Origin of the sequence: Palleronia marisminoris, assembly GCF_900172315.1 — a bacterium.
GTDB classification, from domain to species: Bacteria; Pseudomonadota; Alphaproteobacteria; order Rhodobacterales; family Rhodobacteraceae; genus Palleronia; species Palleronia marisminoris.
In genome coordinates this window covers 110,360-164,819 of record NZ_FWFV01000009.1, presented here as the reverse complement: position 1 = coordinate 164,819, position 54,460 = coordinate 110,360, and the positions used below count along the sequence as shown (strand labels likewise).

Genomic DNA, 54,460 nt, shown 5'->3' with positions numbered 1-54,460 from the left:
CCTCTCCCTGGAATTCGGACACGTTCTTGGCCCGCAGGACCGAGATGTCGTGATCCTTCTGATCGAGAACGTCGAGCGCGAAGGGGTTCAGCTCGGACCGGGGTTTCGTGCCGGCGGAGTAGGCCTCGAAGCGGTCGCCGGCCTCCTCGCGGAGGATGGACTCGGCAAAGATCGAGCGGGCGGAATTGCCGGTGCAGATGAAGAGCACCTTGTATCTCCTGTCGGACATTGGCGGTGTTCCTGTGATCTGTGGCAGCGACACGGGCGAACAGAACTCCGGCCGACCGCGGCAGCAGTCGAGGAGCAGGTAATCGAAGGTGCGTCGCACCTCGGTCATCGCGATGGAGTAGCGAAGCCACGTGCCCTCGCGCTCCTGGTCGATCAGACCGGCCTGCATAAGGCCTGAGAGGTAGGAGGAGAGGGTCGAGGCCTTGAGATCGAGGGCCTGCGCGATCTCGCCCGCCGACACGCGATCGGGATAGCGCCGCATGAGCAGGCGGAAGATGGCGAGCCGCTGCGGGTGGCCGAGGGCAGCGAGGCGGGAGATAACAGGTGATTCCATATTTTTAGAATAAACGAAATACAGCGTAAGGCAAGCCAATTTCCCAGCGAGTAGGCGCATATGCTGCACCCGCGATCGGCTCGTTCTGCGTTGCGGTTGAAATGAGCTCGAAGCGGCCGCCCGCCGCGCGGTGCACGAGCGGCCGGACCGCGGGACCTTCCTGCCGTTCGCTGCGGTGGCGCAGTCTTGGCTTGCGACTTCTCTGCATCACGCGCTTCCTCTTCGCCGCATCGCAGGGCGGCAGAGCGACAATGCTCCAATCAATCGAGCCTTCTGCCTTCTGCCTTCTGCCTTCTGCGCGCGTAAGGACGACGGCGAGCCGGAACAATGGCGGCCAAAGCCTCGGGTTCTCCATACCGGCCGCGCCCGTCGGCCGTTCAGACCCGGTGCCAGGCGAGCGAATGCCGAACGGCCTCCAAGCGGCGGCTGTGACCGGAGATGCTTGCTTGACAGGATTGCTCCGTCGGCCGAAACTCGGATCATGGGGCCGGCGACCGCCCCACGAGGCGTCAGCCGAAGATCGCGTTCCACAACACCCGCCAGACGGAGGAACGCACATGCCTGCGCCCAATGCCATTTCATCCGACAAGCTCATCCGTATCATCGGAACCCCCCGCGCACCGCTCCTGCTCGACGTGCGATCAGAGGAAGATTTCGCCGATGATCCACGGTTGCTCCCTGGCGCCAACCGGATCGACGACCGCGCGCTCGGCTCCCTCGCGCCACAACTCACCGGCCAGCTGTCGATCGCCATCTGTCAGGCCGGCCACCGGCGCAGTCAGGGCACGGCCGCCTGGCTGCGTGCAGAAGGTTGCCCGTCGGAGTATCTCGAGGGCGGGTTCGAAACCTGGCGCTCTGCCGGGCTGCCGCTGATTGATCCGGCGAAGCTTCCAGCGCGCGATGCGCAGGGTCGCACGGTTTGGGTGACGCGTTCCCGCCCAAAGATCGACCGCATCGCGTGCCCTTGGTTGATCCGGCGTTTCCTCGATCCTCGTGCGATCGTCTTGTTCGTGGCACCAGCCGAGGTGACGGGGGTAGCCGAGCGCTACGACGCTGCTCCCTTCGACATCGAGAATGCCTTCTGGAGCCACCGGGGCGAGCGCTGCACCTTCGACGTCATGCTTGAGGAACTTGGATTGAGTCTACCAGCCCTCGAACGGCTCGCCATCATCGTGCGTGGCGCCGACACCGCGCGCCTTGATCTCGCCCCGGAGGCCGCGGGATTGCTTGCGGCGTCGCTCGGCCTGTCGCGGATGTATTCCGACGATCTTGAGCAGCTCGAAGCCGGTATGTTGCTCTACGACGCCTTCTATCGCTGGGCGCGCGACGCGACTGACGAGACCCATAACTGGCCCATGAACAAGCCTACGGCAGACTGATGCAGGATCGCCATTATCCCACCTTGGCCGAGGCCGCGCGCATCTGGGCACAAATCGGCCTGTTGAGCTTCGGCGGACCCGCCGGGCAGATCGCGCTCATGCACCGCATTCTGGTCGAGGAACAGCGCTGGCTGGGCGAGAAGCGGTTCCTGCACGCGCTGAACTACTGCATGCTCCTGCCCGGACCCGAAGCGATGCAACTCGCGGTCTATATCGGCTGGTTGATGCACCGCACCCTGGGCGGGATCATCGCCGGAGTGCTGTTCGTTCTACCGGGCGTCATGGCGATCATGGCGCTCAGCTGGATTTATGCGCTCTATGGTAATGTCGGATCGGTCGAGGCGCTGTTCTTCGGCCTCAAGGCGGCGGTGCTGGCGATCGTGGTGCAAGCCGTCATCCGCATCGGCTCGCGCGCCCTTAGAAACAGCGCGATGCTCACCATCGCCGCGGCGTCCTTCGTTGCGATCTTCGGTTTCGCTGTGCCGTTTCCGCTGATCATCCTCGTCGCCGGGCTGATCGGCTTCTTCGGCGCCCGCGCCGGCCTGCCCGCCTTTCGAGGCGGCGGCGGACACGGCAAGGTGGGCAAGGTGCAGGTCGCGGATGCGGAGACGCTACTCGGTGAAGAATCGCCCGAGCATACGCGCGTCAACAGGGCCTGGGCGTTCCGCATCTCCGCGGTGTTCCTCGTGCTCTGGCTGGCTCCGGTGGCGCTTCTGTTTGTGGTCTTGGGCCCGGCTAACGTCTTCGCGCAGATCGCTGGCTTTTTCAGCGTCATGGCGGTCGTGACCTTCGGCGGTGCCTATGCGGTGCTGGCCTATGTCGCGCAGGAAGCGGTGCAGAATTTCGGCTGGCTCGCACCCGGCGAGATGCTCGACGGGTTGGGCATGGCCGAAACGACACCTGGCCCGCTGATCATGGTTACGCAATTTGTCGGCTACATGGGCGCTTTCCGCGATGCGGGCAGTCTCTCGCCGCTTCTGGCCGGAACTCTGGGCGGTCTGCTGACCACATGGGTCACTTTCACGCCGTGCTTTCTGTGGATCTTCCTCGGCGCGCCGTTCATCGAGCGCCTTCGCGACAACAAGATGCTGACGGCCGCGCTAACCGCCATCACCGCCGCGGTGGTGGGCGTGATCCTGAACCTGGCTGTCTGGTTCGGGATGCATGTGATCTTCGACGAAGTCAGAAACGTTGTCACCAAGGGCCTCCATATCGATGTGCCTGTGCTGGCGTCGATGGAACTAGCGGCACTGGTTCTGGTGCTGGCGGCGGTGGTCGCGGTGTTCCGCTTCGGGTTCGGACCGATAACCGTTCTAGTGGGATGCGCCGCCGCGGGGTTCCTATTGAAGTTCGCGGGTGTCGCATAGCCGCTTCTGTCCTTGATGAATCGGAGCTGGCAGCCCAAGGCATCGGCGACGCGTCGCTTTGTTTCGCGGATGCGAGTTAAGCCTGCATCGAAGCTGCCGATTTGGGCTCGAAGCGGACCTCGGCACGGCTGGCACGTCTCGCCTACGGGTTGATGCACATCAACGACGGCGTGCCGAAAACGGCCGTATTTAACCGAGAGGTTAGGACGGGGGATCTCGTGCTGTCCGTGGGCTCCAGGGCTCTTTCGCCCTGCACCTGATGCACGCCTACGGTTCTGCCAACTTTCGGTTCAGGATCGATCCGGGCCTTGAGCCACGCCCTCTAAATCTGCAGGATCCGGGTCGCGATCAAAGGAGGAGCATGGTCAGGTCAGCTTCGGCACATGGCCCAGTTCGCGATAGCTCTCATCCTGTTCCTCGCTCCGTTCGCCTACTCGCCCGGGGAACCTGTTCTTCGCCGCCAATGCTGCACGCTTCAGGTTTAGGGCAACCGTCCCGGCGAATCTCGGCTACCACACGGCTGTTCCAATTATTCAACCGCTATGCGGGCGCAGCCTATGTCGTGAATCTCGCTTTGGAACTCGCGCGGGCAGGCGTTCTGGTCGATGATGCAGCAGCGAAGCCCGCCAACATCAAGGATGGCGTAATCCTGCTTTCGCTGATCCCGAAGGCCTATCTCATCGTTTCCCTGATGTTCACGGAGTTCACGGGCGCAAGGGATCTCGACCGGAGCGCTTTTGTCCTGCGGTTCGCGTTGGTCTTCACCATCAACAACGCGGTGGCCTTCTCGCTCTACGCAGCGCTGAGCAGCAGAGCGCCCAGGGTTCCTGCCGGAATCGCCTTCAGCGCAGCACTACGCATTCCCGCGGGAAGGCTGGCGAGGACAAGAAGGACGAGGCCGATCATGACGGGGGCGGCGCCAGTTCTCGCCCCGAAGCCATGATGCGCGACCAGGCCCCCGCTCCGTGGCACATCGGCAAGGGCCCGAACGGCGTGCGTAGCAGGTTCGCTGTGCTGGCGCCGCCGTCCGTTCTGTCGGGGCTGCAACTTGCACTGGGGCGGCTCGCCGCTGGGGCGCAGCGCCTCCGGGGTGTTCTCGAACCGTTCGACGATCAGGATGTAGGGGCCGGTCTGCTCCTTCTCACGGACGGCGAGGTTGACGTAGGTGTCGCTGACCGAGCCGAGATCGATGATGAGATCCTGCATATCCAGGAGACGATCCAGGTTCGCCTCGCCCCCGCGCCCGGTCAGGCGTCCTGTCTCGGGGAGGTCGCGGTATGGCTCGGCGATCTAGTTACGTTCCTCGGGGCGCAGCGCGTGCGGCCAGACGCTCGGCGTCTCGGGGCTTCATAACGTAGACGAGGACCGAGGCGGGTGCGGCGAAGACGGTGCTCACCTCGTCGGGATCTTCACGACTTATTCGGGACGGCAATGGCGTCGAAGCCGCATTCTGCCATGACGGACTGACCTGCGGACGAGAGGATGTGCAGCGCAAGCTTCCAGGCCTCGGACGGAGCCCCCGAGGGGCCGAAGCTTGTCGCGACGGGCGCGCGGCCTTCAGGCTGCCCGCGGCGAATAGAGAGTTGTCTTCGGCAATGGCCGGTTTCATGGCGTCTCAGAAGATGGCTGCAAGCAGGATGTGTTGAGGCATCGTCTGCCTCGCATTGTTCAGCCGCCCCATCGGTCGCCCGGCTTCGGAGGCGCTTTCGGGCTGAAGGCGCAGCGGTCGGGCTTGATGTCGAAAAGCGGCGTTCCATCGAGGCAGTCGAGCCCCCGCACGAAGAGCGTGCCCTCTTCTATCCGAAGCAGGTGGACGAGCGGGCGTGCCGATCGGTTCGGTCGGACGGACGAGCACAAGGCGAAGGCGCCCACCGTGCCTCGTCGCTGCGAAGGCTCAGGCGGGTCAGGTCCCGGCGGCTGCGGTCGAGCCAGTAGAGCACCTCGACGGACTCATAATCCTCCAGCCCCGTCAGCGCCCGATGCCAAATCGGGTCGAGGATGATCCGACATTCCGGCCCATCATGCCGTCCCTGTCGCGGGCACGCCTCGCGATCCCTCCACGTGCGGATCGAACCTCATCACCGCGTCGGATGGAGGAACGCGTGCAACAGCCGCCGCGTTCATGCGCGTGCCTGCGCTGTTCATCCCGTGCCCTGTAAATTTCGCAGCCACTCTTTCCTCAAGTGACCGGCATATCGATCATGCCTCTCGGATCCTGACCCAACTCCACCCACTTGGCCAGCCTTGATCTCCGGCTCACGAGTGTCCTACAGTCGTAGTGTAGCAAAATTTACGAAGTTGCCGGAGACTTTGCAAACCATGGGCGACGCGTTCGGCCTCGCATTCCAGCTCGTGCTCTCCGGGGACGCCGATCTGCTGGAGATCGTGCTCTTGTCGCTCCGTGTCAGCCTGACGGCGACAGGGCTGGCGTGCCTGATCGGCCTGCCCATCGGCGCGCTCGTTGCCACGGGACATTTCCGGGGGCGCAATGCGGTGCTGATCGTGATGAACTCGCTCATGGGGCTGCCGCCCGTGGTCGTAGGGCTGCTGGTCTACCTGCACCTGTCACGCTCGGGTCCCCTGGGCTTTCTTGGCCTGCTTTACACGCCGACCGCGATGATCCTTGCGCAGACCATTCTGATCGCACCCATCGTCGCGGCGCTGTCGCGGCAAGTGCTCGAGGACCTGCACGCCGAATATGCCGAACAGTTCCGCTCGCTCTGCCTGACGAAGCTGCAAACCGTGCAGGCGCTGCTCTGGGATGCGCGCTATTCGCTGCTGACCGTTGGCCTTGCGGGCTTCGGCCGTGCAGTGGCGGAGGTCGGGGCGGTCATCATCGTGGGCGGCAATATCGATCATCTGACGCGGGTGATGACCACGGCCATCGCGCTCGAGACCTCGAAAGGAGACCTCGCGCTCGCGCTCGCGCTCGGAATCATTCTTCTGGTCATTGCGCTGGGCGTGAACGCAGCCGTCCAGTCGGTGCGCATGACGGCTGCGAAGCAAGCGTATGTCTGATGTTCCCGCCACCCTGTATCAGGCCGTGGCGCTGCGAGCGCAGGTTGCCCCCATCCTGCCGCTTGCGGTGCGCGATCTTGTGCTGCGCTTCGGCGAGGAAGTTGTTCTGGACGGGGTGAGCTTCGACCTCGGCGCGACCGGCTGCACCATGATCATGGGGCCGAACGGGTCGGGGAAGAGCCTGCTGCTGAAACTGTTGCACGGCCTGATGCAGCCGAGCGCAGGTCGGGTCGACTGGGGCGGCCATGCCGCGAATACGGTGACGGACCGGCAGGCGCTCGTGTTCCAGAAGCCGGTGCTGCTGCGTCGCTCGGTGGCGGCCAACATCGACTTCGTCCTGAAGGCTCGTCGCAAGGACGCGGGCCGCCGCGATGCGCTGCTCGACCACGTGGGGCTGAGCCACAAGGCGTCCCAGCCCGCGCGCCTCCTTTCGGGGGGCGAGGCTCAGCGGCTGGCGCTGGCGCGGGCGTTGGCAACCGATCCGGAGGTGCTGTTTCTGGATGAGCCCACGGCCAGCCTCGACCCTGCGTCGGTGCTGGCCATCGAAGCCATCGTCGGCGACGCACGCAACCGCGGCGTGCGCATCGTCTTCGTGACCCATGACACGGGACAGGCGCGGCGCCTGGCGGATGACGTCCTGTTCCTTCAACGCGGCAGCATCGCCGAACACACGCGTGCCGCCGACTTCTTCCCCGAGCCGCAGAGCCAGGCCGCCCGGGACTACCTGAACGGCAGAATTGTCGTCTGACGGACCAACCAAGGGAGAAGCCACATGCAGATGAAGACACTTGGCGCAGCCACGGCCGCGACGTTCCTGGCCGGAGCCGCCTTGGCGCAGGACCAGTCCATCATCGTTCAGTCCACGACATCGACGGCGAACTCCGGCCTCTATGACTACCTTTTGCCGATGTTCGAGGAAGAGACGGGCATCCAGGTCAACGTCGTGGCGGTCGGCACCGGTCAGGCGATCCAGAACGCCGAGAACTGTGACGGCGACGTTCTGCTGGTCCATGCCAAGCCCGCCGAAGAGGCCTTCGTCGAGGCTGGCTACGGCACGAGCCGCACCGATTTGATGTACAACGACTTCGTCATCGTCGGACCCGAGGCCGACCCGGCCGGTGTCGGCGGCACGCAGGACGTGCAGGCTGCGCTGTCGAAGATCGCGGAGGAAACCGCGCTCTTCGCCTCGCGCGGCGACGATTCCGGCACGCACAAGAAAGAGATGGCGCTCTGGTCCGACGCAGGCGTCCAACCCACCGAGGCCTCCGGCGAGTGGTACCGGGAAACCGGATCGGGCATGGGCGCGACACTCAACGCAGGCATCGGCATGGGCGCCTATGTCATGACGGATCGCGCAACGTGGATCAGCTTCGACAACAAGCAGGACTACGAGATCCAGGTGCAGGGCGACGAGGACATGTTCAATCAGTATGGCGTAATCCCGGTCAGCCCCGAGCACTGCCCCAGCGTGAACGCCGAGGCGGCCCAGACCTTCGCGGACTGGCTGATCTCGGACGAGGGCCAGGCGGCCATCGCCTCCTACACGGTCGCGGAACAGCAGCTTTTCTTCCCCAACGCCCCTTCGAACTGAGAAAGATCGGGGCGGCCGAGCATGGCCGTCCCACATCACTTGAGGCCATCCCATGACCGACACCGCCTTCCCGGACCACGAGTTCCTGACCGTCAAGGAACTGGCTGAGCTGCTGCGCGTGAAAGAGCGCAAGGTCTATGATCTGGCCGCTTCGGGCGCAGTGCCTTGCTCGCGTGCGACAGGCAAACTTCTTTTTCCTTCGGACGACATTCGCGCCTGGATAGAACGCGCCAAATCGGGCGGCCCCGGCACAGCGGCCGAGCACACGGAGCGCCCGCCCATCATGCTCGGCAGCCACGACCCGCTGCTCGACTGGGCGATCAGGCGCTCGCGCTGCGGGCTGGCGACGTTCCACGACGGCTCGATGGACGGTCTGGAGCGGTTCGGGCAAGGCGAGGGCGTCGCGGCTGGTCTGCATATCCACGATGAGCTGACGGACAGCTGGAATGCGCCCGCAGTTTCCAGTGCGGCCGCGGGACAGAACGCGGTGCTCGTGAACTTCGCCATCAGACGGAGGGGGCTTGTCGTTCGCTCCGACGTACCCGCGCCATCGGGCCTGTGCGATCTTGCGGGCCGCCGCATCGTGCCCCGGCAGCCGGGCTCGGGGACCGACACGCTCTTCCGGAATCTGGCTGCTCGCGAGGGGCTCGACCGGTCCAGCCTCGATGTGGCTGAAGTGGCCCGAACCGAGGATGAAGCCGTCGAGACGGTGCGCCGCGGCGAGGCCGACGCGGCCTTCGGGCTCGAGGCAGTGGCGAAGAGTTACGGACTTGACTTCGTGCCGATCGTGGAAGAGGAATTTGCGCTTATCGTGGACCGGAAAGCGTGGTTCGAGCCTCCGATGCAAACGCTGATGACGTTCTTTGCGTCGGACGCGTTCAGGGCGCGCGCCGAAGCCTATGGCGGCTACGACATCACCGGGTTGGGCGCCGTCGTCTGGAACGCTTAGCGCGAAGGCGGAGCGTCGCGGCCATCCCTCCGTCATTGCGCGATGCGGAAAGCTACTTCATGCTTCAGATGGTGGCGATTCGTGGGAGGGGCGCCATAGCTTGTCCGGAGGGACCCGGACCGAACGGCGATGAATTCATATGGCCCTTATCGACATCGGGCTGGAGCAAACCTCCAGCGCAACACTGCAGGATTTCCTGGTCAAGCTGTGCGAGCGGCTCGGACTCGAGCATGCCGCATATGCGGGAATGGACCAATCGCAGGGAGATATCCGGGGCTTCGTCACCTATCCCGAGGAATGGGTGCGCCACTACCGGGAAAACAACCTGGCCAAGGGGGATGCGACTCTCCACCTGGCCAGCCGGAGCATCGCGCCAGTCGATTGGAGCCGCATCCCTCGGTCCGAGGAATATGATCGGTTCCTCGACCGGGCGATGGATTTCGGCATCCCCCGGAACGGCGTTACCGTTCCCGTCAGGGGACCGTTCGGCGATATCGGGATGCTCAGCGTTTCGATGTCCGGATCCGCGGATGCGTGGGCGCGGACATATGCGCGGGTCGTCCCCGAACTGCAGGTCGCGGCGGTCCATGTCCATGACAACGTCGTTCGGGCGTTTGCGTCCCCTCACCCCGGCATCAGGCCGACCTTGTCCGCTCGTGAGGTGGAAATCCTGCAATGGATCGCGGTGGGCAAGACGCAGCGTGACATCGGTTCGATCCTCGCGATTTCGGACCGGACCGTCGAGGTGCATCTGCGATCCGCCCGCACGAAACTTGCCGCGCTGACGACGGCGCAGGCGGTCGCAAGGGGCATCAAGGCCAGGCTGATCGACCCTGAGTGACGGCGCGACGCGCCTCGCTCGCGTTCTACGGGATTCCCCCAATTGCTGATGCCCTGGTAATTGGCGATCAATCTCTCAGAAAATCTGGGAGAACTCGCTATGATCATCATCGTCGATGCGCTCAACCGACATGAGTATTCCGGCCTGCTCGATCGCATGTTCCAATTGCGGGCACAGGTGTTTGGAGGACGCCTCGGGTGGGACGTCCATGTGGAGAATGGTCGTGAGGTCGATCAATTCGACGCCCTCGACCCCGGTTACGTCATCGGCGTGAACGAGGATGGCGAGGTCGTCTCTTGCGTCAGGGCGCTGCAGACCACCGGTCCGCACATGCTGGCCGACGTCTTCAGCGCCATCCTTGGCGGAGAGGCCCCGCTGAGAAGCCCCACTGTGTGGGAATCGACGCGCTTCTGCGTCGACACGAAACGCCTGGGCCTCGGCCGTGGCCCGGGAACGATCTCGGGCGCGACGAGCGAGCTGATGATCGGGTCGCTGGAATGGGCGATGACCTCGGGGATCAGCGACATCGTCACCGTGATCGACCCGATCATGAACAAGGTGCTGAAGCGCTCGAACAACGCGCCATACGACTACCTGGGCGAGACCACGCAGATGGGCAAGGTCCCGGCAATGGCGGCCCTGCTGGACTGCACGCCCGAGCGGATCGCGCGTGTCCGCGAGTTCTCGGGCATCGACCACGACGTCTTCGCCAACGAGAGCCAGGCCCGCCGCTTCTCGGACGCGGCGCCGGTCGCGAAGGCCGAGAAGGCGACCGACGCGCAGATGCAGAGCTATCTGGAAGAGCAACTCGCCGAGGCCGACACTGCGCGAGACCGCGCTGCGGCACTGCGGACATGGAACGAGCTTTACGCCCGCGGCCTCGTTGCCAGCCGGCCGCCGATCCCTGCCCTCTCGAGCGTTTCCTGACCGTGATCGCGGCGCGCAGATCGCAGGATTTGCGCGCCGCCGATTCGAGAGGCGGGAGTAAGTGTTCGGTTTTTCGTGTTGCGGATGTGTTGGTGCCGCCCCTATCGTTCGGGTAGCCTACCCTTGTGATGTTGAACACGGACTGCCGGCCACAGACATGAACCGCGAAATTGCACCGGATGCAGGGCTGGATCGAAGCGTCCGAAGCCTTCAGAAGATCGGCCCGGCGGGATACGCGGTCATGCTGCACCTGCGCGGTCTGTCATGCCGCCTGATCGAGCGTACGTACCCGCAGAGATGGATCGAGCACTACAACGCCAACGGCTACGCCCTGCGGGATCCCATCATCGGGTGGTGTATCGAGCATGTCGGAACGATCCGCTGGTCGAACCCCGATCTTCCCGACCCCTATGGCATCATGGAACGCGCAGCAGGCTTCGGGCTGCCGTTCGGCGCGTCGATATCCCTTGGACCGAAGGATTGTCGCAGCATCGTCAGCGTCGCCCGGGCTGATCGCGAGCTTGAAGCCGACGAGCTGGAGACGCTCGACAACCTGGGCCGGCACATCCACCAGCTTCTCCCTTGCGAGCTGGAACTGACGGTCAAGCAGCGCGAGGCGATCGAATGCGTCGCGGCGGGGATGCGGATGAAGCAGGCCGCAGCTTTCATCGGAATATCGGATTCGGCCCTGAAGATCCGCTTCCGTTCGATCCGTGAAAAGTTGAGCGCCCGCACCAACGCAGAGGCCATCCAGCGGGCGAAAGACTACAACCTCATCTGACGACCGGCGGCGACGTCCCGGTTAGGCGTCTGCCAGAGGTGAAACAGGCTTGCGATGTGAGGCTGAACCGATGGTGCTGCCGGAGAGATTCGAACTCTCGACCTCTCCCTTACCAAGGGAGTGCTCTACCCCTGAGCTACGGCAGCATTCTCGGTGGCGGGTCACTAGACGGAACCGGACGGGCATGCAAGTAGTCGGGCGCAGATTTTTGCGCCACCCGACCGGGCCGCGGCAACTGGACCCGCAGGGGTGCGTGCTCTATGTCGGGCGCATGTCCGCGAAGAAGCCGTCAGAGACCGAGAAATCCGCGCGCGAGACGCGGGAGGATCGGCTGAAGGCCGCGCTCAAGGCCAACATCCAGCGTCGCAAGGCGCAAGCGAAGGCGCGCGCGTCAGAGGCAGCGGACGAGGAACAGAGCTAGGGGAACAGGCATGGATTCGATCGTCGTGACCGGCGGCAACGAGCTGAACGGGCAGATCCCCATCGCCGGGGCCAAGAACGCCTGTCTCACGCTGATGCCCGCCACGCTGCTCAGCGAGGCGCCACTGACGCTGACAAACGCGCCGCGGCTGTCGGACATCATCACGATGACGGCGCTTCTGCGGTCCCTGGGCGTCGAGGTCGATGTGCAGGAGGACGGTCGCGTCCTGGCGCTGTCCTCGCATGACCTGACCAGCCACCGCGCAGACTACGAGATCGTGCGCAAGATGCGGGCCTCGATCCTGGTGCTGGGCCCCCTTCTCGCCCGTGGCGGCGTGGCCGAGGTTTCGCTGCCGGGCGGCTGTGCCATCGGCGCGCGTCCCGTGGACCTGCACCTGCGCGCGCTCGAGGCCCTGGGAGCCGAGATCGACCTCAGCGAGGGGTACGTCCATGCCAAGGCGCCCGGCGGCCTCAAGGGCGGAAAGGTCGAGTTTCCGCTCGTCTCGGTCGGCGCGACCGAGAACGTCCTGATGGCAGCGACGCTGGCCAAGGGAACCACCACCATCGAGAACGCCGCCCGCGAGCCCGAGATCGTGGACCTTGCCGACTGCCTGCGCCGCATGGGTGCGCGGATCGAGGGCGACGGCACCTCGACCATCACCGTCGAGGGCGTGGACAGCCTGAACGGCGCGACCCACCCCGTCGTGACCGACCGGATCGAGCTTGGCACCTATATGCTGGCCCCCGCCATCGCGGGCGGCGAGGTCGAGTGCCTCGGCGGCCGGATCGACCTGCTCGGGGCGTTCTGCGAGCGGCTGGATGCCGCCGGCATCCTTGTCGAAGAGACCGGGAACGGCATCAGGGTCGCGCGCCGAAACGGGCTGCTGAAGGCCGTGGATGTCAGCACGGCGCCCTACCCCGGCTTTCCCACCGACTTGCAGGCGCAGATGATGGCAGCGCTATGCACGGCCGAGGGCACCTCGACCCTGCACGAGACGATCTTCGAGAACCGCTTCATGCACGCGCCCGAGCTGTCTCGCATGGGGGCCCGGATCGAGGTCCATGGCGGCACCGCCCGTGTCACCGGGGTCGATCGGCTGAAGGGCGCGCAGGTGATGGCGACGGATCTGCGTGCCAGCGTGTCGCTGATCCTTGCCGGCCTGGCGGCCAAGGGCACGACTCAGGTCAACCGGGTCTATCACCTCGACCGCGGCTACGAGCAGGTCGAACACAAGCTTGGCGCCGTGGGTGCGCAGATCGAGCGGGTGCAGGGCCCATGACCGAAGACGCCCGCTTCGAGGACGCGCAGGGCGGCCCCCTCCGCCTGCGCGCGCTGGACCTCGACGACCTCGCTGTCGTGTCGTCGCTGGTGCAGGATGCTGTCCTTCCCGTGACCGAGATGCGGTGGGACCACGTGCAACGCCGCTTCGGCCTGCTTCTGAACCGCCTCCGCCGCGAGGATGACGCGGCCGAGGTCGAGCGGGTGCGAACAGTCCTCGTGGTCGAGGACGTGATGGCCGTGCGCACCTCCGGGATCGAGCGCGAAGATCGCGACCTTGTCTGCGCGGTGCTGTCGGTGACGATGGAGCCGGGCGAGGACGGAACCGGCACCGTCATGATCACCCTCGCCGGGGACGGCGCCATCGCGCTCTCGGTCGAGGCGCTCGAGGTCACCCTGCGCGATGTGACCCGCCCCTATCATGCGCCGTCGGGCAAATTCCCCGATCACGGCCTCGACTGACCCGCCGCCCCGGCCGGAGATCCCCCATGCCCCAGCTGCTTTCGACCGACGATTCCGACTTCAATACCCGCTTCGCCGATCTTCTGACGATGAAGCGCGAGGATTCCGTCGACGTGGACGACACGGTCGCTGCGATCATCGCGGATGTGCGCGCGCGGGGCGACGAGGCGCTTTGCGACCTGACGACCCGTTTCGACCGCTTCACCCTGACGCCCGACCGGATCGAAATCACGGGGCCCGAGATCGACGCCGCCGCGCGCGCCGTTCCCCAGGCCGAGCGGGCCGCGCTGGAGCTCGCCGCGCAGCGCATCCGCGCCTACCACGAACGCCAGATGCCCAAGGATGAAAGCTGGACCGACAAGAGCGGCGCGACCCTTGGCTGGCGCTGGTCCCCGGTTTCGGCCGCGGGGCTCTACGTGCCGGGGGGGCTTGCCTCGTACCCGTCGTCGCTTCTGATGAACGCGATCCCCGCCAAGGTGGCGGGCGTCAAGCGCCTTGTGGTCACCGCGCCCACGCCCGACGACAAGGTGAATCCGCTTGTCCTTCTGGCCGCCCGGATCGCCGGTGTGGATGCCGTCTACCGCGTCGGCGGCGCGCAGGCGATCGCGGCACTGGCCTACGGGACCGAGACGATCGACCCGGTGGACAAGATCACTGGTCCCGGCAACGCCTATGTCGCCGCCGCCAAGCGCCGGGTCTTTGGCCGGGTCGGCATCGACATGATCGCCGGACCCTCCGAGATCCTTGTGATCGCCGACGCCGACAACGATCCAGACTGGATCGCGCTCGACCTTCTCAGCCAGGCCGAGCATGACGAGAGCGCGCAGGCGATCCTCATCACCACCAGCGCAAAGCTGGGGCAACAGGTCGCTCGGGCGGTCGAGGCGCGGCTTCAGACCCTTGCGCGGCGCGACATTGCCGCCGCCTCGTGGCGCGACTACGGCGCCATCATCACCGTCAACGATCTGGGCGAGGCCGCCGCGCTGGCCGACCGGATCGCGCCCGAGCACCTGGAGCTCTGCGTGAGCGAGCCCGATCCGCTCGCCGCCAACATCACTCATGCGGGCGCGATCTTCCTCGGCAAGTGGACGCCCGAGGCCGTCGGCGACTATGTCGGCGGACCCAACCACGTCCTGCCGACCGCGCGCTCGGCGCGGTTTTCGTCGGGGCTGTCGGTCATGGACTTCCTCAAGCGGACGACGATGGCACGGATGACGCCCGCCTCGCTGAAGGCGATCGGTCCTGCGGCCGAAACGCTCGCCAATGCCGAAAGCCTGGAAGCCCATGGCCTCAGCGTCCGCGCCCGGCTCGACACGATGAACTGATATGACCGCGGCCCCGGATGTGATATGCCTTGTGTCAGGGAGGTTCACCCGGACGACGGGACCATGAACCGATGACATGTCTGAGCAAGATAGAACTCGACGAAACGGGGCTTGCGGCACCGTCGCCCGAACTCGAGCAGGAAAGACGCGTCGCCGTCTTCGACCTGCAGGAGTCCAACTGTTTCGAGGTGAAGGGCGCCGCCCCCGGCCCCTACGCGCTGCGGCTCGGCGCCGAGGCGGGGCGCATCGTCTTACACTGGACGGCCCCCGATGGCGAAACCGGCACCTTCCGCCTGTCCCTTGGCCCGCTCGACCAGGCTGTGAAGGACTACCGGGCCCTGTGTGACACCTATGTCGAGGCAGTCCGAACCCTGCCCCCAGCCCGCATCGAACAGATCGACACTGCCCGCCGCGACATCCACGACGAGGCCGCCCGCCAGTTGCGCGCGCGGCTGTCGGACCACGTCTCTGTGGACAACGCGACGGCACGGCGGCTCTTCACCCTGATCTGTACGATCGGCACCCGCGACTGACGCAGATGCGTTATCTTGCTTGATTCCGGGCCAGTTTGGCCCCATCTACTGCGCGTTCGCCAAATCCGGCGGATGGCAATCACGGAGTGACCATGGCCAAGGAAGAGCTACTCGAATTTCCGGGCGTCGTGAAGGAACTCCTGCCGAATGCGACGTTCAGGGTCGAGCTCGAAAACGGCCATGAGATCATCGCGCACACGGCAGGCAAGATGCGCAAGAACCGCATCCGGGTTCTCGCGGGCGACAAGGTGCAGGTCGAGATGACCCCCTACGATCTGACCAAGGGCCGGATCAACTATCGCTTCAAGTAAGGCGGCGCGCCGCGCAGGTCTGCCGTTCGCCACGAGAGCAGCGACCGTCGCCCCTTCGCACGACCGGGTGCCGACATGACCGCTTCCCCGCCACGCCTGATCCTCGGTTCCGGCTCGCCCCGCCGGCTGGAGCTTCTGGCCCAGATCGGCCTGACGCCCGACGACATCCGTCCCCCGGACATCGACGAGACACCTCGCAAAGCCGAACTGCCCCGGCCCTACTGCCTGCGCATGGCAACCGAAAAAGCCGTGGCGGTCGAGATCGGCGACAACGAGGTCGTGCTGACGGCCGACACGACCGTTGCGCGGGGCCGCACGATCCTGGGCAAGCCCGCCGACGCGGACGAGGCCCGTGCGTTTCTGCGATCGCTCTCGGGCCGACGCCACACCGTGGTCACCGCCGTGGCCGTCCGCTACCGGGACACGATGCGCGCCCGCGACGTGGTCACGGCGGTCCGCATGAAGCGCCTGACCGAGGCCGAGATCGAGGGCTACATCGCCACCGGCGACTGGCAGGGCAAGGCCGGCGGCTACGCCATCCAAGGTCCGGCCTCGGTCTTCATCCCGTGGATCAGCGGCTCGTTTTCCGCCGTGGTCGGCCTGCCATTGGCCGAGACCGCGGCTCTCCTTTCCGCAACCGGGATCTCCCCGTTCGAGGCACCATGAAGGGCACGACCATCCATCTCGACACCTTCGCCGGTCGCCTCGCCGCGGCAAGGATGAAGGACGGCCTGCTCGACGACCTGCTCGTCGCGCCCGACGAGGGCACGCCGCTGCCCGGCGCGATCTACCGTGCCACGGTGGACAGGGTGCTGAAGGGCCAGGGCGGCGCCATGCTGAACCTGCCCGAGGGCACAGCCTACCTTCGGGGCGCAAAAGGCCTGCGTCCCGGCGAAAGCCTGCAGGTGCAGGTGACGGGCTACGCCGAGGCCGGCAAGGCCGTTCCGGTGACGGACCGCCCGCTCTTCAAGTCCCGCTTCGCCATCGCGACGCCCGGCAAGCCCGGCTTCAACGTCTCGCGCCAGATCCGCGACGACGATCTGCGCGACGGCCTGCTGGAACTCGCCCACGACACGCTGGGGCCCCCCGGTGAGATCGGCCTGATCCTCCGCTCGGCCGCCGCCGAGGGCAACCTCGACGAGATCGCCGCCGACATCGTGGCCATGACCGACCTCGCCCGGCAGGTCGCCGAGGATCAGAGCCGCGAGCCGCTGCTTCTGGTCGACGGCTCCGACCCCCATACCGAGGCCTGGCGGGAATGGCCCCTGCCCGACGCGCTGCATACCGAGCCTGGCAACTTCGCGGAGCATGGCATCGACGAGATGATCGAGGACCTGCGCCAGCCCCGCGTGAACCTTTCCGGCGATCACTGGATCAGCATCGAGCCCACGCGCGCTCTTGTCGCGGTGGACGTGAACACCGGCGCCGACGCTTCGTTGGCGGCCGGCCTCAAGGCCGACATCGCGGCAGCGCGCGCCCTGCCCGCCGCGCTTCGTTGCCGAGGCTTGGGTGGGCAGATCGTCATCGACATGGCCCCGGCCCCCAAGAAGGACCGCCGCCAGATCGAGCAGGTCCTGCGGGCCGCCTTCCGCACCGATCCGGTAGACACGGTGCTCGCCGGATGGACGCCTCTCGGCCACTTCGAGCTGCAGCGCAAACGAGAGCGCCTGCCGCTTCACCGGATTTTCGAAGGCTAAACCGATGTCCTGCCCCATCTGCAGCAAGGAATCCGACCATCGCTTCCGCCCTTTCTGCTCGGCCCGCTGCGCCGATATCGACCTCGGCCGCTGGCTGACAGGCAGCTATGCGATCCCGGCGGACGATGACGAGGCATGGGAAGAGGATGCGCGCCAGGATCCTCCGCTCGAGCACTGATTTTTTGTCTGCGCCCTCTGGACCCTCCCGCTCAGGCCGTCTAAGAGAGCGCCACCCCGCCGGCGGTCTCCGCCGCGTGCCCGTGCCCGGGTAGCTCAGGGGTAGAGCAGTGGATTGAAAATCCTCGTGTCGGTGGTTCGATTCCGCCCCCGGGCACCACTTCAAACGGCGAGCCGTTGTCACGCTCATGGTTTATCGTATGTCGGCGTGCGGTCTCTGATGTGCAGAGGGTCGCACAACGCCGTGTTCCGCAACGCTTTGCCCTTGCCAGATGGCGCGCGCACTCCACTTCATGGAAGGCACTGACATATTGCGGCCTCGGCCCGTCTGGCCAGCAGGCCCCGCTCATCTATGCGCGACGGCGGCACCCCTACCGCAAATTCACGATCGTCACAGATGGAGCACTTCCTTGGTGAACAAAAACACTGTATTCCGCCCGTCGAAAGCCGAGACCAAGGCTGAGAGCACAAACACGTTCGTGAAAGCCATCATCGAAGGCGAGACCGCAACACGCGAAGCCAAGACGGCCCGCCTCCGCGCGGCGCGCGCCGAAAGAGACGCCAACGCGAAGATCAACGAAGAGGCGCAAAAGGCGTCGTCCCCGAAAAAGACCCCGCGAAAAAAGGCTTCCTCGAAGCCGAAACCTACGAGCTGATTGACCCCTTGATCCACGATTCCGTTCCGACGCCCGACCCCGCCACTGCGCAAGCAGCCTCCGCTCATGAAGAACGGGACGCCCGCAGCTGGGTGCGTCTTCTTGCGAACTACCGCGAACCGTCGCGGTTGCGCAGCGCAGTCGAGCTCCTCATTACCCTCGTGCCCTTCGTCGCCCTCTGGGCGCTCGCGTGGTGGAGCCTGTCCGTCAGCTATGCCCTCGCCACGGCCATCGCCGCTCTGAACGGCGCCTTCCTGGTCCGGCTGTTCCTGATCCAGCACGATTGCGGGCACGCGTCGTTCTTCAAGAACCGCTCGGTGAACGACTGGGTCGGGCGGTCGCTGGGCGTGCTGACGGTGACACCGTACAATGTCTGGCGCCGTGCACATGCACATCACCATTCCGCTGCCGGCAATCTCGACAAGCGCGGCATGGGCGACGTGCTGACGCTGACGGTAGACGAATATCGCGGCCTCTCGCGCTTCGGGCGGCTGCGCTACCGGCTCTACCGGCATCCGCTGGTGCTGTTCGGCCTCGGTCCGAGCTACGTGTTCCTCCTCGCCAACCGGCTGCCGGTGGGTCTGATGCGCTCGGGCTGGAAATACTGGGCCAGCGCCATGGGCACCAACCTGATGATGCTCCTCGTCCTGGGCGCGATCGCCTATTTCGGCGGGGTAGCACCGCTCGTCTTCGTCTTCCTGCCCACGACCGTCGTCGCGGCCTCGATCGGGATCTGGCTCTTCTACGTGCAGCACCAGTTTGAAGAGACCAGCTGGGACGAAGAGCCCGACTGGCAGCTTCACGACGCGGCCCTGCATGGCAGCTCGCACTATATCCTTCCGGGCGTATTGCGGTGGTTCTCGGCCAATATCGGGGTGCATCACGTGCACCATCTGCAAAGCCGGGTGCCGTTCTACCGCCTACCCGAGATCCTGAACGACCACCCCGAGCTGAACGAGGCGCAACGCCTCACCATCCGCGAAAGCTTCAGGACCGTGGGGCTTCAGCTCTGGGACGAGAAAAGCCGACGCCTCGTCTCCTTCGCGCAGGCGAAGGCCATCTGAGGGCGGGATGGGTGCGCCGCACGTGTTTGCGATGGCAAGGCGCCTCCTTCTCATTTGTCTCCTGACCGCCTGGGGGCCGCAGCTTTCCGCGCAGGAAGATGCGCCTGCGTCAAGCCCCGTCGCGGTCGAGGATGCGCCCGCCGACGCCCCAATCGCCGCCCGGCTTCGCGCCATACTCTCGGCCCTCGACCTCGACGACATCGCGGTGTCGGTCGAGGCCGGGGTCGTGACCCTGTCGGGGAGCGTTGCCGATCCAGCCGCAATCGAGCAGGTGGCCGGGATCGCCGATCGGCTAGACGGAGTCGTGGCTGTGCGGAACGAACTCGCCGCGACTGACGAACTCGCCCAACAGCTGGATCCGGTGCTGGTGAGGTTTCGCGCACGGTTCGACCAGGTACTGGCGCGGCTTCCCTTGCTGGCACTGGCCACTGCCGTTTTCGCTGCGGTCGTAGTCCTCGGGTTTCTCCTGGCGCGCGCGCCGCTGTGGAACCGACTGGCGCCGAACGCATTCATCGCCGGGATATATGCTCAGGCCGTCCGCGTCGCCTGCGTCATTGCCGGCGTGGTGATCGCGCTCGATCTACTGGGCGCGACCGCTCTTCTGGGGACGATCCTGGGCGCTGCCGGCATCGTCGGCCTCGCGATCGGTTTCGCGGTTCGCGACACGGTCGAGAACTTCGTCGCTTCGATCATGCTGAGCCTGCGCCAGCCGTTCCGGCCCAATGACCTCGTCGAGATCGAGGGCGACGTGGGTCAGGTAATCCGCCTCACCTCGCGCGCCACGATCCTATTGTCGCTGGACGGCAACCACGTCCGCATCCCGAACTCCGTCGTGTTCAAGGGCCGGATCGTGAACTACACGCGCAACCCTGCCCGCCGCTTCGTCTTCGACATCGGCATCGACCCTGAAGCGGATCTCGAGGCGACGCGTCTCCTTGCCGAAAACACGCTGAAGGCCCTGCCCTTCGTTCTCTCGGATCCCGAGGCGCTGGTCTGGATCGAGAACATCACCGAGGCCGGCGCCGTCCTGCGGATAACCGGTTGGATCAATCAGGACGAGACCGGGTTCCCGACCGCCCGCGGCGACGCCATCCGCCTTGTGAAATCCGCGATCGAGGCCGCCGGCGTGGCCATCCCGGACACGACATATCGCATCCGCCTCGAAGGAACCGGTTCCGTTCCCTCGGCCGCGCCCCGTTCAGCGAAGCCCTCCCCGCCGCGGGCCCAGCAGAATGCGCTGATCGTTCATCCGTCCGAGAAGAAGGCACTGACCCCCATCGTCGCCGCCGAACGGCGCGACAAGTCCGATTTGCTCAGCGGTGACGCCCCGCAGGAGTAGGGTGCGCTACGCAGTCCTGCGCCGCCAGGCCTGCCAGAGCGAAAGAAGAAGCAGCGCCGCCGTCGCGACGACGAACCCTGCCGCGATCGGACGCTCCAGGAACACCATCGGATCCCCGCGCGAGATCAGTAGCGCGCGGCGCAGGTTCGTTTCGATCAGCGGGCCGAGGACGAAGCCCAGCAGCAAAAGCGCCGGACTGAACGCGGCAAGCGCCAGCAGGTAGCCGACCAACCCGATCCCCGCGACCGCGATGATGTCGAAGGTCAGCCCCCGGACCGAGTAGACGCCGAGGCAGACGAACACCAGGATCGCAGGGTAGAGCCAGCGGAACGGAATCCGCAGCATCGCCACCCAGATCCCGATCAGCGGCAAGTTGAGGATCAGAAGCAGCAGGTTCCCGATCCCGAAACTGGCCACCAGCCCCCAGAACATCTCGGGCCGCGCCTCGAGCATCAGGGGGCCCGGCTGGATGCCGTGGATCACGAGCGCGCCCAGCATCAGCGCCATGATCGGATCGCCCGGAATCCCCAGCGTCAGGGTCGGCACGAAGGCCGTGATCGCGGCCGCGTTGTTCGCCGATTCCGGCCCCGCGACGCCCTCGACGGCGCCCTTGCCAAACCGCGACGGGTCCCGCGCGACCCGCCGTTCCATGGCATAGCTCAGGAACGAGGACAGGGTGGAGCCCGTGCCCGGCAACGCGCCGAAGAAACTGCCGAGTGCGCCGCCCCGCAGGGTAGGCCAGCCCATGCGGCGGAGATCGTCGCGCCCCGGCAACAGCCGGCGCAGCCCGATGCGTTCGACCACGCCCTGCCGGTCCGGGTCCCGGACATTGGCAATCACCTCGGCCACTCCGAACAGCCCCATCGCGAGGGCGACGAGGTTGATCCCGTCCAGGAACTCGGTCTGTCCGAACGTGAAGCGTTGCACGCCCGAGTTCACGTCCGTTCCCACGCAGCCCAGAAGCAGCCCCAGCGTGACCATCGCGAAGCCCTTGGCGAACTGATCCGTCCCGATGGTCGAGGCGGCGACGAGGCCCAGGATCATCATCGCCGCGTAATCCGCCGCTCCGAACGCGGTTGCGGCGCGGGATAGCCACTCGGCCAGCATCACCAGCACCATGATCCCGATGACCGACCCGGCGAAGGACGAGGCCATCGCCGCGAACAGCGCGACCCCGGCCCGACCCTCGCGCACCATCGGATATCCATCCAGGGCGGTGACCGCCGATTGCGGCGTGCCCGGCAGGCGCATCAGGATCGAGGCGACCGCGCCGCCATACTGCGCGCCGTAATAGACCCCGGCCAGCATGATCAGCGCCGCTTCGGCCGTGATGTAGTAGGTCACCGGCAGCAGAAGCGAAATCGCCGCCATCGCTCCGATCCCCGGCAGAACGCCGACGAAGGTCCCAAGAACGACGCCGAGGATGCAGTAGATCAGCACCCCGGGTTGCATCGCGAACCCGATGCCGTAGAGCAGCCCCTCCCAGGTCGTCATGGCAGGCGCGGCCAGAGCGGCAGGGTCATCCGCAGCCCGAAGCTGAAGACCAGGACCGTCAGCAGGGTGACGGCCAATGTCAGCACCATACGCCACGTCCAGCCCGGCTGCGGCGCCGGAAGGCTGGCGACCAGCACCGAGGCTGCGGTCGCACCAACGAGCCCCAGGCGCGACAACCCGAGGCCGAAGATCACGATCGACGCCAGCACCGCCGCCGCGGCCCAAGGCTGAACGCGCGACGGCACGCCGGTCCGGCGCAACGCGGGAAGCGCCACGATCAGCCCGAGTGCCGCCAGCATCGCTCCCAGAACGGTGGGAAAGAACCCCGGCCCCATCCGACGGAGGGTGCCGAGGTCATAGTAGGCCAGCGCCCAGCCGCAGGCAGAGAGTCCCACGGCCGCCAGCGCAAGCCCACCCCAGATATCGGGCCAATCGCGCCGCATTCCGGCTTACTGGCTGTCCTGAACCCGGTCGATCACCGCGCCCCACATTTCGGTATCCGTGGCGATGCGCTCTTCAAGGTCGGCCGGCGTCCCGGGCGCCGCCTTCCAGCCGATCGCCAGCAGCTTCTCCTGAACCTCGGGATCGGCGAGGATCTCGTTCAACTCGGTGTTCAGGCGCTCGATTACCGCCGGGTCGGTGTCCGCCGGCGCGATGAACGCGTTCCAGAGTTCGGCCCGGAAATCGTCCGGAAGGCCCGCCTGCCCGGCCATCACCGGCACGTCGGGCGCCTGCGGGAAGGGCTCGGCCGAGGTGATGCCGAGCATCTGCATGTTGCCAGCCTCGACATGGGGCATGGCGGCCGACGGCGCCATGAAGCCCGCGTCGATCTCGCCGCCCATGATCGAGGTCGTGACTTCGGCGTAGCTGGTGAAGGGGATGTGCAGCATGCTCACGCCGGCTTCATCGGCGAAGAGCTCCGCCGTCAGGTGCGCACCGGACCCCTGCCCGACCGAGCCATAGGTCAGCGCTTCGGGCTCTGCCCCCGCCGCATCGACGAAGCCCTGGAGGTCGCCAATGTCCGAATCGGCCGAAACCGCCAGTACCAGCGGCGACGTTGCGATCAGCGTCACAGGCGCGATGTCCGCCCCGACGTCGTAGCCGGTGTCGTCCATCAGCCGCTGCGCTGTGGTCAGCGGGCCGTTGATCGTGGTGCCGAAGGTATGCCCGTTTCCGGCGGAGGCGAGCATCTGCTGGACCCCGATCACCCCACCCGCGCCCGGCTTGTTCTCGACGACGACCGGCTGACCCAGGCGCTGCGCAAGCGGCTCGGTGATGATGCGCGCAAGCGTGTCGGGCGAAGAGCCGGCCGGGAAGCCGACGAAAACGTGCACCGGCTCGGTCGGCCATGCATCCTGCGCGAGGGCCGGGAAGGCGGCAAGTGCAACGGCGCAGGACAGTGCGGCGCGGCGGGTCAGAATGATCGTCATGGTGGTCCCCTCCTGAATGGTTCTCCGCACAGAGCACGACGAGGACGGGGTTTCAATCTTGTTGGTCGCCGGCAGGCGGGTCCACAGCGACCAGGGCTACAGCGTGCAGATGATCCCCCGCACCGTCGCGTTCAGCAATTGACGTGCCAAGGGGGTGACGTCAGCCCGGGATCAGGGGGTTCTGCCGTCATCTTGGGAAAACGCGTCCATCGAAGAGCTTGCGCGCCGTCCGCAGCGTGCCCGTACGGATGACCCGACCCGCTTCGTCGCGCTCGATCAGCACATCCGCGGCGCCACCGGGATGAGCGATGCGGAACGTCGTTCCCTCGGGCAGTTGCGCGACCTCGTGGGCGGGGCTGCCCGGCAGAGTCGCGGCGGTGGCGGCGGTGATCGCGGCGAAGACGCCGATGGTGGCGTGGACGCGGTGGGGGATGAAGCTGCGGGTCATCAGCGCCGCGCCGCCCGGGTCGCGGCTGACGAGGAACATCTTGGGCACCGACTTGTCCGACACATCGCCTAGGGCCATCAGGTGGCCGGCTTTCAGGCGAATGGCCTCGACCCGATCCTTGAGGTCGGCATTGGCCTCGAGCTCCTCTCGCCCTTCCCGCCCGGTGATCCCCAACGCGTCCGCGCGCATCACGACGCAGGGCATCCCGTTGTCGATGAGGGTGCAGGAGACGCCCTCGATCTCGTCCGCCTCGTGGCCCGTGGGCAGAAGCGTCCCGCACATCGACCCCGCGACGTCGTCGAACATCAGCGGGATCGGCGCGTGGCGGCCCGGCACCCCGTCGATCGAGGCATCGCCACCATAGCGGACCCGCCCGCCCGGGGTCTGGATCGTGGCCGTGGCAACCTCGCCGGTATTGACCATGTGGATGCGGATGTTCGTCTCGTCGCCGGTAGCCCCGACCAGTCCGCGCTCGATCGCGGCGGGGCCGACGCCCGCCAGGATATTGCCGCAGCCCTGCGCGTCGCTGACGAGAGGGCGGTCGGGGAACACTTGGAGGAACCAGTAGTCCACATCCGCATCGTCCCGGGTCGAGGGTGACAGGATCGCCACCTTCGAGGTCAGCGGGTCGGCCCCGCCGATCCCGTCGATCTGGTTGGCATCGGGCGAGCCCATCACGCGCAGCAGCAGATCATCGAGTGCCGCGCGGTCTGTGGGCAAGTCCGAGGCCAGGAAATACGCCCCCTTCGACGTGCCGCCGCGCATCCACAGGCAGGGAAGTCCATCCATCCCGTCGGTCCTTTCCGGTTCAGACGTATTTCAGGCCCTTCTCGGCCAGCGTCCCGCGCATGTCGTAGATGTCGAGGCCGAGCTCGCCCGAGGCGAGGCGCTGGCGCTTCTCGTCCTCCTTCGCGAGCCGCTGTTCCGCCTTCTCCAGCACAGCGGCGGCATCGGCACGGCGGACGACGCACACCCCGTCATCGTCGGCCACCACCACATCGCCCGCCTCGATGATCTGGCCCGCGCAGACGATGGGGACGTTCACCGAGCCCGGCGTCTCCTTCACCGTGCCCTGCGCGCTGATCGCCCTGGACCAGACGGGGAAGCCCATCTGCGTCAGGTCCCGCACATCGCGCACGCCGGCGTCGATGATCAGCCCCCGGCACCCCCGCACCATGGCCGAGGTCGCCAGCAGGTCGCCAAAATACCCGTTGTCGCAGGGCGAGGTCGGCGCCAGCACCAGGACGTCGCCCTCCTGCAACTGTTCGATGGCGACATGCAGCATCCAGTTGTCGCCCGGAGGCGCGCTGATCGTCACCGCGCTGCCCGCAATCTGCGCGCCCGCGTAGATCGGGCGCATGTACGACTGCAGGCAGCCGATCCGCCCCTGGGCCTCGTGGACCGTGGCGACACCGGCCTGCCCCAGCTTGTCGACAACGGCGCCGTCCGCCCGCTCGACGTTCTGCACGACCTTTGCCATGTCAGTCCTCCTCGACCGGCGGAGTGCCGTGGGTGTGGAACGTCTCGATCGTCTTCAGACCCCAGGCCTGGCCCTTCTTGCGGTCGGCCTCGGTCCAGATGACAGGCTCCCAATCGGGGGCGAGGATCAGCCGCGCGCCGGAATTGGCCAGCTCCACGCGATTGCCCGCGGGCTCCCAGACATAGAGGAAGAACGTCCCCTGGATGGCATGCTTGTGAGGGCCCGTTTCGATGTGGACCCCGTTCTGCAGGAAGATGTCGGCAGCGCGCAGGATGTCCTCGCGCTGATCGGTGGCGTAGGTGACGTGGTGCAGGCGGCCGTTGCCCTTGCCGTGCTCTTCGGCACAGGCGAGGTCGTAGGTCTTGTTGTTCACGGTGAACCAGCAGCCGCCGATCCGGCCGTTATCGAGCTGGATCATCTCGGTCACGCGGCTGCCCAGGCAGGTCTCCATGAAGCGCCGGAACTCTGTCACGTCCGCGGCCAGGAGGTTCAGGTGGTCGAGCCGGCGCGGCGCCGCCCCGGTGAAGGCCGAGGCAGTGTTCTTCAGCGCGGGCGCGTCGTCACCCTCTGCCGTGTACCAGCGAGTGTCGTAGTAGATCTCGAACACGTGGCCGAACGGGTCCTCGAACCGGAAGGCCCGCCCGTGGCCCTCGTCGCCCTCGTTCCAGCCGTGGGTCGTGTAGCCCGAAGCCTCGATCGCCGCGACCCGACGCTCCAGCGCCTCGGGGCTGGCGGCGCGGTAGCCGATATGGGCGACGCCGGTGCGGTCGGCGCGGGTCAGCTTGAGCGTGTGGTACTCGTAGTCGTCCCAGGCCCGCAGGTAGGCGCTGTCGCCATCCCGCCTCGACAGCTTCAGCCCGTAGACGCGGGTGAAGAAGTCGAGGCTTTCCTCGAACTTGTCGGTCAGCATCTCGATGTGGCCGAGATGCGCGATGTCATGGATCAGGTTCATAGCTCGTCCACCGTGCGCGGGAAGATCGACTGGAAGCCCTCGGCATACTTGCATTCACGCCCGCCGGCCTGACCGCCCGAGTTGCGGCGGAAGTGATTGGCGCGGTTTTCGGCGACTCGGGTGTAGTAGTCCCAGAGGTGGTGTTGCCCCTCCATGGACTCGATCGCGGCGCGCTTCCTGTCCCAGACCGGCGTGATGTCGAGGAACGTATCCGGCTTCCAGCCCATCTGCTCGGTCTGGTGCGGCTCGAACAGGTAAAGCTGCGGCGCGCCCAGCACCTTCTCGCCCGGCTTGTGGCCCCAGGCCTGCGCGATCATCCGGCACTCCAGCGCGATCTGCGTCGTGTAGGAATGGTCGGTGTTGTAGGGGTCGTACTGGCTGTGGCTCATCATGAAGGACGGCTGTACGCGCCGGATGACGTCGACGATCTGGTCCTTGTCCTGTCGGTCCAGCTCCAGCGGATAGTCGCCCTTGTCGAGGCAGACGATCTCGGCCCCGAGCGCCTTTGCGGCGTTCTCGGCCTCCTTCCGGCGCACGTCCTTCACGGTCTGAAGGTCCATCCCCTCCTGCTTCCACAGCTTGGCGCTTTCGCCGCGCTCGCCGAAGGTCAGGCACAGGACGGTGACCTCGTAGCCCATCTGCGCGTGCAGCGCGATTGCGCCACCACATCGCCAGACGAAATCGGCGGCATGGGCCGATATGACTAGGGCAGTTTTCGGGGCGGTCATGCTGTTCTCCTCTCGACGGCGTGGGACCGTTCATCCCATGCGACCCGGGCAGAGGTCCATTCCGAAGCCCGTGCACAGGTATAAGATGAAGCTATAGGGGCTGGCGCCACAACCCCCGTGGCACTGTTCCGGTTGATGGAGGTAACGTGACAGACATTCCCGCAGCGGCCGCGAGGCGCCCTGGCCATGCCGATCCGCGCCGAAACGCGCTTAAAGGCCGATGATCGCGACGAACCTGCGCCATCTGCGGCTGTTCCTCGCCGTGGCCGAGACGCGGTCGCTGACCCGGGCCAGCGCGCGGCTCCACGTCTCGCAGCCTGCCGTCACGCAGGCGATCCGCAAGCTCGAACGCGTCAGCGGCGGGATGCTGTTCGAGCGCACGGGCGCCGGCTTCTTCGTCACTCCCCGCGGCGAGGCGCTGGCCGCGCGCCTGTCCCGCGCCTTCGCGATCCTCGACCCCGTGCTCGCCGACGTTTCGCCCCGCCTGAAGCTCACGGCCACGCGGGCGCAGCTGCAAGCGCTGATCGCCCTCCACGAGACCGAGAACTACACCCTCGCCGCCCGCCGCCTCGGGCATGCGCAGCCGACCGTCCACCGCGCCGTCGCCCAGATCGAGCGCGAGGCCGGTCGCCGTCTCTTCGAACGGACGAGCTTCGGGATGACGTCGTCGCGGCTAGCGGCGACCGTGGCCCGCGCCGCCCTGCTGGCCTTCCGCGAGTTCGAGCTGGCCGAGGCGGACCTGGCCGAGCTCGACGGCGGGGTCGCCGGGCGCATCGTGATCGGAGCGCTGCCCATGGCGCGCTCGGTCCTTCTGCCCCGCGCGCTGGCGATCCTCCATGCCGAGCGCCCGCAGCAGCGCATCCGGGTGGTGGACGGCCTCTACGACGAGCTGCTGACCGAACTGCGGCGCGGCGATCTCGACGTGATCGTCGGCGCCCTGCGGGACCCCGCACCCATCGGCGACGTGGTGCAGGAGCGTCTCTTCGACGACCGCCTCGCCGTGATCGCCGGTCCGACCCACCCCCTCGTCGACGCGATTCGCTTGGGTCGCGCCGACCTTCACGGCGTGCCGTGGGTCGTTCCCCGCAGCGGCACCCCGTCCCGCGTCCATTTCGATGCGTGGTTCGGCGAGAACGCCCCGCAAAACGTGATCGAGGCCGGTTCCATCCTTCTCATGCGCGAGATCCTGGCGCATGGTCGCCACCTGGGCTGCATCTCCGCGCTGCAGGCCCAGGCCGAGATCGCGAAGGGGCTGGTGTCCGAAATCGATGTGGATGCCACTTGGCCGAACCGCCCCATCGGCCTCGCATACCGGGGGAGCTGGGTCGCCACCCGCCAACAGGCGCGCCTTCTCGAGCTGCTTCGCACGCCCGCCAGCTGACCCCTTTCCCGCACGGCAGATGCGATGCCGCGGGTTCCCGCGCTGCCCGGACCCGCCTAGTCTCCAAACCGGAGGTGCACCATGACCAGGCCCGAGGATCGACTGTCCACGCACGAGGTGACGAACCAACCCGCGCGCGCGGCACCCCGCGACCCGTTCGGAAGCGACCCCACGCTTGCCGCCCATGCAGCGGCCCAAGGCGCGGACTGCCCGCATCTTGCGCGCTTCGGTACTGCATTGTCCGCCGCCTGGAACCTCGCCGCCGAAGCCCGGCGTGTCCCGCCCGAACCCGTGATCTTCGACCGCCACGGTCGCCGGCTGGACGAAGTGCGCTTCCACCCCGCCTATCACGACCTCATGTCCCTGGGCCTCGGCCATGGCTACGCCTCTCTTCCGTGGTCGGGCGCGGCAGGCGGGCACGTCACTCACGCCGCGATGGTCTACCTTATGAGCGGGGTCGAGCCCGGCGTCTGCTGCCCCATGACCATGACCCATGCGGGCGTCCCTGCCCTCGCCGAAGCCGGGATCGACGACTGGGCCGAGAAGCTCGCCACCCCCGGCTACGACCCTTCGGTCGCTCCGCTGTCGGCCAAGCGCGCCGCCACGCTCGGCATGGCGATGACCGAAAAGCAGGGCGGCTCGGACGTCCGCGCGAACTCCACCCGCGCCGCGCCCGAGGGGGACATGTGGCGGCTGACCGGGCACAAGTGGTTCTGCTCGGCGCCCATGTCCGACGGATTCCTGACGCTGGCGCAGACCGATGACGGCCTGTCCTGCTTCCTCGTGCCCCGCTGGCTCGAGGACGGGTCGCGCAACGGGGTGCACCTGATGCGGCTGAAGGACAAGCTGGGCAACCACGCCAATGCCTCGGCCGAAATCGAGTATCATGGCGCGCTCGCGCAGATGGTGGGCGAGCCTGGTCGGGGCGTGAAGGCGATCCTCCGCATGGTGCACCACACGCGTCTCGACACGGCCCTGGCGCCGGCGGGCCTGATGGGCGCGGCCCTGGCCGAGGCGGCGCATTGGTGCGAGGGACGCTCGGCCTTCCAGCGCCGGCTGATCGACCAGCCCCTGATGCGCGCCGTCCTCGCCGACCTCGCGCTGGATTGGGAGGGGGCGACGGCCCTCGGCCTGCGCGTGGCGCGCGCCTTCGACGAGGGCGACCCGCTGGCCCGCGTGGGCGTGGCACTCGCGAAGTTCGTGGCCAACAAGCGGGCGCCGACGGTCATCGCCGAGACGATGGAGGTGCTGGGCGGCATGGGCTACGTCGAGGAAACGCCGATGCCCATGCTCTACCGCGAGGCGCCGCTGAACGGCATCTGGGAGGGGTCGGGGAACGTCATCTGCCTCGACATCCTGCGCACACTCGCCCGGGACGAGGCCGCGCGCGAGGCGCTCGACGCCACCCTGCGCGATGCTGCGGGGGATCGCGCCTACGACGCCGCCCTCGCCGCGTTCCGGGATCGCTGGCCCGCCCTGCCCGACGAGGCCGAGGCGCGCTACTACGCGGAACGGCTCGCGGGTCTTCTCACTGCCGCTACTCTGTTCCAGACCGCGCCAGCCGCCGTGGCCGAGGGGTATGCCGCCAGCCGCCTCGGTGCGGATCGTGGCCTGCTGCCGGGGTCGGTCACGGGCCTCGACACGGCGGCGCTGATTGGCCGGTTGCCACGCTGACGCTTGCGCATCGGGCCGCGCACGCCACATCTGGAGAAACCCGCAACGGAGGGCTCCGGGCATGAAACTCAAGAACGTCGCGATGCAAATGGCGCTGGCCATGGCCGCCGCCAAGGGCGTGCAGGCTTTCGAGAAGGCCGGCGGGATCGAGGGGGTGCGCCGCAAGCTGTCCGGCTCCAAGGGAGGCACCACCCGCTCGGGCGGGTTCGGCGGCCTGCTGAGCCAGCTCGGCATCGCCGATACCGGCTCGGGCGGGCGCACCGATATCGCGGGGCTTCTGAACGGACTTGCAGGGACCGCGAGTGGCGCCTCGGGCGCGCAGAAGATGCGCGGGCTGCTGGACACCACCCGCGAGACCCCCGAGGACACGCCGGAAGAAGAGCAGGTATCGGGCCTCATGCTGCGGGCGATGATCCAGGCTGCGCGCGCCGATGGCGAGATCGACGCGGCCGAGCGGAAGTCCCTGATGGAGGTGGTCGGCGATGCCGACCCGGAAGAGACCGCATTTATCGAGCGGCAGATGGCCGAACCCGTCGACCCCGAAGCTCTCGCCCGCGACACGCCCGAGGGCCATGAGATCGAGGTCTACACCGCCTCGGTCATCGCCATCCAGCCCGACAATCGCGCCGAGGCCGAGTATCTCGACCGGCTGGCCCGCGCCATGGATCTCGAGCAGCGCGTGGTCAACCAGATCCATGAGGCGCAAGGCAAGCCGCCGCTCTACACGCTGTGATGCGCTACCTCGTCTATGACGTCTTCACGGACCGCCCATTCGGGGGCAATCCGCTTGCCGTCTTTCCCGATGCCGTGAACCTCGACCCTGCGCTGATGCAGCCGATCGCGCGCGAGTTCGGGTTCTCCGAAACGACCTTCCTGCTTCCCGGGGACGGCGAGGTGCGCACCCGCATCTTCACGCCCACGCAGGAGATCCCCTTCGCCGGTCACCCCCTGATCGGCGCGCTGGTCGCGCTGCATGACGAGGGTGCGCCCGAGCAGGTGACGCTCGGCACCGGTGTCGGCCCGGTTCCGGGGCGGGTGGTGGACGGCATCGCCTCGTTCCGGCGAGAAACGGCGCTGGAGGTGCTTCATGCACCCGACGCTGCGCTCATGGCGCGCTGCCTGTCGATCGAGACGATCACGGAGGCCACGGTCACCTCGGCCGGCCTGCCCTTCGCCTTGGTCGAGGTGCCGGATCGCGCGACACTGTCTCGCACGCGGCCGTACCTCGACGCCTTTCGCGAGGCGGCGGCACGCTACCCGCTGCCCTTCGACTTCGCGATCTACGCCTATGTCCGGGACGGCGACACGATCCACGCCCGGATGTTCGCGCCGCTCGACGACATCCCCGAAGACCCCGCGACCGGCAGCGCGGCGACGGCGCTCGCCCTCTACTTGGCTGGGAACGGGACGCTGAGCCTGACGGTCCACCAGGGAGAGGACATGGGACGACCGTCCCTAATCCGCGCCGAAGCGGCAGACGGCGCGGTGACCATCTCGGGCCAGGCCGTGCGCGTGATGGAGGGGCGCCTGACCCTCTAGCGGGGCTGGCGTTGCACGGGGCAAGGGACTAAGGCGCGGGACATGACCACTGACAGCTCCACCCCGGCGGGTGACGACAATTTGCGCGCGACCGGCTTCATGGTGCTGTCCATGGCTCTCTTCGCGACCGAGGACTTCTTCATCAAGCGCATCACGGTCGAGATGCCCGTGAGCCAGATGCTGTTCATCATCTGCTCCACCACGGCCGTGATTCTTGCGCTGCTGTGCGTGCGGAAAGGCCTGCCGCTGGTGACGCGCGACGTGCTGGGGCCGCAGGTGATGGGGCGTAACTTCTGCGAGGCCTTCGCCACCATCAGCTTCGTCACCGCGCTGGCGCTCGTGCCGCTCACGCTGGCGACGGCCATCCAGCAGGCCACGCCGCTTCTGGTGACTGCAGGCGCCGCGATCTGGCTGGGCGAGACCGTGGGCTGGCGGCGTTGGACGGCGGTCGCCGTGGGCATGGCCGGGGTGCTGCTGATCCTGCGGCCGGGGCTCGACGGGTTCCAGCCCGAGGCGCTGCTGGTGATGATCGCCGCGGTGGGGCTGGCCGCGCGCGACGTGATCTCGCGCCGCATCCCGTCGCGGATCGCGACGTTGCAACTGGCGTTCTGGGCCTATGTCACGCTGACGATCGGCAGCGGCGCCCTGTGGCTGGTCCGCAGCGCGACGGCGGTTCCCGAACTTCGCGTCTGGCTCGAATTGGCGGCGGCCATCGGCCTCGGGGTGATCGGCTACCTTGCGCTGACGACGGCCACGCGGCTTGGCCACGTCTCGACCGTCATCCCGTTCCGCTACACGCGCCTCGTCTTCGCGATGATCCTCGGCGTGATCCTTCTGGGAGAGCGGCCCGACGCCCTGACGCTGATCGGCGCGGCGATCGTCGTGGGCAGCGGTCTTTACGCCCTGATGCGCGAGCGGCGCCGAAAACGGGCGATACCGCCCCGGGGACGTTCGCTGATGCGCTGACGCGCGAACCAATGGCCAAGCGCCCTCGCGTGCGTTAACTGAACGCAACGCTACGCAAGGAGGCACTTATGAGCGCGATCATCGACATCGTCGGCCGCGAAATCCTGGACAGCCGGGGCAACCCCACCGTCGAAGTGGACGTGGTGCTGGAGGACGGCAGCATGGGCCGGGCCGCGGTGCCCTCCGGCGCCTCCACCGGCCAGCACGAGGCGCACGAGCGCCGGGACGGCGACAAGGGACGCTACTTCGGCAAGGGTGTGCTCGAGGCCGTCGCGGCCATCAATGGCGAGATCGCCGAGGCGCTTCTGGGCATGGACGCGACCGAGCAGGAAGCCATCGATGCCACGATGATCGAGCTGGACGGCACCGCCAACAAGGGCCGCCTGGGCGCCAACGCGATCCTCGGCGTGTCGCTGGCCACCGCCAAGGCCGCGGCCGAGTTCACGATGCAGCCGCTGTTTCGCTATATCGGGGGCACGTCGGCCCGGACCCTGCCTGTGCCGATGATGAACATCATCAACGGCGGCGAGCACGCGGACAACCCGATCGACATCCAGGAATTCATGATCATGCCGGTCTCGGCAACGAACATCCGCGAGGCCGTGCGGATGGGTGCCGAGGTGTTCCACACCCTCAAGAAAGAGCTCTCGGCGGCGGGCCTGTCCACGGGCATCGGTGACGAGGGTGGCTTCGCCCCTGACATCAAGTCGACCCGCGATGCGCTTGATTTCATCATGCGGTCCGTGGAAAAGGCGGGCTACACGCCAGGCGAGGACATCATGCTCGCCCTCGATTGCGCCGCGACCGAGTACTACGAGAACGGCAAGTACGAGATGAAGGGCGAAGGCGCCTCTCTGACCTCGGAAGAAAACGTCGGCTACCTCGAAAAGCTGTGCGCCGACTACCCGATCCTGTCGATCGAGGATGGCTGCTCGGAGGATGACTGGGACGGCTGGAAGATGCTGACCGACCGCCTCGGCGACCGCATCCAGCTGGTGGGCGACGATCTCTTCGTGACCAACCCCGAGCGTCTGGCACAAGGGATCGAGAAGGGCTGCGCCAACTCCATGCTGGTCAAGGTGAACCAGATCGGCTCGCTGTCGGAGACCCTGCGCGCGGTCGAGATGGCCCACCGTGCCCGGTTCACCAACGTCATGTCCCACCGCTCGGGCGAGACCGAGGACGCGACCATCGCCGACCTCGCCGTCGCCACGAATTGCGGGCAGATCAAGACCGGCTCGCTGTCGCGCTCGGACCGGCTGGCGAAGTACAACCAGTTGATCCGGATCGAGGAAATGCTCGGCGAAACCGCCGTTTACGCAGGCAAGTCGATCCTGCGCTGACCCTGCAGGCGGGGCGGCCGTGGACAGCGGGTCGCCCCGCCCTAGCCTTCCGCCGGACAGACGCGGAAAGCCCTCATGCTAGACCCCGACCCCACCCCAATTACTGAAGGCACCTATGCCGTGCCTGCCGGCCACCTGGCCGTGGTCGTGCACCACCTGACCTGCACCACCCCGCTGCCGCCGCGCAAGAAGCCCAAGGGGCTGGTCCTGAGGCGCGAAAAGCGGATGTACCCGAACGTCTACCGCGAGCTCTTCCGGATGGTCGGGCGCGACTGGCTCTGGACCTCGCGGCTGATGATCGAAGACGATGCGCTGCTGAAGATCCTGCTCGATCCCGGCGTGGCGATCTTCACGCTTCACTCCGACGATGGACCGATGGGTATGGTCGAGCTCGACATCGGCGACCCTACCTACCCCGAGATCAGCTTCTTCGGCCTCGTCCCTGCCGCCATGGGTCAGGGCGTCGGCGGCTGGCTGATGTCGCATGTCCTGCAGACGCTGTTCGATGGCGGTGCCGAAAAGGTGCGGCTGAACACCTGCACGCTGGACAGCCCTCAGGCGCTGCGCTTCTACCTGCGGGTCGGGTTCAAGGCGGAACGGCGCGAGGTGCGGGTGTTTCCCGACCCGCGCGCCGTCGGTTTGCTGGACGAGGATGCGGCACCTTTCGTGCCGCGCCTGTGATCAATCGTCGAGGTCGACCTCGGGCAGGTCGGTCAGGGCATCCTGATCGAGGCGCGTGACGACCGAGACCTCGTCGTCATCCTCGGTCCGGATGAGGCGAATGTCATCGAGCGGGATGAGGACGGTCTTCTCGCCGATGCCGAGAAACCCGCCCACATCCGTCGTCAGACCCAGCATTTGTCCTTCGGCCGACAGGACGACGTCCTCGATCCGGCCGATCTCGTTCAGGTCGGCGACCATGGCTTCCAGCGGCGCGGTCTCGTCCCAGATCGCCTGATCGTAGCTGCCCTCGAGCGAGACGATCGACGCATCCTCGAGATCGTCGGCCACGACTACCTCCATCGGCGCAGGCGTGGCCTGTTCGGACGAGACGGCGCCAGCCTCTTGCGAAAGAGCCGGCCCGGCAAACGCGAGACTGGCGGCTGCGAGTAGGGATCTGCGAAACATGGTCCGGCCTTTCGAAATGAGGTCTTCAGGCGAGGAACCGCCAAGCGGCCGCCAAGGTTCCAACGCTGCCACCGGCACCAGTCGCAAGGCTTGCGGAGTCGCAACCGCGGGCAGCGGTCATGCCGCGCGCTCCTCCGGTTTCAGCACACGCGACCGGGAGTCGAGGGAACGATTGGCCGCGCGCCGCTTTTCCGTCCTGAGGATGCAAGGGGGCAAGAGGCCGGAATGAGGACGTTTTCTCACCGCTGGGGCGCGACCCGGAACGGCGACAGATGGCGTGTCGCGACCTGGGCCCCCAAGCAGGACGACCTGCTGTTGCGGGTCGGCACCGACGAACTGGCCATGTCCAAGGAGGCCGACGGTTGGCACGTGGCAGACGTCTCGGCCGACGACGGCACCGAATACGCCTTCATCGCCCAGGGCGAGACCTACCCCGACCCGGCCTCGCGCTGGCAGGCGGGCGACGTCCATGCGGCCTCGCGCCTTTGCGATCCAGCCTCCCTGCCCCGCGCCGACTGGCACGGCCGCCCGTGGGAAGAGGCTGTGGTGCTCGAGATCCACGTGGGCACCTTCACCGCAGACGGGACGCTCAGAGCCGCGGCCGAGCGGATGGAAGAGGTCGCCGCCCTTGGGATCACGGCGATCGAGTTGATGCCGCTCGCCCAGTTCGCCGGGGATCGCGGCTGGGGCTATGACGGGGTTCTGCCCAACGCGCTCCACCCCGCCTATGGCACGCCCGCAGACCTGGTGGCGTTCGTGGACGCGGCCCATGCCGCCGGGATCATGGTGCTGGTCGACGCGGTCTACAACCATTTCGGCCCCGATGGCGCCTATATCCACGCGCTCTGCCCCAGCTTCTTCGATGACGGGCGCCAGACGCCGTGGGGCGCCGCCATCGACTTCACCCGCCCCGAGGTGCGCGCCTTCTTCCTTCAGAACGCCGAGATGTGGATCGCGGAATACGGGGTGGACGGGCTGCGGCTGGACGCCGTCCACCAGATCGGCCAGCCGGACGAGACCGACTTCCTGCGCGAACTTGCCGACCATGTCGCGGGGCTGGACCTTGGCCGCCCGGTCCACCTCGTCGCCGAGGACGAGCGCAACCTTGCCTCTTACGTGGGTCACGGCGCGCTCAGGGCGCAATGGAACGACGACTACCACCACGCGGTCCACGTCCTGATGACGGGCGAGGACCAGAGCTACTACGCTCCGTTCTCGGACGATCCCTTCGGCGACATGCTGATCGCGCTGCGCGATGGACAGGTCGATCAGGGCCAGCCGCGGCCCCGCACAGACGAAACGCGGGGCGAGCCCTCCGACCATCTGCCGCCCCAGCGCTTCGTCAACTCGAACCAGACCCACGACCAGATCGGCAATCGTGCGGTCGGCGAGCGTCTGATCGCGCTGACCTCGCCCGAGGACATGCGCGTGATGCATGCGATGCTGTGCCTGTCGCCCTTCATCCCGATGCTGTTCCAGGGGGAAGAGATCGGGTCTCGCGCGCCGTTCCAGTTCTTCACCGATTTCCACGGAGACCTCGCCGGCGCCGTCCGCAAGGGGCGCCGCGACGAGTTCCCCGAATTCGCCGATGCCCGCGACGAGATCCCCGATCCGAACGCGCCCGAGACATTCGAGCGGTCGAAGCCCTATGCCTCGCCCCCGCCCGATGCCGACGAGTGGCGCGACTTGACGCGCCGTTGCCTGAAGCTGCGGGTCGACCGGGTGGTCCCGCTGCTCAAAAGCGGCTGGCAGCGCACCGAGGCCACGCGCGAGGGCGACCGAAGCCTGCGGGCGGCCTGGACCTTCGCGGCTGGGCGGCTGGAGATCACCTTCGCCGATGGCGAGCCCGCACCCGCTCTGTCGACCCCCGAAATCCTGACCATGGAAGGTCCCCGTGTCGCGCTGCACGTCGGGCTGGAGGGAAATTGAATGAACGATGTAGCCAGTTACCGCGTCCAGTTGCGCGACGGGATGGATTTCGCCGGGCTTGAACGGCGGCTCGACCAGATCGCAGCCCTTGGCGTCAGTCACCTCTACCTGTCGCCGATCCTGACCGCCGCGTCGGGCTCGACCCACGGCTATGACGTGACCGACCCGACCGAGATCGACGCCTCGCTCGGTGGTCTCGATGGGTTCGAGAAGCTCGCCGCCGCCGCTCGCGGGAAGGGCCTGAAGATCGTCCTGGACATCGTGCCGAACCACATGGCCTTCGGACTCGACACGCCGTGGTTCCGCGACGTGCTCCGCAAGGGGATGCGCAGTCCGCACGCGCCGAAATTCGACATCGACTGGTCGACGGGATATCTCGCCCTGCCCTGGCTCGAACGTCCCCTGGCGGAACTCGCCGAGACCGGCGAGGTCGAGATCGGCGAGGGCGTTCTCAAGGTCGCAGGCCTCGAAGTGCCGCTGTCGCCGGGGTCGGACGGCGAGGGCCGGATCGAGGATATCGAGGCGCTGCACGCGCGCCAGCACTGGCGTCTGATCCCCTGGCCGCTCGAGCGGGACAGCATCACCCACCGCCGCTTCTTCTCGGTCACCAGCCTGATCGGCGTCCGTGTCGAGGACCCGGAGGTATTCGAAGAGACGCACGCGCTGCTCTTCGACCTCGTGGATCGCGACCTCGTCCAGGGGCTTCGGGTCGATCACGTCGACGGGCTCGTCGATCCCGAAGGCTACCTTACGCAACTGGCCAACCGGGTCCCGAACATCGACATCTGGGTCGAGAAGATCCTCGTCATGGGCGAGACGCTGCCGGACTGGCAAGTCGCCGGCACCACGGGCTACGAGGCGGCGGCGGTGATCGCGCGCATCCTGACGAACCCCTCGGGGCTGGACGAAATCGACGCGCTGTGGCGCCGTGAAAGCGGGACCGAGGGCGGCTTCCACCCGATGGTCGAACAGGCCAAGCGCGAGGTCCTGGTGGACGAACTCGCCGCCGAACTGCGGCAGCTTCGGACCCTCGCGCAAGCCATCGCCGAGACCGAAGGCGAGCCCATCGGCCCCGAGACCCTGCGCGAGGCCATCACCGAACTGCTCGTCGCCTTTCCGCGCTACCGCAGCTACGTGCGCTCTGCCGCCTCGCAGTCCGATCGCACCATCTGGCGCGCCTGCGCCGACCGTGCGGCCGAGAATGTCCGCCACCGCGACACGATCGACTGGCTCGTCGATCGGATGCTTGCCTCCGACAGCGACGAGGCGTGCGCCTTCACGGTCCGGATGGAGCAAGTCACCGGGGCGCTTCTCGCCAAGGCGCACGAGGACACCGCAGGGTTCCGGTTCAATCGCTACCTCACCGCGAACGAGGTCGGCGCCGATCCCGACCGCCCGACGACCACCGCGGACGAGGTGAACGAGGCCCTTGCCGAACGGCTGAAGCACTGGCCCCGCGCCCTCACCCTGGGGTCGAGCCACGACACCAAGCGCAGCGCCGACGCCCGCGCCCGGATCGCCGCGCTCAGCCATGCGCCCGAGGCCCTTGCCGCGCTATGGGAGGACGCCGGGCGCTTGCCGGCCAGCGATGTGCTCGACGCCAATCGCCGCTTCTACGCGTTCCAGATCGCGCTGGCCATCGCCGGAGAGCCGGATGCAGGCGACCGCGCGGCGGCCCACATGGTGAAGGCCCTGCGCGAGGGGAAGGAAGTCAGCTACTGGACTGCCCCCAACGAAGAGCGCGAAGCCAACATGCAGGCCTGGGTCCGCGCCCTGCTCGCGCACTGGGACGCGCACCAGCCATCCGAACTGAAGCGCGTTCAGCGGATCGGCGAACACCTGTCGCTGGTCGAGATCGGCCTGCGCTGCCTGTGGCCGGGAATGCCGGATATCTACCAGGGCGAAGAGCGGCTGCTTCTGCAATTGACCGACCCCGACAACCGGCGCCTACCGGAGTGGGACGCCCTCGCCGCCGCCTCGGGCCAGAAGTCCGATCTTCTTCGCGCGGTGCTGTCGATCCGCCGGGCCCACCCCGACCTGTTCCGCGAAGGAACTGCCGAGTGGGAGGCCCCCGAAAAGGCGCGCCACCTGGTCCGCCGCGGCACAGGGGGCGAGGTCCGGCTGACGATCACCACGGACGCCCTGCCCGCCGAAGGCTTGCAGTGGTCCTCGCAGAGCGCCGAGTTGGGGCAGACACTCGGGCTCTACCTGCACTGAACGCATGCTAAGGTTGTGGCGGCCGGGTGGCCCGCGCCGCCCACCACCGGATCATTCGACCCGGACAGGGGGGATTCCCGCCGATCACGTTTGCACCTTGGCCGGAACCCAAGACCGCCGCCTCGGCTTTCCTCAGCATCGAGTGAACTTCTTTTGGCGGCTTCGAGGTTTGGGGTGAGTGTGATTGCGTACAGGAACGAGGCGAGACCGGCGGGGGCAGCAACCTGGCCCCGCGACGTGCTGCCCATCCTGCTTGCGGGCGGCAAGGGATCGCGCCTTCATGAACTGACCGAGATGATCTGCAAACCGGCCGTGCCCTTCCTCGGTTCGACCCGCATCGTCGATTTCACGATGGAGAACCTGCGCCTCGGGGGCGCCCCCGAGGTGCTGGTCGCCACGCAATACCGCCCCAACCTCCTGCACAATCACCTGAAGAACCGCTGGAACGACTCGGTTGCCGTTGGAATCCGCCACGCGCCCCAGATGACTGGACGGCCGGAAGGCTCGAAGGGCACGGCAGATGCCGTCCGGCTGATGATCGACGAGATCGACGCCGCCGCCCCGCGCGATGTCCTCATCCTCGCGGCCGACCACGTCTATCGCATGGACTACCGCGGGATGATCGACGCGCACCGCGCTCAGGGTGCCGCGGTCACCGTTGCCGCCGATTGTGTGCCCCGAGACGCGGCGAGCGCCTTCGGCATCCTCGAGACCGACTGCGCCGACCGGATCATCCGCTTTGTCGAGAAGCCGAGTAGTGCGCCGACGTGGTCAGGAAACCCGGCCGTGGCTCTGGCCAGCATGGGGCTCTACATCTTCCGGTGGGACGCGTTGCGCGCATTGCTGATGAACAATCCCGGCGCGCTCGATTTTGGGCACGACATCCTGCCGCAGGCGGTCTCGCGAGGCGAGGCCTACGCACATACACCGGGGGCGCAGACGCCGTTCTACTGGCGCGACGTCGGAACGCTCGACGCATTGCGCGCCGCGGCCCTGGATTTCATGTCGGACCGCCCGCCCTTCGATCTGCCCACCCCGCCGGGCGCCATCTCGCGCCTGGGTGTGGTGGATAGCATCGTCATGAAGGGCGCATTCGTCTCGGAAGGGGCTCTCGTGGCAAAAAGCATCGTCGCCCCGGGTGCTGCCGTCCCCTTTGCCATGGCCATCGGCGTGGACCCCAAGTCGGACGCCATGCGGTTCCGTCGCACGCCCGACGGCACGGTCCTCGTCACACCGGCAATGATCGCCGAGATGCAACCAATGGCGGACCTCCACGTTTCTGCCGGTAGGTGACCAAAGCGCCAAGGATGGCCGACACGTGACAACCCTTACATTTGACCGCAGCGCGGCGTCGAACTCGGCCATGGGCGCGCAGTTCGACGGCGACGGCACGAATTTTGCCCTTTTTTCGGACCATGCAGAGAGGGTCGAGCTGTGCCTCTTCGACGAGGCCGGGACCGAAACCCGTCTCGACCTGCCGCACATGGAGGGCGGGGTCTGGTACGGCTACCTCCCCGGCATCTACCCTGGCCAACGCTATGGTTACCGCGTGCATGGCCCCTACGCGCCGCAGGAAGGTCATCGGTTCAACCCCAACAAGCTGCTGATCGACCCCTATGCCCGCCAGCTTACCGGTGCCGTGGAATGGAACGACGCGGTGTTCGGCTACGACGTCTCGACCGGCGACGACCTGACCTTCGACGAGCGCGACAGCGCCCCCTACGTGCCGAAATGCTTCGTCACCGACCCGGCCTATGACTGGGATTTCGACCGGGCGCTCTTCACCCCCTGGCGCGAGACGGTGATCTACGAGGCGCATGTCCGCGGCCTGACGATGCTGCGCGACGACGTGCCCCAGGACATGCGCGGCACCTTCGCCGGCCTCGCCTCGGACCCGATGATCGAGCATCTGCACAAGATCGGCGTCACCGCGATCGAGCTTCTGCCCGTGCAGGCCTTCCTTCAGGACAACCACCTGATCGACAAGGGTCTGTCGAACTACTGGGGCTACAACACGCTCAACTTCTTCGCACCAGAACGCCGGTACTTGAAAACCGGCGAATGGGGCGAGATCAAGGAGGCGATCAATCGCTTCCACAAGGCCGGGATCGAGGTGATCCTCGACGTGGTTTACAACCACACCGCCGAGGGCTCCGAACTTGGCCCGACCCTGTCCTTCCGCGGCATCGACAACCTGTCCTACTACCTGCACGGCGACGATCCGCGCCATTGCTACGACACGACCGGCACCGGCAACACCGTCAACGTCGCGCATCCGATGGTGCTGCGCATGGTTCTCGATTCGCTGCGCCACTGGGTCGAGGAAATGCATGTAGACGGGTTCCGCTTCGACCTTGCCTCGACGCTCGGCCGCGAGGCCACGGGGTTCGAACGCGAGGGCTCGTTCTTCGCCGCGATCCGGCAGGACCCCGTGCTGTCGCGCGTCAAGCTCATCGCCGAGCCCTGGGATATCGGCGATGGCGGCTACCAGGTCGGCGGCTTCCCCTGGCCCTTCCGCGAGTGGAACGACAAGTTCCGCGACGACACGCGCGCCTTCTGGCGCCGCCAGGGCGGTCAGAAGGGCAAGCTGGCCGAGCGTCTCAGCGGCAGCCCGGTGCAGTTCGATCACTCGAACCGCCCCGCCACCTCCAGCGTCAACTTCGTCGCAGCCCATGACGGCTTCACGTTGTGGGACGTCGTGTCGTTCAACGACAAGCACAACATGGCAAATGGCGAGAACAACAACGACGGCCACAACAACAACCTCAGCGACAACATGGGCGTCGAGGGGCTGAGCGAAGACCCCGAGATCATCGCCCGCCGGATGCGGCGCGTCCGGGCGATGCTGTCGACGCTGATGCTGTCGCGCGGCGTTCCGATGATGCTGGCTGGCGACGAACTGGGCAACAGTCAGGACGGCAACAACAACGCCTATTGCCAGGACAACGAGATCGGCTGGACCCGCTGGGACAACGCCGAGCGCAGCGAGCTGATCGAGACGCTCGCCCGGCTCTCCGATCTGCGCAAGGTCCACCCGTTGCTGCAGGAAACTAATTTCGCCTGCGAAACCTCGGTGACGTGGCGCGGGCCGGACGGCTCGCAGATGACCGAGGCAACGTGGGGTGACGACGACGCGCCGCTGCTGATGGACATCGCCTCGGACGAGGATCGGCTGATCGTCATCATCAACGGTGGCGACGACGCGGTGGTCGACTTGCCGGACGGCGGCTGGACGATCGCCTTCGTGTCAGAGCCCGAGACGGCCACGCTCGACGGCGCGTCGCTGAAGGTCGGCTGGCAGACGGTGGTGGTGGTCAAGCTGGCCTGACCCCGGACGATCCGCAGGTATCGCGCAGAAAAAGGGGCCCCGCGCGGGGCCCCTAGTTTTGCTTGTCGAGCTCATTGGTTCACCGCCCGGTAATATTCTTGCCTGCGGCTCGACCAGCACCGGGGGCGAGCGCACCCGCCCCGGACCTCTTTATCCCAAGCGAGGGGCGGGCCATTCGACCCGCACCGAAACTCGTGTCAGCTACACCCCGACGTGCCGCCGCAGGTGTTGCACTTCATGCAGGTGCCGTTGCGGACCAGCGTGTAGTTGCCGCATTCGCCGCAAGGGTCGCCCTCGTAGCCCTGCATCTTGGCCTTCAGGCGCTCGTCGACCTGGGGCGCGGCCTCGGTCTGCGCCTCGTAGGTCTGGACCGCCACAGCCTCGGCGTGGGACAGCGAGACGGTCTGGGACCGGCCGCCCTGCATCACCACCAGCTCCTTCGGGGCACGGCCGCGCAGGTAGCCGGTCGAGGCGACCTGGCGCAGCACGTCGAGCGGCGATGAGCCGTCGGACCCCGAGATGTCCGAGAAATTGCGCTTGCCCTCTTCCTCGCCGCGGCCGAGGTCGTCGAAGGACTGCCCCTCGGGTTTGACATGGGCGAGGTCCGACCGGTCGAGGTAGCTGACCGCCAGTTCGCGGAAGATGTAGTCGAGGATCGAGGTCGCGTTCTTGATCGCCTCGTTGCCTTGCACCATGCCAGCCGGTTCGAAGCGGGTGAAGGTGAAGGCGTCCACGAACTCTTCCAGCGGCACGCCGTATTGCAGGCCCACCGAGACCGCGATGGCGAAGTTGTTCATCATCGCCCGGAAGCCCGCACCTTCCTTGTGCATGTCGATGAAGATCTCGCCGAGCTTGCCGTCGCGATATTCGCCGGTCCGCAGGTAGACCTTGTGACCGCCCACGATTGCCTTCTGGGTGTAGCCGCGACGCCGCTCGGGCATCTTCGCGCGGCCCTTGGCGACCTCCTTGTAGATGATCTTCTCGACGATCTTCTCGGCCAGCACCTGCGCCTTTTCTTGGTTCGTGCCGGTGGCAAGGGTCTCTTCGGCGTCCTCGTCATCCTCGATCAGCGCGGATGCCAGCGGCTGCGACAGCTTCGAGCCATCGCGGTAGAGTGCGTTGGCCTTGGTGCCGAGCGACCACGACAGCTCGTAGGCTTTCTGACAGTCGTCGACCGTGGCCGTGTTGGGCATGTTGATCGTCTTCGAGATCGCGCCCGAGATGAAGCTTTGCGCGGCGGCCATCATGTGGATGTGGCTGTCGACGCCAAGGTAGCGCTTGCCGATCTTGCCGCAGGCGTTGGCGCAGTCGAACACGCTGTAATGCGCAGGTTTCAGGTGCGGCGCGCCTTCCAGCGTCATGGTCCCGCAGACATGAAGGTTCGCCGCCTCGATCTCGGCCTTCTTGAAGCCGAGATGCTGGAGCAAGTTGAAGGTCGGGTCCGCCAGCTTGGCCGCCGGGATGCCCAGCGTCTTGGTCAGGAACTCTTCGCCCAAGGTCCACTGGTTGAACACGAAGCGGATGTCGAAGGCCGAGGCGAGCGACGCCTCGATCTTGTCGATCTCGGCTTGGCCAAAGCCGTGGCCGATCAGCGAGGTGTGGTTGATGCCGGGCGCATTGCCGAGCGAGCCGTGGCCGACCGCGTAGGAGACGATCTCTTCGATCTCGCTCGACCGGTAGCCGAGCTTTTCGAGTGCTGCGGGCACCGAGCGGTTGATGATCTTGAAATAACCGCCACCGGCGAGCTTCTTGAACTTCACCAGCGCGAAGTCGGGCTCGATCCCTGTCGTGTCGCAATCCATGACGAGGCCGATGGTGCCCGTCGGCGCGATGACCGAGACTTGGGCGTTGCGGTAGCCGTGGGCCTCGCCCAGGCGCAGCGCTTCGTCCCAGGATTGCCGCGCCAGCTCGACCAGGCAACCGTCCGGGCAGTTCGCAGCATCCAGCGGCACCGGCTTGACCGCCAGATCCTCGTAGCCGTCGATATCGCCCTGAGCCGCGCGGCGGTGGTTGCGGATGACCCGCAGCATGTGATCAGCATTGCGCTCGTAGCCGGGGAACGCGCCAAGCTCGCCCGCCATCTCGGCCGAGGTGGCATAGCTGACGCCGGTCATCAGCGCGGTCAGCGCACCGCAAAGCGCCCTGCCCTCGTCGCTGTCATAGCCGTAGCCCATGGTCATCAGCAGGCCGCCGATATTGGCGTAGCCGAGGCCCAGCGTGCGGAAGTCGTAGGAGCGTTGCGCGATCTCCTTCGAGGGGAACTGCGCCATCATCACGCTGATCTCGAGCGTAACAGTCCACAGCCGCGCGGCGTGCATGTAGTCATCCGCCCGGAACTTGCCGTCCTTGTAGAAGGTCAGCAGGTTCAGCGAGGCAAGGTTGCAGGCCGTGTCGTCGAGGAACATGTATTCCGAGCACGGGTTCGAGCCGCGGATCGGGCCGTCCTCGGGGCAGGTGTGCCAGGCGTTGACCGTATCGTGGAACTGGATGCCGGGATCGGCGCAGGCCCATGCGGCGTGGCCGATCTGCTCCCACAATTCGCGGGCCTTGAGGGTCTTGGCGGGCTTTCCGTCGGTGCGGCGGATCAGTTCCCAATCGGCATCGTCCTTGACGGCCTTGAGGAAGGCGTCGGTGACGCGGATCGAGTTGTTCGAGTTCTGCCCCGAGACCGAGCTGTAGGCTTCGCTGTCCCAGTCGGTGTCGTAGGTCGGGAACTCGATCGATGTGTAGCCCTGCCGAGCGTAATCCAGGATGCGCTTGATGTAGGTCTCGGGTATCGCGGATTTCTTGGCGGATTTCACCGCGGCCTTGAGGGCGGGGTTCGCGTTGGCGTCATAGCGCGCGTCGCCCTGGTCCTCGTTCTCGGCGATGGCGGTGAAGATGCCGTTCAGCTCGCGACTATGCAGCTTCGAACCAGCGACAAGGCTGGCGACCTTCTGCTCTTCGATGACCTTCCAGTTGATGAAGGCCTCGATATCGGGGTGGTCGGCATCGACGATCACCATCTTGGCGGCGCGCCGCGTGGTGCCGCCCGACTTGATGGCCCCCGCCGCGCGGTCACCGATTTTCAGGAAGCCCATCAGGCCGGACGATTTGCCGCCGCCCGACAGGGGCTCGCCCTCGCCGCGCAGGGACGAGAAGTTCGAGCCGGTGCCCGAGCCGTACTTGAACAGGCGCGCCTCGCGGACCCACAGGTCCATGATGCCGCCGTCGTTCACCAGGTCGTCAGACACTGACTGGATGAAGCAGGCGTGGGGCTGGGGATGCTCATAGGCGGTTTCGGATTTGGTCAGTTTGCCGGACTGCCAGTCGACATAGAAGTGGCCCTGGCTCGGGCCATCGATCCCGTAGGCCCAGTGCAGGCCGGTGTTGAACCATTGCGGCGAGTTCGGCGCTGCCTTCTGGGTGGCCAGCATGAAGCGCATCTCGTCGAAATAGGCGCGGGCGTCCTCTTCGGTGGTGAAGTAGCCGCCCTTCCAGCCCCAGTAGGTCCAGGCCCCGGCGAGGCGGTCGAACACCTGCTTGGCGCTCGTCTCGCCACCACGGGCGCAGTCGCCGTCGGGGGCCGAGCGCCACAGAAACTCGGGCACGCCTTTTTCGCGGACCGGCTTGAGCTTCTCGGGAATGCCGGCCTTGCGGAAGTACTTCTGGGCGATGACGTCCGAGGCGACCTGGCTCCAGGTGGACGGCACCTCGACGGCATCGTTGCGGAACACGACCGAGCCGTCCGGGTTGCGGATCTCGCTCACCGTGGTGGTGAACTCGAGCTCCGCATAGGCGTCCTGCCCGGCCTTGGTGAACTTGCGCTCGATCTTCATGTGTCCGTCCTTCTCGCCCTGCGCAGACCAGCCGCACCGCCCCGAAGCCCGTGGTCGGAGGCGCGTCAGTCTGTACCAAATATAGTGGTGTTACGTCTTCACGACACAAACTGACGCGCTCAGGGGGTCCGGTCAACGCAAATGTCCGACTTCTCCCCCACAAAAATTTCTTGACCATTCTACCGAGAGGCGAGCGATCGCGTGACCTCTCCGGAAGCCTCTGAAAAACTTGGCATCCGGTCGTCGAATCGCACTTCTCCACAGGGCGGGAGAACGGTGGACAACCGGCAACACCGCACCGGACAGCACACGCAATGGCGGCGCGACGCGCGGTCTTTACTAGATGTGGTGGAAATGGTCGGGGCGAGAGGATTCGAACCTCCGACCCTCTGCTCCCAAAGCAGATGCGCTACCAGGCTGCGCTACGCCCCGACGCGCTCTCCCTAAACCCGATCCGCGCGTTTTGAAAGCCGCGAAGATGCGGAAGCGGAATTCCTACTCGACGCCGCAGGGCCAGGCCGCAACATCTTGTGGCAGGTCGGGGTGGCGCAGCACGCTGCCCTCGTCGATCCCGAGCCGCTCGGCCATTCCGCCATTCACCTCGAGCACAGAGAGCACCGCGTCACCGCCCGGGATCGGGGTCTCGTCCTGCGGCGTCGCGTTCTCGTGGATATGGGTGACCGTCCCCGTCTCGTCCAGGAACAGCATGTCGAGTGGAATGAGCGTGTTGCGCATCCAGAACGAGGCTGGCTGCGGGCGTTCGTAGATGAAGAGCATGCCCTTCATCGCGGGCATCTCTTCCACGAACATCAGGCCCTTGGCGCGCTCTTGCGCGTCATCGGCCACGTCCACGGCGAACCGCGCGCTGCCCCATTCCCCCCTGAGCTCGACGGAATCCTCGGAACAGGCGGCAAATGCCGGCCCGCCCAGGGCGCAGACAAGAAGCGCTACTCGGCCGCTTCGTCCTGTTGCCAGTCGTATTCCTCGACCGAGGCGGTCAGACCACCCTCGTCGTTGATCGCGCTTTCCCATACACCAACCTGCGTTGCCAGCTTGCCCCTTGCGCCGTCCGCCACACGGATGGCGATCGCCTCGCCCGGCTGCAGATCCGCAAGAGAGGATCTGCGCAGGACTTCGATGTGAATGAACACATCATCCCCCAGGCCGAAGACGTTGGCAAACCCGAACCCCTTGGCGCGGTCGAACCACTTGATCCGCGCAGGCACGATGTCGCCGCCCTGAAGCGTCTCGTCGAAAGGCAGCGGGCTACGGCCCCCCTCTCCCTCGTCGGTCGGTTCGGGGGGGGCGATGGACAGGATCTCCTGCGCCTGGCTGCCACGCGGGGTCTCGACGACTCTCAACGAGATCCGGCTGCCATCGGCGACGCTGTTCTGCCCGAAGTTGCGCAGGACATTGGCGTGCAGCAAGATGTCCCGCTCCTGATCGGCGGCGACGACGAAGCCATAGCCCTTCGTGCTGTCGAACCACTTCACGACACCGGTGCACGTTCTGCCCGCTTCCTCGCTGTCAAAAGACATCTGCCCTCACATGACGGGCCAGACAGCCCGTGCTCATTTCTGCATTTCTCGGACCCGAAAAAGATCGCCCGACAATACGGGGTCCGGCCGATAGCCAGTTCCACCTACGAAATATTCCGTCAGGGAAAAAGTCTTTTTACATACCAAGGCTCGGACGGTGCATCCCTGCTCCACCGAAACCGTTCGTGCAGACGGCTCCTTCCGTCGGTCCAGAACTCCATCTCGAGCGGCGTCAGGCGAAATCCGCCCCAGAAGTCCGGCCGGGGCGGAGCGTCACCGAACCGCTCCCGCACCTCTTCGACCCGAGCGACCAAGGTCTCGCGCGCATCCAGCGGCCGGGACTGCTGCGACGCCCACGCTCCCAGTCGCGAACCGATATCGCGGGAGGCATAGTAGGCGTCGGCCTTTGGCCCATCTTCGCGCGTGACGTGGCCGCGAACCCGCACCTGCCGCCGAAGCGACTTCCAGTGGCAGACGAAGGCCGCCTGCGGGTGCGAGGACAGCTCCTTCCCCTTGGCGCTTTCGTAGTTCGTGTAGAACACGAAGCCGTCGTCCTCGATCTCCTTCAAGAGCACCACCCGCACGTTCGGCATTCCGTCCGCGTCCACCGTGGCGAGCGCGATGGCGTTGGGGTCGTTCGGCTCGGCCCCGGCGGCCTCGGCCATCCAGTCGCGGAACAGGCCGACGGGATCATCGGTCTCAGGAATGGTGACGCCATTGGACATCTTCGGGGAACCTCCGCTCTCTTGATGCGCCTGTTACAATCGCCTAAAGCCTCGGCCAACCGGACACCAGCGAGGCGACACGATGGCAGGACTAATGGCGGGCAAACGCGGCCTCATCATGGGGCTGGCGAACGACAAGTCCATTGCCTGGGGGATCGCCAAGGCGCTTGCCGATCAGGGCGCCGAATTGTGCTTCTCGTACCAGGGCGACGCGCTGATGAAGCGCGTGAAGCCCTTGGCGGAAAGCGTCGGGTCGGACTTCCTGGTCGAGTGCAACGTGGCCGACATGGACAGCCTCGACAGCCTCTTCGCCACGATCGGCAACCGCTGGGGCAAGCTCGACTTCGTCGTTCATGCCATCGGCTTCTCTGACAAGTCGGAACTGCGCGGCCGCTACGTCGACACCAGCCGCGAGAACTTCCGCATGAGCCTCGACATCTCGTGCTACTCCTTCACCGCCGTGATGCAGCGCGCCGAGAAGCTGATGACCGAGGGCGGATCGGCCCTGACGCTGACCTATTACGGCGCCGAGCGGGTGATGCCCCACTACAACGTGATGGGAGTCGCCAAGGCCGCGCTCGAGGCGTCGGTGCGCTACCTGGCCGAGGATCTGGGCCGCGACGGCATTCGCGTGAACGCGATCAGCGCCGGCACGATCAAGACGCTGGCGGCCAGTGGCATCGGCGACTTCCGCTACATCATGAAGTGGAACGAGTACAATTCGCCTCTCCGCCGGACGGTCACGCAGGACGAAGTGGGCAAGTCGGCGCTCTACCTGCTGTCCGACCTCGGCTCGGCCGTCACCGGCGAAGTGCTGCATGTCGATGCCGGATACCACGTCATCGGCATGAAGAACCCCGACGCGCCCGACATCACGAAGGACTGACGTGGAGCTCGCCCACCTCATCGCCTTCAACGCGACCCTCGCGGCCGCCATCCTCTCGCCCGGGCCGGCGCTGATCTATGCGCTGCGGGTGTCGATCGTCGAAGGCAGACGGGCGGGCATCCTGACCGGGATCGGGCTGGGCGTGGTGGCGGCGATGTGGACGGGGCTGGCGCTGCTGGGCCTCGACCGGGTCTTCGCCCTTGTCCCGTTTGCCTACGGCGCGCTGAAGATCGGCGGCGCGCTCTACCTTCTGTGGGTGGCCTGGACGACCTGGCGCGACGCCCGCGCCCCGTTGGCCGCCGCCCACCCCGTGCGGGCGGGCCGGGCGATCCTGCGTGGGGCGGCGATCAACCTGGCGAACCCGAAATCGGTGCTCTTCGCCGCCGCCGTCCTGATCGTCATCTTCCCCGCCGACCTGTCCCCCACTGCCATGGGGGCAATCGTGCTCAACCACCTTGCCATCGAGGTCGCGTTCTACACGATCCTCGCCACCGCCCTGTCCCGCCCCGCCGCGCGCGCGGCATATCTTGGCGCGAAGACGGCGCTCGACCGGTTCGCCGGCATCGTGCTTGCCACGCTCGGCCTCAAGCTGCTGTTCTCGCGGGCATGAGCGTCGTCGCGATCATAGGCGTCGCCTTGGCGCACCTGCTGGCGGCGATATCGCCCGGTCCTTCCTTCGTGCTGTCCATCCGCACAGCCGCCACCGAAGGCTTCCGGCCGGCAGCCGGGCTGGCGCTCGGCTTCGGGATCGGTGCCGCGCTTTGGGCCTTCGCCGCCCTTGCCGGACTGGCGCTGCTGTTCGAGGTCCTGCCGCCGCTGTTCCTCGTGCTGAAGATCGGCGGGGGGCTGTTCCTCTTGTGGCTGGCCTTCAAGATGTGGCGCCATGCGGACGAGCCCATGCCGCAGGTCGCCCCCGACGTGCCACCGCGGGGGACGCTTTCGGCCATTCGGCTGGGGGTGGTAACGCAACTCGCGAACCCCAAGCCCGCCATCTTCTTCGGCGCCGTCTTCGTCGGCCTCGTCCCGCCCGACGCGGGTTGGGACGTCAAGGCGCTGATCCTGTTCAACATCCTCTGGGTCGAGACGCTCTGGTATCTCTTCACCGCCCGCGTGTTCTCGCTGTCCCGGCCGCGAGCGATCTATGGGCACGCGAAGTCGTGGCTCGACCGGGGGATGGGCACCATACTGGGCGCACTCGGCGTGAAAGTCGCGCTCGGCTGACATCAAGGAGACCGCTATGACCGACCGCCTCCCCCACGAAAAAGGCTTCCACGTCAGCTGGGACCAGCTTCACCGCGATGCTCGCGCCCTTGCCTGGCGCCTCGACGGGGTCGGCCCCGAGGGTGAGGCCGGCGAGCGCGGCGGCGGCTGGCGCGCCGTGGTCGCCATCACCCGCGGCGGCATGGCCCCCGCGATGATCGTCGCGCGCGAGCTGGATATCCGCATCGTCGATACGATCAGCGTCAAAAGCTACGAGCACCAGTCGCAGGCCGAAGCCCGCGTGCTGAAAAGCCCAGACGTCGAGCTGATGGGCGACGGTAAGGGCGTGCTGATCGTGGACGACCTGGTGGACTCGGGCCGGACGCTGGAAGTCGTCCGCGCCGCTTTCCCGAAGGCCCATTTCGCCACGGTCTACGCCAAGCCGAAGGGCCGGCCACAGGTCGATACCTACGTCACGGAAGTCAGCCAGGACACGTGGATCTTCTTCCCGTGGGACATGGGGCTGCAATACGTGCCACCCTATCGCGGCACCGACTGAGCCGGACATGAAAACGGCGCGCCACCAAGGCGCGCCGTCTCGCTTCCTCAGGCGGTGTCGAGCTCGTGCTTCAGCACCTTCTCGATATCGTCGAGGTTGTGGTTCGTCAGGGTCTTCGGGACCTCGGCGATCACCTTCTGCTCGACTTCCTTGTGGATCTTGTTGCGCAGTTCGCCGAGCACTCCGGGCGCCGCGACCAGAACGATGTCCTTGAACGCCCCCTTGTGGGCCTTCTTGTAGAGCATCTCCGCCAAGTCATCCGCGAAACGGTCCTTGGCAAGCTGGTGCCAGTCCGTGTCTTCGACAGCCGAACGATGGACGCTGGGGCCGTCGTTGAAGCGGCCCCGCCGGTTTGCGGACTGCTCGCGATCGGGCGGGTTCTCCTGCTCTTCCTTCGACAGGACGGTAAGATACGGGTTCTCGTGGTCCGTCTGGTTCTCGAGAACCAGCGCCTTCTCGCCATCCGCGATCAACACCCAGGTTCCTTTGGACAGTTTCGCGCCCATCTCAGCTCCCCTTTCCGTCGTCGTCTTCGCCGGTGCCGTGCAGCCCCCCCAGGTTGCCGTCGCCCTCTTCGTCGGACTTGGTGACCCGGGTCGTGCCCTCGCCGTGTTCGGCTTGGCGACCTTCATCACGGGTCCCGACGTTCCGCTCGAGGTTGCCGTCCGAGCGACCACCTTGGCTCGGCGTCTCGACAGCGTCATCCACGAACTTCTCGGTGTCGCTCGAGCCGTCCTTCGATCTCTTTCTCTCGGCCATCGTCAGCCTCCTTCTCGTAAGGTGTCCAGAAGGAAACCCGTGGGGTCGAGGCTGAGTTCCTCAGACTGACCGCGCGCGGTCGATCAGCCACGCCAGCGCCGCCGGCTCGCCCACGCGGGCCTTCGTGCCACCGACCTTGATGATCAGAGGCGCGGCGTCTTCGACGCGGTCCCACAGCCATTGCGCCGCCGCCTCGCTCGACGCGGCATCAGCCAGCACCAGCGAGCCCACCAACCGGAACCCCGCGCTGTCGTCCAACGCCGCCTCGGCCGAGATCGGCTGAAACGCCATGCCCTGCGGCATCCGCATCGGCGCGCGCAGCAGCGCCAGCACCTCGGCGTCTAGCGGCTCCATTTCGATGACCATCCGTTCCTCCATCATCCGACGCAAAAGGCCGGCCCCGAAGGACCGGCCAGTTGCGATGTAAATTCCGAAGCCGGGTCACATGCGCGACGCGACATCTTCCCAATTGGCGAGCTTCTCGAGGAAGTTCGACAGGTAGGCCGGACGCTTGTTGCGGAAGTCGATGTAGTAGGAATGCTCCCACACGTCGCAGCCCAGCAGCGCCGTCTGGTTGAAGCAGACCGGGTTCACGCCGTTCTCGGTCGAGGTGACCTTCAGCGAACCATCGGTATCCTTCACGAGCCACACCCAGCCCGAGCCGAACTGACCGCCGCCCTTGGTCGAGAACTCTTCCTTGAACTTGTCGACCGAGCCGAAGCTGTCGGTCAGAGCGCTCTCGACCTCGGACGGCATCTTGCTTTCGCCCGGCGTCATCCAGTTCCAGAACTGGTTGTGGTTCCAGTATTGCGACGCGTTGTTGAACAGGCCCGACTGCGCCACGGCGCCCTTGTCGTAGGTGCCCTTGATGATCTCCTTGATGGATTTGCCTTCCCACTCGGAGCCGGAGACCATGTCGGCCGTCTTGTCGGCGTAGGCCTTGTGGTGAATGTCGTGATGGTATTCCAGCGTCTCGCGGCTCATGCCCTTGTCGGCAAGCGCGTCGTGGGAATACGGCAGATCTGGCAGTTCGAAAGCCATGTGAGGCCCTCCGTCATTGGAAATTTCGGGCGGCGATCCGCGGGTCGGACCGCTCGCTGATGCGTGATCTAGAGCGCCCGACGCGCCGGGAAACCCTCAGAACGCGCCGACTTCCCCGCCTTTTCGTGCACTGACGGAAAGCACGTCGAACACGTAGGTCGCGACCGAGCGAAAGCACAGGACATGGGCGGTTTCGTCGTTCGATAGCCAGATGGCCGCGGCCACCTGCGCAAGGCGCGTGCGCCTCACCGTGCCGGGCTTCAGCGTTTCCATATCCACCGGCGTCACCTTGGCCAGGACCTCGCGAACTGCCGCCCCTTCGACGCGGATTTCGGTGCGCATGGCGCTGACGTCCAACGCCAGGTGATGATGATCCCGCAGGTCGTCCTGAACGTCGGCCAGCAGCTCAGGAATGGCGTCCGTCAACACGCGGAGCAACAGCTCGTCCGGCGCCATCCAGAGGGCTTCGCCGCGATCCCCGGTGGACAGCCCCAGAGGCTGCGGGATGGTCGCCCCGGTGGCCCGATGCACGGCATGCGCAACCGCATCCTCGGCCAGATCGGCCCGCAACTGGATCATCCCGGCCGGTTGCGCCTCGAACACCGAAACATAGCCGTCAAACCGTGCACCCTGCAGCGCACTTTGAAGGTCAGACATCCTGCTTGGCCCCTTCCTTGTCATAGAAGACCGGGTCGCAAATTCGGGCCTTGTGGACCGTGCTGTCGGTGCCGGGGAAGTCGAGAACCTCACCCATCCGGTCCGGTCCGTTCAGCACCAACCCCATCGCGATCCCGTGGCCAAGCGTCGGGGAATGGTAGGTCGAGGTCACGCGGCCCTGGGTGTTGCGCTGCCCATTCTCGTTGGTGCCCTCGGCGACCGCATAGGCCCCGTCCGGCAGGACGCTGCCGTCCAGAGTCTGAAGTCCCACCAGCTTCCAGCGCTTCGGGTCGGTCATGTGAACCCGCTCCTGCGCGCGCTTGCCGATGTAGTCGTCCTTCCTCTTCGAGATCGCCCAGCCGAGCCCCAGATCCTGCGGGATCACGGTGCCGTCGCTTTCGTCCCCGATCATGATGAAGCCCTTTTCCGCGCGGAGGACGTGCAAGGCCTCGGTCCCGTAAGGCATTACTCCGAACTCTTCACCTGCGCTCAGAAGTTTGTCCCACAGTGCCTTGCCATGGTTGGCAGAAACCGCGATCTCGTAACTCAGCTCGCCCGAGAA

The 54,460-nt window shown here is 66.5% G+C and carries 58 protein-coding genes and 3 tRNA genes (2 of these 61 cut by a window edge); 39 read left to right on the top strand and 22 right to left on the bottom strand.

Annotated features, from left to right (window positions below):
* Nucleotides 1-562 carry the 5' portion of a metalloregulator ArsR/SmtB family transcription factor gene (locus PAM7066_RS15075; protein WP_085855056.1) on the bottom strand. 284 nt of this gene lie to the left of the window's left edge, so the window shows 562 of its 846 coding nt (coding positions 1-562); it begins with the start codon at nt 560-562; its stop codon lies beyond the left edge, outside the window.
* Nucleotides 563-1,119: 557 nt separating this feature from the next.
* Here PAM7066_RS15075 and PAM7066_RS15070 point away from each other — a divergent pair.
* The 4 genes from PAM7066_RS15070 (at nt 1,120) to PAM7066_RS19040 (ending at nt 4,661) form a co-directional block, all read left to right on the top strand.
* The gene (locus PAM7066_RS15070; RefSeq protein ID WP_085855055.1) at nt 1,120-1,941 is read left to right on the top strand and encodes a chromate resistance protein ChrB domain-containing protein; all 822 of its coding nucleotides are present in this window, start codon (nt 1,120-1,122) and stop codon (nt 1,939-1,941) included.
* A complete protein-coding gene (chrA, locus tag PAM7066_RS15065; RefSeq protein WP_085855054.1) occupies nt 1,941-3,308 on the top strand; it encodes a chromate efflux transporter in 1,368 nt (455 codons plus the stop codon). Before PAM7066_RS15070 ends, chrA begins: the two co-directional genes overlap by 1 nt.
* Nucleotides 3,309-3,771: 463 nt before the next feature.
* On the top strand, nt 3,772-4,251 hold the full coding sequence (locus PAM7066_RS19045) for a hypothetical protein (protein WP_175484680.1): 480 nt from the start codon (nt 3,772-3,774) through the stop codon (nt 4,249-4,251).
* The gene (locus PAM7066_RS19040; RefSeq protein ID WP_175484681.1) at nt 4,248-4,661 is read left to right on the top strand and encodes a hypothetical protein; all 414 of its coding nucleotides are present in this window, start codon (nt 4,248-4,250) and stop codon (nt 4,659-4,661) included. Before PAM7066_RS19045 ends, PAM7066_RS19040 begins: the two co-directional genes overlap by 4 nt.
* Nucleotides 4,662-4,976: 315 nt before the next feature.
* On the opposite strand, the gene PAM7066_RS19380 is transcribed toward PAM7066_RS19040, so the two are convergent.
* Nucleotides 4,977-5,180 (bottom strand): TrmO family methyltransferase domain-containing protein, encoded by a 204-nt coding sequence (locus tag PAM7066_RS19380; protein WP_245749711.1) that lies wholly within the window; start codon nt 5,178-5,180, stop codon nt 4,977-4,979.
* 438 nt (nt 5,181-5,618) lie between these two features.
* Between PAM7066_RS19380 and PAM7066_RS15050 the strand changes: the two genes are divergently transcribed.
* From PAM7066_RS15050 to PAM7066_RS15020, 7 genes are all read left to right on the top strand, one after another.
* On the top strand, nt 5,619-6,326 hold the full coding sequence (locus PAM7066_RS15050; protein WP_370738099.1) for an ABC transporter permease: 708 nt from the start codon (nt 5,619-5,621) through the stop codon (nt 6,324-6,326).
* Nucleotides 6,319-7,074, top strand: a complete 756-nt coding sequence (locus tag PAM7066_RS15045; protein ID WP_085855052.1) for an ATP-binding cassette domain-containing protein — start codon at nt 6,319-6,321, stop codon at nt 7,072-7,074. Before PAM7066_RS15050 ends, PAM7066_RS15045 begins: the two co-directional genes overlap by 8 nt.
* A 30-nt stretch (nt 7,075-7,104) precedes the next feature.
* The gene (locus tag PAM7066_RS15040; protein WP_370738098.1) at nt 7,105-7,917 is read left to right on the top strand and encodes an ABC transporter substrate-binding protein; all 813 of its coding nucleotides are present in this window, start codon (nt 7,105-7,107) and stop codon (nt 7,915-7,917) included.
* A gap of 52 nt (nt 7,918-7,969) precedes the next feature.
* The gene (locus PAM7066_RS15035) at nt 7,970-8,866 is read left to right on the top strand and encodes a substrate-binding domain-containing protein (protein WP_085855050.1); all 897 of its coding nucleotides are present in this window, start codon (nt 7,970-7,972) and stop codon (nt 8,864-8,866) included.
* Between the two features lie 139 nt (nt 8,867-9,005).
* Nucleotides 9,006-9,707 (top strand): LuxR family transcriptional regulator, encoded by a 702-nt coding sequence (locus PAM7066_RS15030; RefSeq protein WP_085855049.1) that lies wholly within the window; start codon nt 9,006-9,008, stop codon nt 9,705-9,707.
* A 99-nt stretch (nt 9,708-9,806) separates the two neighbouring features.
* Entirely contained in the window at nt 9,807-10,634 is an 828-nt protein-coding gene (locus tag PAM7066_RS15025) for an acyl-homoserine-lactone synthase (RefSeq protein WP_085855048.1), read from the top strand.
* Nucleotides 10,635-10,791: 157 nt separating this feature from the next.
* On the top strand, nt 10,792-11,415 hold the full coding sequence (locus tag PAM7066_RS15020; protein WP_085855047.1) for a helix-turn-helix transcriptional regulator: 624 nt from the start codon (nt 10,792-10,794) through the stop codon (nt 11,413-11,415).
* A gap of 71 nt (nt 11,416-11,486) precedes the next feature.
* On the opposite strand, the gene PAM7066_RS15015 is transcribed toward PAM7066_RS15020, so the two are convergent.
* Nucleotides 11,487-11,561, bottom strand: a tRNA-Thr gene (locus PAM7066_RS15015).
* A gap of 125 nt (nt 11,562-11,686) precedes the next feature.
* On the opposite strand from PAM7066_RS15015, the gene PAM7066_RS19035 reads away from it, so the two are divergent.
* The 13 genes from PAM7066_RS19035 (at nt 11,687) to PAM7066_RS14950 (ending at nt 20,678) form a co-directional block, all read left to right on the top strand.
* The gene (locus PAM7066_RS19035; protein ID WP_175484682.1) at nt 11,687-11,836 is read left to right on the top strand and encodes a hypothetical protein; all 150 of its coding nucleotides are present in this window, start codon (nt 11,687-11,689) and stop codon (nt 11,834-11,836) included.
* Between the two features lie 10 nt (nt 11,837-11,846).
* The gene (gene murA / locus PAM7066_RS15005; protein WP_085855045.1) at nt 11,847-13,115 is read left to right on the top strand and encodes a UDP-N-acetylglucosamine 1-carboxyvinyltransferase; all 1,269 of its coding nucleotides are present in this window, start codon (nt 11,847-11,849) and stop codon (nt 13,113-13,115) included.
* Nucleotides 13,112-13,576: a DUF2948 family protein gene (locus PAM7066_RS15000; RefSeq protein WP_085855044.1), complete on the top strand. Its 465-nt coding sequence runs from the start codon at nt 13,112-13,114 to the stop codon at nt 13,574-13,576. Before murA ends, PAM7066_RS15000 begins: the two co-directional genes overlap by 4 nt.
* Before the next feature lie 26 nt (nt 13,577-13,602).
* Nucleotides 13,603-14,901 (top strand): histidinol dehydrogenase, encoded by a 1,299-nt coding sequence (gene hisD / locus PAM7066_RS14995; protein ID WP_085855043.1) that lies wholly within the window; start codon nt 13,603-13,605, stop codon nt 14,899-14,901.
* Nucleotides 14,902-14,972: 71 nt separating this feature from the next.
* Complete coding sequence (locus tag PAM7066_RS14990) at nt 14,973-15,434, top strand: UPF0262 family protein (RefSeq protein WP_085855042.1); 462 nt, start codon at nt 14,973-14,975, stop codon at nt 15,432-15,434.
* A gap of 92 nt (nt 15,435-15,526) precedes the next feature.
* Complete coding sequence (gene infA / locus PAM7066_RS14985; RefSeq protein ID WP_007205486.1) at nt 15,527-15,745, top strand: translation initiation factor IF-1; 219 nt, start codon at nt 15,527-15,529, stop codon at nt 15,743-15,745.
* Nucleotides 15,746-15,820: 75 nt separating this feature from the next.
* Entirely contained in the window at nt 15,821-16,411 is a 591-nt protein-coding gene (locus PAM7066_RS14980) for a Maf family protein (RefSeq protein WP_085855041.1), read from the top strand.
* A complete protein-coding gene (locus tag PAM7066_RS14975; RefSeq protein WP_085855040.1) occupies nt 16,408-17,442 on the top strand; it encodes a ribonuclease E/G in 1,035 nt (344 codons plus the stop codon). Before PAM7066_RS14980 ends, PAM7066_RS14975 begins: the two co-directional genes overlap by 4 nt.
* Nucleotides 17,443-17,446: 4 nt before the next feature.
* Nucleotides 17,447-17,620: a DNA gyrase inhibitor YacG gene (locus PAM7066_RS14970; protein ID WP_085855039.1), complete on the top strand. Its 174-nt coding sequence runs from the start codon at nt 17,447-17,449 to the stop codon at nt 17,618-17,620.
* Between the two features lie 84 nt (nt 17,621-17,704).
* A tRNA-Phe gene (locus PAM7066_RS14965) sits at nt 17,705-17,779 on the top strand.
* Nucleotides 17,780-18,029: 250 nt separating this feature from the next.
* Nucleotides 18,030-18,275 carry a hypothetical protein gene (locus tag PAM7066_RS18710; protein ID WP_139215029.1) on the top strand — a complete coding sequence of 82 codons (246 nt, stop codon included), beginning with the start codon at nt 18,030-18,032 and terminating at the stop codon, nt 18,273-18,275.
* An 11-nt stretch (nt 18,276-18,286) separates the two neighbouring features.
* Complete coding sequence (locus PAM7066_RS14955; protein ID WP_090929475.1) at nt 18,287-19,339, top strand: fatty acid desaturase; 1,053 nt, start codon at nt 18,287-18,289, stop codon at nt 19,337-19,339.
* Nucleotides 19,340-19,370: 31 nt separating this feature from the next.
* Nucleotides 19,371-20,678: a mechanosensitive ion channel family protein gene (locus PAM7066_RS14950; RefSeq protein WP_085855069.1), complete on the top strand. Its 1,308-nt coding sequence runs from the start codon at nt 19,371-19,373 to the stop codon at nt 20,676-20,678.
* Nucleotides 20,679-20,684: 6 nt separating this feature from the next.
* Here PAM7066_RS14950 and PAM7066_RS14945 read toward each other — a convergent pair whose 3' ends face one another.
* From PAM7066_RS14945 to PAM7066_RS14915, 7 genes are all read right to left on the bottom strand, one after another.
* On the bottom strand, nt 20,685-22,172 hold the full coding sequence (locus PAM7066_RS14945; protein ID WP_085855036.1) for a tripartite tricarboxylate transporter permease: 1,488 nt from the start codon (nt 22,170-22,172) through the stop codon (nt 20,685-20,687).
* Nucleotides 22,169-22,615 (bottom strand): tripartite tricarboxylate transporter TctB family protein, encoded by a 447-nt coding sequence (locus tag PAM7066_RS14940; RefSeq protein WP_085855035.1) that lies wholly within the window; start codon nt 22,613-22,615, stop codon nt 22,169-22,171. Before PAM7066_RS14940 ends, PAM7066_RS14945 begins: the two co-directional genes overlap by 4 nt.
* Before the next feature lie 6 nt (nt 22,616-22,621).
* Complete coding sequence (locus PAM7066_RS14935) at nt 22,622-23,602, bottom strand: Bug family tripartite tricarboxylate transporter substrate binding protein (RefSeq protein ID WP_085855034.1); 981 nt, start codon at nt 23,600-23,602, stop codon at nt 22,622-22,624.
* A gap of 187 nt (nt 23,603-23,789) precedes the next feature.
* Nucleotides 23,790-24,839, bottom strand: coding sequence for a 4-oxalomesaconate tautomerase (locus tag PAM7066_RS14930; protein WP_085855033.1), 1,050 nt, complete (start codon nt 24,837-24,839; stop codon nt 23,790-23,792).
* A gap of 19 nt (nt 24,840-24,858) precedes the next feature.
* Nucleotides 24,859-25,530: a 4-carboxy-4-hydroxy-2-oxoadipate aldolase/oxaloacetate decarboxylase gene (locus PAM7066_RS14925; RefSeq protein WP_085855032.1), complete on the bottom strand. Its 672-nt coding sequence runs from the start codon at nt 25,528-25,530 to the stop codon at nt 24,859-24,861.
* A 1-nt stretch (nt 25,531) separates the two neighbouring features.
* On the bottom strand, nt 25,532-26,482 hold the full coding sequence (locus tag PAM7066_RS14920; RefSeq protein WP_085855031.1) for a VOC family protein: 951 nt from the start codon (nt 26,480-26,482) through the stop codon (nt 25,532-25,534).
* Nucleotides 26,479-27,210, bottom strand: a complete 732-nt coding sequence (locus PAM7066_RS14915) for a PIG-L deacetylase family protein (protein WP_085855030.1) — start codon at nt 27,208-27,210, stop codon at nt 26,479-26,481. Before PAM7066_RS14915 ends, PAM7066_RS14920 begins: the two co-directional genes overlap by 4 nt.
* Before the next feature lie 220 nt (nt 27,211-27,430).
* Between PAM7066_RS14915 and PAM7066_RS14910 the strand changes: the two genes are divergently transcribed.
* The 7 genes from PAM7066_RS14910 (at nt 27,431) to PAM7066_RS14880 (ending at nt 34,794) form a co-directional block, all read left to right on the top strand.
* On the top strand, nt 27,431-28,591 hold the full coding sequence (locus PAM7066_RS14910) for a LysR family transcriptional regulator (RefSeq protein WP_085855029.1): 1,161 nt from the start codon (nt 27,431-27,433) through the stop codon (nt 28,589-28,591).
* A gap of 81 nt (nt 28,592-28,672) precedes the next feature.
* On the top strand, nt 28,673-30,265 hold the full coding sequence (locus tag PAM7066_RS14905) for an acyl-CoA dehydrogenase family protein (RefSeq protein WP_085855028.1): 1,593 nt from the start codon (nt 28,673-28,675) through the stop codon (nt 30,263-30,265).
* Between the two features lie 61 nt (nt 30,266-30,326).
* On the top strand, nt 30,327-30,998 hold the full coding sequence (locus tag PAM7066_RS14900) for a DUF533 domain-containing protein (RefSeq protein WP_085855027.1): 672 nt from the start codon (nt 30,327-30,329) through the stop codon (nt 30,996-30,998).
* Nucleotides 30,998-31,804 (top strand): PhzF family phenazine biosynthesis protein, encoded by an 807-nt coding sequence (locus tag PAM7066_RS14895; RefSeq protein WP_085855026.1) that lies wholly within the window; start codon nt 30,998-31,000, stop codon nt 31,802-31,804. The genes PAM7066_RS14900 and PAM7066_RS14895 overlap by 1 nt, the downstream gene beginning before the upstream one ends.
* A 42-nt stretch (nt 31,805-31,846) precedes the next feature.
* Nucleotides 31,847-32,770: a DMT family transporter gene (locus PAM7066_RS14890; protein WP_085855025.1), complete on the top strand. Its 924-nt coding sequence runs from the start codon at nt 31,847-31,849 to the stop codon at nt 32,768-32,770.
* Nucleotides 32,771-32,838: 68 nt separating this feature from the next.
* On the top strand, nt 32,839-34,113 hold the full coding sequence (eno, locus tag PAM7066_RS14885) for a phosphopyruvate hydratase (RefSeq protein ID WP_085855024.1): 1,275 nt from the start codon (nt 32,839-32,841) through the stop codon (nt 34,111-34,113).
* Between the two features lie 75 nt (nt 34,114-34,188).
* A complete protein-coding gene (locus tag PAM7066_RS14880) occupies nt 34,189-34,794 on the top strand; it encodes a GNAT family N-acetyltransferase (protein ID WP_085855023.1) in 606 nt (201 codons plus the stop codon).
* On the opposite strand, the gene PAM7066_RS14875 is transcribed toward PAM7066_RS14880, so the two are convergent.
* A complete protein-coding gene (locus tag PAM7066_RS14875) occupies nt 34,795-35,124 on the bottom strand; it encodes a PRC-barrel domain-containing protein (protein ID WP_176237573.1) in 330 nt (109 codons plus the stop codon). It abuts the gene before it with no gap.
* A 342-nt stretch (nt 35,125-35,466) separates the two neighbouring features.
* Here PAM7066_RS14875 and treZ point away from each other — a divergent pair, with 342 nt between their 5' ends.
* The 4 genes from treZ to glgX all read left to right on the top strand — a co-directional run bounded on the left by treZ (nt 35,467) and on the right by glgX (nt 42,715).
* On the top strand, nt 35,467-37,170 hold the full coding sequence (gene treZ, locus PAM7066_RS14870; protein WP_085855021.1) for a malto-oligosyltrehalose trehalohydrolase: 1,704 nt from the start codon (nt 35,467-35,469) through the stop codon (nt 37,168-37,170).
* Nucleotides 37,171-39,387 (top strand): malto-oligosyltrehalose synthase, encoded by a 2,217-nt coding sequence (gene treY / locus PAM7066_RS14865; RefSeq protein ID WP_085855020.1) that lies wholly within the window; start codon nt 37,171-37,173, stop codon nt 39,385-39,387.
* Nucleotides 39,388-39,561: 174 nt separating this feature from the next.
* On the top strand, nt 39,562-40,680 hold the full coding sequence (locus PAM7066_RS14860) for a sugar phosphate nucleotidyltransferase (protein ID WP_175484683.1): 1,119 nt from the start codon (nt 39,562-39,564) through the stop codon (nt 40,678-40,680).
* A gap of 70 nt (nt 40,681-40,750) precedes the next feature.
* A complete protein-coding gene (glgX, locus tag PAM7066_RS14855; RefSeq protein ID WP_085855018.1) occupies nt 40,751-42,715 on the top strand; it encodes a glycogen debranching protein GlgX in 1,965 nt (654 codons plus the stop codon).
* Nucleotides 42,716-42,912: 197 nt separating this feature from the next.
* Here the strand turns inward: glgX and PAM7066_RS14850 are convergent, their stop codons facing one another.
* The 5 genes from PAM7066_RS14850 to pdxH form a co-directional block, all read right to left on the bottom strand.
* On the bottom strand, nt 42,913-46,533 hold the full coding sequence (locus PAM7066_RS14850) for a vitamin B12-dependent ribonucleotide reductase (protein WP_085855017.1): 3,621 nt from the start codon (nt 46,531-46,533) through the stop codon (nt 42,913-42,915).
* A 355-nt stretch (nt 46,534-46,888) separates the two neighbouring features.
* Nucleotides 46,889-46,965, bottom strand: a tRNA-Pro gene (locus tag PAM7066_RS14845).
* Nucleotides 46,966-47,028: 63 nt separating this feature from the next.
* Nucleotides 47,029-47,565 (bottom strand): DUF192 domain-containing protein, encoded by a 537-nt coding sequence (locus PAM7066_RS14840; RefSeq protein ID WP_085855068.1) that lies wholly within the window; start codon nt 47,563-47,565, stop codon nt 47,029-47,031.
* Complete coding sequence (locus PAM7066_RS14835) at nt 47,481-48,071, bottom strand: cold-shock protein (protein ID WP_085855016.1); 591 nt, start codon at nt 48,069-48,071, stop codon at nt 47,481-47,483. Before PAM7066_RS14835 ends, PAM7066_RS14840 begins: the two co-directional genes overlap by 85 nt.
* 119 nt (nt 48,072-48,190) lie before the next feature.
* Nucleotides 48,191-48,796 carry a pyridoxamine 5'-phosphate oxidase gene (pdxH, locus tag PAM7066_RS14830; RefSeq protein WP_085855015.1) on the bottom strand — a complete coding sequence of 202 codons (606 nt, stop codon included), beginning with the start codon at nt 48,794-48,796 and terminating at the stop codon, nt 48,191-48,193.
* An 82-nt stretch (nt 48,797-48,878) separates the two neighbouring features.
* Between pdxH and fabI the strand changes: the two genes are divergently transcribed.
* Genes fabI through gpt form a run of 4 tightly spaced genes read left to right on the top strand, consistent with a single transcriptional unit; the run spans nt 48,879 to nt 51,441 of the window.
* Nucleotides 48,879-49,682, top strand: a complete 804-nt coding sequence (gene fabI / locus PAM7066_RS14825; protein ID WP_085855014.1) for an enoyl-ACP reductase FabI — start codon at nt 48,879-48,881, stop codon at nt 49,680-49,682.
* Between the two features lies 1 nt (nt 49,683).
* Nucleotides 49,684-50,292 carry a LysE family translocator gene (locus PAM7066_RS14820; RefSeq protein WP_085855013.1) on the top strand — a complete coding sequence of 203 codons (609 nt, stop codon included), beginning with the start codon at nt 49,684-49,686 and terminating at the stop codon, nt 50,290-50,292.
* Nucleotides 50,289-50,903, top strand: a complete 615-nt coding sequence (locus PAM7066_RS14815; RefSeq protein WP_085855012.1) for a LysE family translocator — start codon at nt 50,289-50,291, stop codon at nt 50,901-50,903. The genes PAM7066_RS14820 and PAM7066_RS14815 overlap by 4 nt, the downstream gene beginning before the upstream one ends.
* A gap of 16 nt (nt 50,904-50,919) precedes the next feature.
* Nucleotides 50,920-51,441: a xanthine phosphoribosyltransferase gene (gene gpt, locus PAM7066_RS14810; RefSeq protein WP_085855011.1), complete on the top strand. Its 522-nt coding sequence runs from the start codon at nt 50,920-50,922 to the stop codon at nt 51,439-51,441.
* 47 nt (nt 51,442-51,488) lie between these two features.
* Here gpt and PAM7066_RS14805 read toward each other — a convergent pair whose 3' ends face one another.
* The 6 genes from PAM7066_RS14805 to PAM7066_RS14780 form a co-directional block, all read right to left on the bottom strand.
* Complete coding sequence (locus PAM7066_RS14805; RefSeq protein ID WP_085855010.1) at nt 51,489-51,947, bottom strand: host attachment family protein; 459 nt, start codon at nt 51,945-51,947, stop codon at nt 51,489-51,491.
* 1 nt (nt 51,948) lies between these two features.
* Complete coding sequence (locus PAM7066_RS14800; protein ID WP_085855009.1) at nt 51,949-52,200, bottom strand: hypothetical protein; 252 nt, start codon at nt 52,198-52,200, stop codon at nt 51,949-51,951.
* Nucleotides 52,201-52,260: 60 nt separating this feature from the next.
* Nucleotides 52,261-52,566 carry a hypothetical protein gene (locus PAM7066_RS14795; RefSeq protein ID WP_085855008.1) on the bottom strand — a complete coding sequence of 102 codons (306 nt, stop codon included), beginning with the start codon at nt 52,564-52,566 and terminating at the stop codon, nt 52,261-52,263.
* 75 nt (nt 52,567-52,641) lie between these two features.
* Nucleotides 52,642-53,241 (bottom strand): superoxide dismutase, encoded by a 600-nt coding sequence (locus PAM7066_RS14790; protein WP_085855007.1) that lies wholly within the window; start codon nt 53,239-53,241, stop codon nt 52,642-52,644.
* Nucleotides 53,242-53,337: 96 nt separating this feature from the next.
* The gene (locus PAM7066_RS14785; RefSeq protein WP_090929465.1) at nt 53,338-53,898 is read right to left on the bottom strand and encodes a sarcosine oxidase subunit gamma; all 561 of its coding nucleotides are present in this window, start codon (nt 53,896-53,898) and stop codon (nt 53,338-53,340) included.
* On the bottom strand, nt 53,891-54,460 hold the 3' portion of the coding sequence (locus PAM7066_RS14780) for a sarcosine oxidase subunit alpha family protein (protein ID WP_085855005.1). The gene runs 2,382 nt beyond the window's last position; 570 of the gene's 2,952 nt are visible here — the last part of the coding sequence; its start codon lies off the right edge, out of view — the gene reads right to left on this strand; its stop codon occupies nt 53,891-53,893. The genes PAM7066_RS14785 and PAM7066_RS14780 overlap by 8 nt, the downstream gene beginning before the upstream one ends.

Bases quoted from the DNA above. Each gene is read 5' to 3' on its own strand.
- PAM7066_RS15070 (WP_085855055.1), top strand. From the start codon at position 1,120: ATGCCTGCGCCCAATGCCATTTCATCCGACAAGCTCATCCGTATCATC.
- chrA (WP_085855054.1), top strand. From the start codon at position 1,941: ATGCAGGATCGCCATTATCCCACCTTGGCCGAGGCCGCGCGCATCTGG.
- PAM7066_RS19045 (WP_175484680.1), top strand. From the start codon at position 3,772: ATGCTGCACGCTTCAGGTTTAGGGCAACCGTCCCGGCGAATCTCGGCT.
- PAM7066_RS19040 (WP_175484681.1), top strand. From the start codon at position 4,248: ATGATGCGCGACCAGGCCCCCGCTCCGTGGCACATCGGCAAGGGCCCG.
- PAM7066_RS15045 (WP_085855052.1), top strand. From the start codon at position 6,319: ATGTCTGATGTTCCCGCCACCCTGTATCAGGCCGTGGCGCTGCGAGCG.
- PAM7066_RS15040 (WP_370738098.1), top strand. From the start codon at position 7,105: ATGAAGACACTTGGCGCAGCCACGGCCGCGACGTTCCTGGCCGGAGCC.
- PAM7066_RS15035 (WP_085855050.1), top strand. From the start codon at position 7,970: ATGACCGACACCGCCTTCCCGGACCACGAGTTCCTGACCGTCAAGGAA.
- PAM7066_RS15030 (WP_085855049.1), top strand. From the start codon at position 9,006: ATGGCCCTTATCGACATCGGGCTGGAGCAAACCTCCAGCGCAACACTG.
- PAM7066_RS15025 (WP_085855048.1), top strand. From the start codon at position 9,807: ATGATCATCATCGTCGATGCGCTCAACCGACATGAGTATTCCGGCCTG.
- PAM7066_RS15020 (WP_085855047.1), top strand. From the start codon at position 10,792: ATGAACCGCGAAATTGCACCGGATGCAGGGCTGGATCGAAGCGTCCGA.
- PAM7066_RS19035 (WP_175484682.1), top strand. From the start codon at position 11,687: ATGTCCGCGAAGAAGCCGTCAGAGACCGAGAAATCCGCGCGCGAGACG.
- murA (WP_085855045.1), top strand. From the start codon at position 11,847: ATGGATTCGATCGTCGTGACCGGCGGCAACGAGCTGAACGGGCAGATC.
- PAM7066_RS15000 (WP_085855044.1), top strand. From the start codon at position 13,112: ATGACCGAAGACGCCCGCTTCGAGGACGCGCAGGGCGGCCCCCTCCGC.
- hisD (WP_085855043.1), top strand. From the start codon at position 13,603: ATGCCCCAGCTGCTTTCGACCGACGATTCCGACTTCAATACCCGCTTC.
- PAM7066_RS14990 (WP_085855042.1), top strand. From the start codon at position 14,973: ATGACATGTCTGAGCAAGATAGAACTCGACGAAACGGGGCTTGCGGCA.
- infA (WP_007205486.1), top strand. From the start codon at position 15,527: ATGGCCAAGGAAGAGCTACTCGAATTTCCGGGCGTCGTGAAGGAACTC.
- PAM7066_RS14980 (WP_085855041.1), top strand. From the start codon at position 15,821: ATGACCGCTTCCCCGCCACGCCTGATCCTCGGTTCCGGCTCGCCCCGC.
- PAM7066_RS14975 (WP_085855040.1), top strand. From the start codon at position 16,408: ATGAAGGGCACGACCATCCATCTCGACACCTTCGCCGGTCGCCTCGCC.
- PAM7066_RS14970 (WP_085855039.1), top strand. From the start codon at position 17,447: ATGTCCTGCCCCATCTGCAGCAAGGAATCCGACCATCGCTTCCGCCCT.
- PAM7066_RS14950 (WP_085855069.1), top strand. From the start codon at position 19,371: ATGGCAAGGCGCCTCCTTCTCATTTGTCTCCTGACCGCCTGGGGGCCG.
- PAM7066_RS14945 (WP_085855036.1), bottom strand. From the start codon at position 22,172: ATGACGACCTGGGAGGGGCTGCTCTACGGCATCGGGTTCGCGATGCAA.
- PAM7066_RS14940 (WP_085855035.1), bottom strand. From the start codon at position 22,615: ATGCGGCGCGATTGGCCCGATATCTGGGGTGGGCTTGCGCTGGCGGCC.
- PAM7066_RS14935 (WP_085855034.1), bottom strand. From the start codon at position 23,602: ATGACGATCATTCTGACCCGCCGCGCCGCACTGTCCTGCGCCGTTGCA.
- PAM7066_RS14930 (WP_085855033.1), bottom strand. From the start codon at position 24,839: ATGGATGGACTTCCCTGCCTGTGGATGCGCGGCGGCACGTCGAAGGGG.
- PAM7066_RS14925 (WP_085855032.1), bottom strand. From the start codon at position 25,530: ATGGCAAAGGTCGTGCAGAACGTCGAGCGGGCGGACGGCGCCGTTGTC.
- PAM7066_RS14920 (WP_085855031.1), bottom strand. From the start codon at position 26,482: ATGAACCTGATCCATGACATCGCGCATCTCGGCCACATCGAGATGCTG.
- PAM7066_RS14915 (WP_085855030.1), bottom strand. From the start codon at position 27,210: ATGACCGCCCCGAAAACTGCCCTAGTCATATCGGCCCATGCCGCCGAT.
- PAM7066_RS14910 (WP_085855029.1), top strand. From the start codon at position 27,431: ATGATCGCGACGAACCTGCGCCATCTGCGGCTGTTCCTCGCCGTGGCC.
- PAM7066_RS14905 (WP_085855028.1), top strand. From the start codon at position 28,673: ATGACCAGGCCCGAGGATCGACTGTCCACGCACGAGGTGACGAACCAA.
- PAM7066_RS14900 (WP_085855027.1), top strand. From the start codon at position 30,327: ATGAAACTCAAGAACGTCGCGATGCAAATGGCGCTGGCCATGGCCGCC.
- PAM7066_RS14895 (WP_085855026.1), top strand. From the start codon at position 30,998: ATGCGCTACCTCGTCTATGACGTCTTCACGGACCGCCCATTCGGGGGC.
- PAM7066_RS14890 (WP_085855025.1), top strand. From the start codon at position 31,847: ATGACCACTGACAGCTCCACCCCGGCGGGTGACGACAATTTGCGCGCG.
- eno (WP_085855024.1), top strand. From the start codon at position 32,839: ATGAGCGCGATCATCGACATCGTCGGCCGCGAAATCCTGGACAGCCGG.
- PAM7066_RS14880 (WP_085855023.1), top strand. From the start codon at position 34,189: ATGCTAGACCCCGACCCCACCCCAATTACTGAAGGCACCTATGCCGTG.
- treZ (WP_085855021.1), top strand. From the start codon at position 35,467: ATGAGGACGTTTTCTCACCGCTGGGGCGCGACCCGGAACGGCGACAGA.
- treY (WP_085855020.1), top strand. From the start codon at position 37,171: ATGAACGATGTAGCCAGTTACCGCGTCCAGTTGCGCGACGGGATGGAT.
- glgX (WP_085855018.1), top strand. From the start codon at position 40,751: ATGGGCGCGCAGTTCGACGGCGACGGCACGAATTTTGCCCTTTTTTCG.
- PAM7066_RS14850 (WP_085855017.1), bottom strand. From the start codon at position 46,533: ATGAAGATCGAGCGCAAGTTCACCAAGGCCGGGCAGGACGCCTATGCG.
- PAM7066_RS14840 (WP_085855068.1), bottom strand. From the start codon at position 47,565: ATGGGAAAGCGCGATCAACGACGAGGGTGGTCTGACCGCCTCGGTCGA.
- PAM7066_RS14835 (WP_085855016.1), bottom strand. From the start codon at position 48,071: ATGTCTTTTGACAGCGAGGAAGCGGGCAGAACGTGCACCGGTGTCGTG.
- pdxH (WP_085855015.1), bottom strand. From the start codon at position 48,796: ATGTCCAATGGCGTCACCATTCCTGAGACCGATGATCCCGTCGGCCTG.
- fabI (WP_085855014.1), top strand. From the start codon at position 48,879: ATGGCAGGACTAATGGCGGGCAAACGCGGCCTCATCATGGGGCTGGCG.
- PAM7066_RS14815 (WP_085855012.1), top strand. From the start codon at position 50,289: ATGAGCGTCGTCGCGATCATAGGCGTCGCCTTGGCGCACCTGCTGGCG.
- gpt (WP_085855011.1), top strand. From the start codon at position 50,920: ATGACCGACCGCCTCCCCCACGAAAAAGGCTTCCACGTCAGCTGGGAC.
- PAM7066_RS14805 (WP_085855010.1), bottom strand. From the start codon at position 51,947: ATGGGCGCGAAACTGTCCAAAGGAACCTGGGTGTTGATCGCGGATGGC.
- PAM7066_RS14800 (WP_085855009.1), bottom strand. From the start codon at position 52,200: ATGGCCGAGAGAAAGAGATCGAAGGACGGCTCGAGCGACACCGAGAAG.
- PAM7066_RS14795 (WP_085855008.1), bottom strand. From the start codon at position 52,566: ATGGTCATCGAAATGGAGCCGCTAGACGCCGAGGTGCTGGCGCTGCTG.
- PAM7066_RS14790 (WP_085855007.1), bottom strand. From the start codon at position 53,241: ATGGCTTTCGAACTGCCAGATCTGCCGTATTCCCACGACGCGCTTGCC.
- PAM7066_RS14785 (WP_090929465.1), bottom strand. From the start codon at position 53,898: ATGTCTGACCTTCAAAGTGCGCTGCAGGGTGCACGGTTTGACGGCTAT.